Annotated in this window: 53 protein-coding genes, 4 tRNA genes and 2 pseudogenes (2 of these 59 cut by a window edge); 33 read left to right on the top strand and 26 right to left on the bottom strand. The window is 64.7% G+C overall.

The genetic code is table 11. The features are described 5' to 3' along the window. Window positions 1-1,032: the 3' portion of a PE family protein gene (locus ACZY1I_RS07345; protein WP_463753695.1), read on the top strand. 669 nt of this gene lie to the left of the window's left edge; 1,032 of the gene's 1,701 nt are visible here — the last part of the coding sequence; the start codon falls outside the window, past its left edge; its stop codon occupies window positions 1,030-1,032. Window positions 1,033-1,112: 80 nt separating this feature from the next. Next, window positions 1,113-1,916, top strand: coding sequence for an emopamil-binding protein (locus ACZY1I_RS07340; protein ID WP_463753694.1), 804 nt, complete (start codon window positions 1,113-1,115; stop codon window positions 1,914-1,916). 13 nt (window positions 1,917-1,929) lie between these two features. Here the strand turns inward: ACZY1I_RS07340 and ACZY1I_RS07335 are convergent. The 3 genes from ACZY1I_RS07335 to ACZY1I_RS07325 all read right to left on the bottom strand — a co-directional run bounded on the left by ACZY1I_RS07335 (window position 1,930) and on the right by ACZY1I_RS07325 (window position 2,225). After that, a tRNA-Phe gene (locus ACZY1I_RS07335) sits at window positions 1,930-2,003 on the bottom strand. Window positions 2,004-2,035: 32 nt separating this feature from the next. Further along, window positions 2,036-2,112, bottom strand: a tRNA-Asp gene (locus ACZY1I_RS07330). 40 nt (window positions 2,113-2,152) lie between these two features. Beyond that, a tRNA-Glu gene (locus ACZY1I_RS07325) sits at window positions 2,153-2,225 on the bottom strand. Between the two features lie 126 nt (window positions 2,226-2,351). Here ACZY1I_RS07325 and ACZY1I_RS07320 point away from each other — a divergent pair. Both ACZY1I_RS07320 and ACZY1I_RS07315 read left to right on the top strand, forming a co-directional pair. After that, window positions 2,352-2,427, top strand: a tRNA-Lys gene (locus tag ACZY1I_RS07320). 85 nt (window positions 2,428-2,512) lie between these two features. Next, entirely contained in the window at window positions 2,513-3,328 is an 816-nt protein-coding gene (locus tag ACZY1I_RS07315) for a TIGR04255 family protein (protein ID WP_463753693.1), read from the top strand. A gap of 34 nt (window positions 3,329-3,362) precedes the next feature. On the opposite strand, the gene ACZY1I_RS07310 is transcribed toward ACZY1I_RS07315, so the two are convergent. Next, window positions 3,363-4,262 carry a class I SAM-dependent methyltransferase gene (locus tag ACZY1I_RS07310; RefSeq protein WP_463753692.1) on the bottom strand — a complete coding sequence of 300 codons (900 nt, stop codon included), beginning with the start codon at window positions 4,260-4,262 and terminating at the stop codon, window positions 3,363-3,365. An 84-nt stretch (window positions 4,263-4,346) separates the two neighbouring features. Between ACZY1I_RS07310 and ACZY1I_RS07305 the strand changes: the two genes are divergently transcribed. Continuing rightward, a complete protein-coding gene (locus ACZY1I_RS07305) occupies window positions 4,347-4,871 on the top strand; it encodes a nucleoside deaminase (protein ID WP_463753691.1) in 525 nt (174 codons plus the stop codon). A 65-nt stretch (window positions 4,872-4,936) separates the two neighbouring features. Then, window positions 4,937-5,308, top strand: a complete 372-nt coding sequence (locus tag ACZY1I_RS07300; protein WP_463753690.1) for an ArsR/SmtB family transcription factor — start codon at window positions 4,937-4,939, stop codon at window positions 5,306-5,308. A 6-nt stretch (window positions 5,309-5,314) separates the two neighbouring features. On the opposite strand, the gene ACZY1I_RS07295 is transcribed toward ACZY1I_RS07300, so the two are convergent. Continuing rightward, window positions 5,315-6,373 (bottom strand): oxygenase MpaB family protein, encoded by a 1,059-nt coding sequence (locus tag ACZY1I_RS07295; RefSeq protein ID WP_463753689.1) that lies wholly within the window; start codon window positions 6,371-6,373, stop codon window positions 5,315-5,317. A gap of 67 nt (window positions 6,374-6,440) precedes the next feature. Between ACZY1I_RS07295 and ACZY1I_RS07290 the strand changes: the two genes are divergently transcribed. The 5 genes from ACZY1I_RS07290 to phoU all read left to right on the top strand — a co-directional run bounded on the left by ACZY1I_RS07290 (window position 6,441) and on the right by phoU (window position 12,567). After that, window positions 6,441-7,106, top strand: coding sequence for a TetR/AcrR family transcriptional regulator (locus ACZY1I_RS07290; protein WP_463754328.1), 666 nt, complete (start codon window positions 6,441-6,443; stop codon window positions 7,104-7,106). A gap of 158 nt (window positions 7,107-7,264) precedes the next feature. After that, window positions 7,265-8,287: an acyl-ACP desaturase gene (locus ACZY1I_RS07285; protein WP_463753688.1), complete on the top strand. Its 1,023-nt coding sequence runs from the start codon at window positions 7,265-7,267 to the stop codon at window positions 8,285-8,287. A gap of 7 nt (window positions 8,288-8,294) precedes the next feature. Then, window positions 8,295-9,428, top strand: a complete 1,134-nt coding sequence (dusB, locus tag ACZY1I_RS07280) for a tRNA dihydrouridine synthase DusB (RefSeq protein ID WP_463753687.1) — start codon at window positions 8,295-8,297, stop codon at window positions 9,426-9,428. A gap of 195 nt (window positions 9,429-9,623) precedes the next feature. Continuing rightward, window positions 9,624-11,843, top strand: coding sequence for an LCP family protein (locus tag ACZY1I_RS07275; protein WP_463753686.1), 2,220 nt, complete (start codon window positions 9,624-9,626; stop codon window positions 11,841-11,843). A 55-nt stretch (window positions 11,844-11,898) separates the two neighbouring features. Then, window positions 11,899-12,567 (top strand): phosphate signaling complex protein PhoU, encoded by a 669-nt coding sequence (gene phoU / locus ACZY1I_RS07270; RefSeq protein ID WP_463753685.1) that lies wholly within the window; start codon window positions 11,899-11,901, stop codon window positions 12,565-12,567. A 124-nt stretch (window positions 12,568-12,691) separates the two neighbouring features. Here phoU and pstB read toward each other — a convergent pair whose 3' ends face one another. The 5 genes from pstB to ACZY1I_RS07245 all read right to left on the bottom strand — a co-directional run bounded on the left by pstB (window position 12,692) and on the right by ACZY1I_RS07245 (window position 17,274). Next, the gene (gene pstB, locus ACZY1I_RS07265; protein WP_463753684.1) at window positions 12,692-13,468 is read right to left on the bottom strand and encodes a phosphate ABC transporter ATP-binding protein PstB; all 777 of its coding nucleotides are present in this window, start codon (window positions 13,466-13,468) and stop codon (window positions 12,692-12,694) included. 20 nt (window positions 13,469-13,488) lie between these two features. Next, window positions 13,489-14,403 carry a phosphate ABC transporter permease PstA gene (gene pstA / locus ACZY1I_RS07260; RefSeq protein WP_463753683.1) on the bottom strand — a complete coding sequence of 305 codons (915 nt, stop codon included), beginning with the start codon at window positions 14,401-14,403 and terminating at the stop codon, window positions 13,489-13,491. Next, on the bottom strand, window positions 14,400-15,437 hold the full coding sequence (gene pstC, locus ACZY1I_RS07255) for a phosphate ABC transporter permease subunit PstC (RefSeq protein WP_463753682.1): 1,038 nt from the start codon (window positions 15,435-15,437) through the stop codon (window positions 14,400-14,402). The genes pstA and pstC overlap by 4 nt, the downstream gene beginning before the upstream one ends. 113 nt (window positions 15,438-15,550) lie before the next feature. Next, on the bottom strand, window positions 15,551-16,483 hold the full coding sequence (gene mshD / locus ACZY1I_RS07250) for a mycothiol synthase (protein WP_463753681.1): 933 nt from the start codon (window positions 16,481-16,483) through the stop codon (window positions 15,551-15,553). After that, on the bottom strand, window positions 16,480-17,274 hold the full coding sequence (locus ACZY1I_RS07245) for a winged helix-turn-helix transcriptional regulator (protein WP_463753680.1): 795 nt from the start codon (window positions 17,272-17,274) through the stop codon (window positions 16,480-16,482). The genes mshD and ACZY1I_RS07245 overlap by 4 nt, the downstream gene beginning before the upstream one ends. Window positions 17,275-17,753: 479 nt before the next feature. Between ACZY1I_RS07245 and lmeA the strand changes: the two genes are divergently transcribed. From lmeA to ACZY1I_RS07215, 6 genes are all read left to right on the top strand, one after another. Further along, on the top strand, window positions 17,754-18,560 hold the full coding sequence (gene lmeA / locus ACZY1I_RS07240; protein ID WP_463753678.1) for a mannan chain length control protein LmeA: 807 nt from the start codon (window positions 17,754-17,756) through the stop codon (window positions 18,558-18,560). 391 nt (window positions 18,561-18,951) lie between these two features. Then, entirely contained in the window at window positions 18,952-19,785 is an 834-nt protein-coding gene (locus ACZY1I_RS07235) for a sulfurtransferase (RefSeq protein WP_463753677.1), read from the top strand. Window position 19,786: 1 nt separating this feature from the next. Then, a complete protein-coding gene (locus ACZY1I_RS07230; RefSeq protein ID WP_463753676.1) occupies window positions 19,787-20,089 on the top strand; it encodes a DUF1416 domain-containing protein in 303 nt (100 codons plus the stop codon). A gap of 238 nt (window positions 20,090-20,327) precedes the next feature. Further along, complete coding sequence (locus ACZY1I_RS07225) at window positions 20,328-20,936, top strand: heme-binding beta-barrel domain-containing protein (protein ID WP_463754327.1); 609 nt, start codon at window positions 20,328-20,330, stop codon at window positions 20,934-20,936. A 61-nt stretch (window positions 20,937-20,997) separates the two neighbouring features. Beyond that, complete coding sequence (locus ACZY1I_RS07220) at window positions 20,998-23,325, top strand: hypothetical protein (RefSeq protein WP_463753675.1); 2,328 nt, start codon at window positions 20,998-21,000, stop codon at window positions 23,323-23,325. A gap of 101 nt (window positions 23,326-23,426) precedes the next feature. After that, a complete protein-coding gene (locus ACZY1I_RS07215; RefSeq protein ID WP_463753674.1) occupies window positions 23,427-24,947 on the top strand; it encodes a sensor domain-containing protein in 1,521 nt (506 codons plus the stop codon). Between the two features lie 584 nt (window positions 24,948-25,531). On the opposite strand, the pseudogene ACZY1I_RS07210 reads toward ACZY1I_RS07215, so the two are convergent. Both ACZY1I_RS07210 and ACZY1I_RS07205 read right to left on the bottom strand, forming a co-directional pair. Further along, a pseudogene (locus tag ACZY1I_RS07210) lies at window positions 25,532-26,434 on the bottom strand (PE family protein); the annotation flags it as partial. A gap of 582 nt (window positions 26,435-27,016) precedes the next feature. Continuing rightward, window positions 27,017-27,595, bottom strand: a complete 579-nt coding sequence (locus ACZY1I_RS07205) for a PPE family protein, SVP subgroup (protein WP_463753673.1) — start codon at window positions 27,593-27,595, stop codon at window positions 27,017-27,019. Between the two features lie 227 nt (window positions 27,596-27,822). Here ACZY1I_RS07205 and ACZY1I_RS07200 point away from each other — a divergent pair, with 227 nt between their 5' ends. Beyond that, window positions 27,823-29,013, top strand: a complete 1,191-nt coding sequence (locus tag ACZY1I_RS07200; RefSeq protein WP_463753672.1) for a BTAD domain-containing putative transcriptional regulator — start codon at window positions 27,823-27,825, stop codon at window positions 29,011-29,013. A 322-nt stretch (window positions 29,014-29,335) separates the two neighbouring features. Here ACZY1I_RS07200 and ACZY1I_RS07195 read toward each other — a convergent pair whose 3' ends face one another. Further along, window positions 29,336-30,199: an aminodeoxychorismate lyase gene (locus tag ACZY1I_RS07195; protein ID WP_463754326.1), complete on the bottom strand. Its 864-nt coding sequence runs from the start codon at window positions 30,197-30,199 to the stop codon at window positions 29,336-29,338. Window positions 30,200-30,271: 72 nt separating this feature from the next. Here ACZY1I_RS07195 and ygfZ point away from each other — a divergent pair, with 72 nt between their 5' ends. Further along, window positions 30,272-31,378, top strand: a complete 1,107-nt coding sequence (ygfZ, locus tag ACZY1I_RS07190; RefSeq protein ID WP_463753671.1) for a CAF17-like 4Fe-4S cluster assembly/insertion protein YgfZ — start codon at window positions 30,272-30,274, stop codon at window positions 31,376-31,378. Between the two features lie 171 nt (window positions 31,379-31,549). Then, window positions 31,550-31,723 (top strand): DUF3073 domain-containing protein, encoded by a 174-nt coding sequence (locus ACZY1I_RS07185; protein ID WP_463753670.1) that lies wholly within the window; start codon window positions 31,550-31,552, stop codon window positions 31,721-31,723. Between the two features lie 106 nt (window positions 31,724-31,829). Here ACZY1I_RS07185 and ACZY1I_RS07180 read toward each other — a convergent pair whose 3' ends face one another. The 4 genes from ACZY1I_RS07180 to ACZY1I_RS07165 all read right to left on the bottom strand — a co-directional run bounded on the left by ACZY1I_RS07180 (window position 31,830) and on the right by ACZY1I_RS07165 (window position 35,516). Further along, window positions 31,830-32,249: an ester cyclase gene (locus ACZY1I_RS07180; RefSeq protein ID WP_463753669.1), complete on the bottom strand. Its 420-nt coding sequence runs from the start codon at window positions 32,247-32,249 to the stop codon at window positions 31,830-31,832. A gap of 49 nt (window positions 32,250-32,298) precedes the next feature. Beyond that, window positions 32,299-33,393 (bottom strand): phosphoribosylformylglycinamidine cyclo-ligase, encoded by a 1,095-nt coding sequence (gene purM / locus ACZY1I_RS07175; protein ID WP_463753667.1) that lies wholly within the window; start codon window positions 33,391-33,393, stop codon window positions 32,299-32,301. Between the two features lie 63 nt (window positions 33,394-33,456). Further along, window positions 33,457-34,995 carry an amidophosphoribosyltransferase gene (purF, locus tag ACZY1I_RS07170; RefSeq protein ID WP_463753666.1) on the bottom strand — a complete coding sequence of 513 codons (1,539 nt, stop codon included), beginning with the start codon at window positions 34,993-34,995 and terminating at the stop codon, window positions 33,457-33,459. Window positions 34,996-35,123: 128 nt separating this feature from the next. Then, window positions 35,124-35,516, bottom strand: coding sequence for a sterol carrier family protein (locus ACZY1I_RS07165; protein WP_463753665.1), 393 nt, complete (start codon window positions 35,514-35,516; stop codon window positions 35,124-35,126). Window positions 35,517-35,646: 130 nt separating this feature from the next. Here ACZY1I_RS07165 and ACZY1I_RS07160 point away from each other — a divergent pair. Together ACZY1I_RS07160 and ACZY1I_RS07155 are read left to right on the top strand one after the other, a co-directional pair. After that, window positions 35,647-36,051 (top strand): annotated as a pseudogene (locus ACZY1I_RS07160) (MCE family protein); the annotation flags it as partial. A 198-nt stretch (window positions 36,052-36,249) separates the two neighbouring features. Further along, the gene (locus tag ACZY1I_RS07155; RefSeq protein WP_463753664.1) at window positions 36,250-37,848 is read left to right on the top strand and encodes a stealth family protein; all 1,599 of its coding nucleotides are present in this window, start codon (window positions 36,250-36,252) and stop codon (window positions 37,846-37,848) included. On the opposite strand, the gene ACZY1I_RS07150 is transcribed toward ACZY1I_RS07155, so the two are convergent. The 3 genes from ACZY1I_RS07150 to purL form a co-directional block, all read right to left on the bottom strand. Continuing rightward, window positions 37,793-38,749 (bottom strand): phosphodiesterase, encoded by a 957-nt coding sequence (locus tag ACZY1I_RS07150; protein WP_463753662.1) that lies wholly within the window; start codon window positions 38,747-38,749, stop codon window positions 37,793-37,795. The genes ACZY1I_RS07155 and ACZY1I_RS07150 overlap by 56 nt on opposite strands. Window positions 38,750-38,810: 61 nt before the next feature. After that, entirely contained in the window at window positions 38,811-39,461 is a 651-nt protein-coding gene (locus ACZY1I_RS07145) for an Rv0804 family intramembrane glutamic endopeptidase (protein ID WP_463754325.1), read from the bottom strand. After that, a complete protein-coding gene (gene purL / locus ACZY1I_RS07140; protein ID WP_463753661.1) occupies window positions 39,449-41,734 on the bottom strand; it encodes a phosphoribosylformylglycinamidine synthase subunit PurL in 2,286 nt (761 codons plus the stop codon). The genes ACZY1I_RS07145 and purL overlap by 13 nt, the downstream gene beginning before the upstream one ends. A 67-nt stretch (window positions 41,735-41,801) precedes the next feature. On the opposite strand from purL, the gene ACZY1I_RS07135 reads away from it, so the two are divergent. Beyond that, entirely contained in the window at window positions 41,802-42,443 is a 642-nt protein-coding gene (locus tag ACZY1I_RS07135; protein ID WP_463753660.1) for an acetyl-/succinyl-CoA transferase, read from the top strand. On the opposite strand, the gene ACZY1I_RS07130 is transcribed toward ACZY1I_RS07135, so the two are convergent. Continuing rightward, entirely contained in the window at window positions 42,440-42,796 is a 357-nt protein-coding gene (locus ACZY1I_RS07130) for a VOC family protein (RefSeq protein ID WP_463753659.1), read from the bottom strand. The two genes, ACZY1I_RS07135 and ACZY1I_RS07130, sit on opposite strands and share 4 nt — an antisense overlap. A 9-nt stretch (window positions 42,797-42,805) precedes the next feature. Beyond that, complete coding sequence (locus tag ACZY1I_RS07125) at window positions 42,806-44,068, bottom strand: M18 family aminopeptidase (RefSeq protein WP_463753658.1); 1,263 nt, start codon at window positions 44,066-44,068, stop codon at window positions 42,806-42,808. Between the two features lie 44 nt (window positions 44,069-44,112). On the opposite strand from ACZY1I_RS07125, the gene ACZY1I_RS07120 reads away from it, so the two are divergent. From ACZY1I_RS07120 to ACZY1I_RS07110, 3 genes are all read left to right on the top strand, one after another. After that, window positions 44,113-45,138 (top strand): Dyp-type peroxidase, encoded by a 1,026-nt coding sequence (locus tag ACZY1I_RS07120; protein WP_463753657.1) that lies wholly within the window; start codon window positions 44,113-44,115, stop codon window positions 45,136-45,138. After that, a complete protein-coding gene (locus tag ACZY1I_RS07115; protein WP_463753656.1) occupies window positions 45,135-45,941 on the top strand; it encodes a family 1 encapsulin nanocompartment shell protein in 807 nt (268 codons plus the stop codon). The genes ACZY1I_RS07120 and ACZY1I_RS07115 overlap by 4 nt, the downstream gene beginning before the upstream one ends. 77 nt (window positions 45,942-46,018) lie before the next feature. Continuing rightward, the gene (locus tag ACZY1I_RS07110; RefSeq protein WP_463753655.1) at window positions 46,019-46,762 is read left to right on the top strand and encodes an SDR family NAD(P)-dependent oxidoreductase; all 744 of its coding nucleotides are present in this window, start codon (window positions 46,019-46,021) and stop codon (window positions 46,760-46,762) included. A 2-nt stretch (window positions 46,763-46,764) separates the two neighbouring features. Here ACZY1I_RS07110 and ACZY1I_RS07105 read toward each other — a convergent pair whose 3' ends face one another. Further along, window positions 46,765-48,468, bottom strand: coding sequence for an MOSC domain-containing protein (locus ACZY1I_RS07105; protein WP_463753654.1), 1,704 nt, complete (start codon window positions 48,466-48,468; stop codon window positions 46,765-46,767). Window positions 48,469-48,625: 157 nt separating this feature from the next. Here ACZY1I_RS07105 and ACZY1I_RS07100 point away from each other — a divergent pair, with 157 nt between their 5' ends. Then, window positions 48,626-49,498, top strand: coding sequence for an alpha/beta fold hydrolase (locus ACZY1I_RS07100; protein WP_463753653.1), 873 nt, complete (start codon window positions 48,626-48,628; stop codon window positions 49,496-49,498). A 49-nt stretch (window positions 49,499-49,547) separates the two neighbouring features. Beyond that, window positions 49,548-50,873, top strand: a complete 1,326-nt coding sequence (locus ACZY1I_RS07095) for a TetR/AcrR family transcriptional regulator (RefSeq protein WP_463753652.1) — start codon at window positions 49,548-49,550, stop codon at window positions 50,871-50,873. Between the two features lie 4 nt (window positions 50,874-50,877). Here ACZY1I_RS07095 and ACZY1I_RS07090 read toward each other — a convergent pair whose 3' ends face one another. Further along, window positions 50,878-52,221 carry an MFS transporter gene (locus tag ACZY1I_RS07090; protein ID WP_463753651.1) on the bottom strand — a complete coding sequence of 448 codons (1,344 nt, stop codon included), beginning with the start codon at window positions 52,219-52,221 and terminating at the stop codon, window positions 50,878-50,880. 221 nt (window positions 52,222-52,442) lie between these two features. Here ACZY1I_RS07090 and ACZY1I_RS07085 point away from each other — a divergent pair, with 221 nt between their 5' ends. The 4 genes from ACZY1I_RS07085 to ACZY1I_RS07070 all read left to right on the top strand — a co-directional run bounded on the left by ACZY1I_RS07085 (window position 52,443) and on the right by ACZY1I_RS07070 (window position 56,354). Beyond that, complete coding sequence (locus ACZY1I_RS07085) at window positions 52,443-53,501, top strand: zinc-binding dehydrogenase (RefSeq protein WP_463754324.1); 1,059 nt, start codon at window positions 52,443-52,445, stop codon at window positions 53,499-53,501. Between the two features lie 50 nt (window positions 53,502-53,551). Then, on the top strand, window positions 53,552-54,232 hold the full coding sequence (locus ACZY1I_RS07080) for a haloacid dehalogenase type II (protein WP_463753650.1): 681 nt from the start codon (window positions 53,552-53,554) through the stop codon (window positions 54,230-54,232). Between the two features lie 67 nt (window positions 54,233-54,299). Then, complete coding sequence (locus tag ACZY1I_RS07075; RefSeq protein ID WP_463753649.1) at window positions 54,300-55,754, top strand: dihydrolipoyl dehydrogenase family protein; 1,455 nt, start codon at window positions 54,300-54,302, stop codon at window positions 55,752-55,754. Window positions 55,755-55,892: 138 nt separating this feature from the next. Next, complete coding sequence (locus ACZY1I_RS07070; RefSeq protein ID WP_463753648.1) at window positions 55,893-56,354, top strand: cupin domain-containing protein; 462 nt, start codon at window positions 55,893-55,895, stop codon at window positions 56,352-56,354. Between the two features lie 7 nt (window positions 56,355-56,361). Here the strand turns inward: ACZY1I_RS07070 and ACZY1I_RS07065 are convergent, their stop codons facing one another. Further along, a complete protein-coding gene (locus ACZY1I_RS07065) occupies window positions 56,362-56,760 on the bottom strand; it encodes a VOC family protein (protein WP_463753647.1) in 399 nt (132 codons plus the stop codon). A gap of 13 nt (window positions 56,761-56,773) precedes the next feature. After that, a complete protein-coding gene (locus ACZY1I_RS07060; protein WP_463753646.1) occupies window positions 56,774-57,076 on the bottom strand; it encodes a putative quinol monooxygenase in 303 nt (100 codons plus the stop codon). 62 nt (window positions 57,077-57,138) lie between these two features. On the opposite strand from ACZY1I_RS07060, the gene ACZY1I_RS07055 reads away from it, so the two are divergent. Beyond that, a protein-coding gene (locus ACZY1I_RS07055) for an Rv0792c family HTH-type transcriptional regulator (protein ID WP_463753645.1) crosses the window boundary here: on the top strand, window positions 57,139-57,671 show its 5' portion. It continues 292 nt past the right edge of the window; only the first 533 of its 825 coding nucleotides appear in the window; its start codon is at window positions 57,139-57,141; its stop codon lies off the right edge, out of view.

Raw genomic sequence — 57,671 nt, 5'->3', positions numbered from 1 at the left:
AGCAATACACCGAGTTCGCTGCCGATCAACTTCATCCTGCTCGGCAACTCGATGAACCCCAACGGCGGCTGGGACGCCCGCTTCCCGGGTCTGAGTTTCCCGAGCCTGGGCATCACAACACTGGGTGCAGCACCCAGCAATTCGTTCCCGACGCAGAGTTACACCATCGAGTACGACGGCTGGGCCGACTTCCCGCGGTACCCGATCAACATTTTCTCCGATCTGAACGCGCTTGCCGGCATGGTGACGACACACGGCACCTACGACAGTCTCACTGCGGCACAGATAAATTCGGCGATCGTCCTGCCGACGCAGGGACCGACAACGACCACGTACTACATGATTCCGAATCCGAATCTGCCGCTGCTGGATCCGCTGCGGTCCATCCCCGTGATCGGCAACCCGATCGCGGATCTGGTGCAGCCCGTGTTGAAGCCGATTGTCAACTGGGGCTACGGCGATCCCAACTACGGCTACTCGACCGGACCGGCCGACGTGCCTACCCCGTTCGGATTCCTGCCGCCGCCCAGCGCCACAGTCGCGTTGGTGCCCGCCATCCTCAACGGCATCCCGCAGGGAATCACCGCAGCGGCCCATGACCTTGCCACCGCGGGTCCCCTGACACTGCCTTCGCTGTCGGATCTGTCGCAGGCGCTGTCGTCGCCCGGCGGCGTGAATCTGCCGACCGGGCCGCCGTCGGTCACCGACCTCATACAAGGCCTGCGGACGGCGAACACGCAGATCGTCGGCGGCGCGACCACTGACCTGTCGACGGCCTACGCGACCCTGTTGCCGACCACCGACCTCGCGACTGCTGCCCTGGTCTCTTTGCCGTCCTATGACTTCAACCTGTTCCTCGATGGAGTCCAGCAAATGGTCGACGGTCAACCTCTGGACGGACTCATCAACGCGATCGGGCGCCCGATCGCCGCCAATGTTGGATTGCTCACGCTGACGGGCGGTCTGGAGCTCACCGTCCTCGGATTGGCGGGAGACACGATCCTGACCGGGACGCCGTATCCGAGTCCCTGAACCGACGCGCCCGTCGCGTGGGTGGGTGTTGCGCCAGTTATCACAAGTAGTTGATACTGCCTCGTGATGGAGGTTACAGCATGCACAGTGAAGTGACAGAGCCCGACGAGCGCGAACCCGACTTCGCCCAGCCATGGGCACCGCATCGACTGAGGATCTACACCGCCACCGCCCTATTCACCGGCGCCGTCTTCGCGTTGATGACCGTAGGATTCGCCGTCGGAATCCTGCAGCCAACCTTCACGGCCGACGTCATTGTGAACCTGATCTTCGGCATCCCGGTAATGCTGCTGCCCTTCGTCATTTTGTGGAATGCGCCGGGAGAGAAGCGATCTCGGCTCGACAAAGCGGCCGAGCTGACGCTGTTCTACCTGCCGTACACCGCAGGCAGCCAGATCGGTTACGAGTTGGTCTTCCTGATCGGCCACCCATTCGGCCTCTGGGCGCCCACGACGGACCCCGGTTGGAAGTGGCTGTGGTGGCAGTACGGCCTGGCCGACACGCGCTATGTCAGCGGCAATCCGTGGATCTTCGCGCTGGAGGTCGTCGGGGTCTGCACCGGCGTGACGGTGTTCGTCATGTGGACACGCCTGATCCGGTCGAACTTGCCGGCAGAGTCGCGCATCCGTTGCCTGTGGATCGCCTTCGCCGGTTGCACTGTGCTGATGGGCAGTACCGCGATTTACTTCCTGGCCGAAGTGGGCGCGGGTTTCACCCACATCGGGCAGGGCGCGTTCGGACTGTGGTTCAAGTTCATCGGCGAGAACATTCCGTTCATCGTGCTGCCCCCGCTGGTCCTGTACTCGATCCATCTGCAAATCGACTACTTGACCCGCAAGGCGGGCGTTACGACCGCACGCGACGCTCTCAGAGCGCCGGGGTAACGATAAATTCCGGTGGCCAGGGGCGGGATCGAACCGCCGACCTTCCGCTTTTCAGGCGGACGCTCGTACCGACTGAGCTACCTGGCCGAAGCCGGCAGGCAGCGTGTGCCTCGCCGTGCTGGCGACCCTGACGGGACTCGAACCCGCGACCTCCGCCGTGACAGGGCGGCGCGCTAACCAACTGCGCCACAGGGCCTTGCTTTACTTCTTCTTGCTCCACACTAATGCGTCGCAAGTACCCCCTACGGGATTCGAACCCGCGCTACCGCCTTGAAAGGGCGGCGTCCTAGGCCGCTAGACGAAGGGGGCCAGAACCGAATCTCTCCGGGGCACTCACAACGGGTTCACCGTTGGGAGCCAAGCTAGCTTAGGTCACCCCGGGCCGAATCCTCAAACGAGGTGGCTCTGGGGTACACAGTATCCTGAATCACCGCCGCCCCTATAGCTCAGTTGGTAGAGCTACGGACTTTTAATCCGCAGGTCGTAGGTTCGAGTCCTACTGGGGGCACCAACGGGTATCGATTTCGCATCGGACCTCCACCGAAGCGAAATCGGGGATCGGGGGCATAGCGGCCCGCGCATTTGGGCGTCCCGCTATGCTTCCGGACGTGAATCCCGATGGAGTGCAACCCAACGCCCCCGTAGCCCTGGTGACGCTGGAGATCCGTCACCCTGCCACCGACTCACTGACTGAGTCGGCGGCCCGCGAGCTCAAGCAACTGCTGCAAAGTGACCTCCCCATCGAGCGCCAGGCGCAGGACGTCCAGTGGGGCGTTACCGCCCCCGGCGCCGCACCGCAGCCGGTTGCGGACCGCTTCGTCCGTTACTCCAATCGGGAGAACACCACGGCCGCGTCGCTGAAGAACCAGGCGATCGTGGTGGAGACCACCGCCTACTCCAACTTCGACTCGTTCCTGGACATTGCGATGCGGGTGGTTGACGCACGTTCGCAGGTCTCGTCGATCGTGGGCATCGAGCGCATCGGACTGCGCTACGTGCTGGAGATCCGGGTTCCTGCCGGCGTCGACGGCCGCATCGAGTGGACCAACTGGATCGACGAGAGCCTGCTCGGCCCGCAGCGCCTGGCCCCCGGCGGCCTGGCCCTGACCGAATGGCAGGGCGCTGCGGTCTACCGCGAGGCGCAGCCCGGCAAGTCGCTCATCGTGCGTTACGGCCCGGGCGTCGGTCAGGCGCTGGACCCGAATTACCACCTGCGCCGCGTGACGCCGGCCCAGGCCGGCCAGTTCTTCCTGATGGACATCGACAGCTTCTGGACGCCGCCCACCGGCGCGATCCCGGAGTACAACCGCGAAGCCCTCGTGTCGACCTACCGGGACCTCTACGCCCCGGCACAGACGGTATTCCAGGACATGCTCACCGCGCGCCTGAAGGACGAGCTGCTGCGCGGCTGATAGGCCACCCGGCCAGGGCGGTCCTGAACGGCGGCTAAGCCTTCAGGACCGCGCTGGTGTAGGTGTTGTCCGCGAACGCGGCGGCAAGTTCGTCGTCGGGGTACACAAAGCCATTGGCTTCGTGCAGCTCGGCGACGGTGCGCGGCGTGGTCTGCCAGCCATCTCGGGACATGTAGTCCATGAAGTTGCTGCGCTCGGCATCGAAGACGAGCTCCCTGAAGTCGACTTCGAAACCCAGTTCGCGCATCCGGGCGTGATGGGAGCGCCACCGCTCGTCCTGGAAGATCCGAGTGTCGGGCACGAACTCGAACGCCAGCCGGCTGCCGGGGGCGCTCAATGCGGTGATGTTGGTGGACAGCGCATCCTGCGCCTCATCCGGCAAGTAGACGAGCAGACCTTCCGCACTCCAGGCCGCCGGCGCCTCGGCATCGAACCCGGCGGCTTTCAGCGCCGCCGCCCAGTCATCGCGCAGATCGACTGCGACGGTGCGGCGCTCGGCAGTCGGCTCGGCGCCGAGCTCACGCAGCGTCTCGGTCTTGAAGTCGATCACCTCCGGCATGTCGACCTCGTAGACGACGGTGCCGGCGGGCCACGGCAGACGGTAGGCGCGAGCGTCCAGGCCAGAGGCTAAAATCACGGCCTGCCTGATGCCGCCGCCGCTGGCGTCCAGAAAGAACTGGTCGTAGAACCGGGTCCGGCAGGCCATCCCCATAGCCATTCGTTGCGGATCAAAGCCGGACCCTTCCGTCACGGGAATCTGCCCGTTCACCAAGCGGACGTAGACGTCGATACCGACCGCACGCACCAGCGGCGCGGCATACGGGTCATCGATGAACGCGTGGTCGGAGGCAAGCGCTCGCGACGCAGCAACCATGGTTGCCGTCGCACCTACGCTCGTCGCAAGATCCCAGCGATCCCGATCGGTACGCATCATCAACCCCCAGATTCGCAAGAAATATAGATAACCTAGTTACTATCACAGAACCGCCAATGATTCTGGGGAGCTAACCTTCGTCTGGTGACCGACTCTGCGCCCGACTTCGCAAGTAGGACCATCGATCTTGCTCGCCAGAACGTCATCGAAGGCGGCCGCCCCTTCGCGACAGTCATCGTCAAAGACGGCGAAGTCCTGGCCGAGAGCGCCAACAAAGTCGCGCAGACCAACGATCCGACCGCACACGCCGAGATTCTCGCGATCCGCGCCGCCTGCACGAAGTTGGGCACCGAACATCTGGTCGGCACCACGATTTACGTGCTGGCCCACCCCTGCCCAATGTGTCTGGGTTCGCTCTATTACTGCTCGCCCGACAAAGTGGTGTTCCTGACGTCGCGCGACGACTACGAGCAGCACTACGTCGACGATCGCAAGTACTTCGAACTCGCCACGTTCTACGACGAGTTCGCCAAGGACTGGCGGGACCGACGACTACCCATGGATCAGGAACCTCGGCCCGAGATCAGGCGCGCAGCCGTGGACGTGTACCGGTTCTGGCAGGAGCAGAACGGCGGCGAGCGCACGGCAACCGTCGTGCCTTGCCCTTGAAGCCGCCCCCCACCGGGGCTGCGTCACCTTGACACCGACGCGCCAGCCCGATTTATTATTTGCGCATGCATGCAGATAGCAGACCTCTTCGGCTGCCGGATGACCAGGTCGCCCTGGTGGTCGAGATTTTCCGCATGCTCGCTGACGCCACGCGCGTGCAGGTGTTGTGGTCCTTGGCGAATGACGAGATGTCGGTGAACGAGCTCGCCGAGCACGTCGGCAAGCCCGGACCTTCGGTCTCCCAGCACCTTGCGAAGCTGCGCATGGCCCGGCTGGTGCGCACCCGCCGAGAAGGCACGACGATCTTCTACAGCCTCGAGAACGACCACGTGCGCCAACTGGTCATCGACGCCGTCCACAACGCTGAACATGCCGGGCCGGGGGTTCCCCGTCATCACCGGGACGGTGGTGCACTGCAGGCGGTCACCGAAGCCTGAATGGGGTCAGACGTCGGGGCAGTAGTGCTTGGGGTTGCCCCGCGCCTCCAGCGGCGGAAGATTGCGTGCCGCCGTCTGCGGCAGCGGCGCATCGGCCGGGATGCGCCCGCAGGCCCGGTCGAGACCGGCCCGGGCCCGAGGGTGCTTCCGGTATCTCGGTGGCACGAACGCGAAGATCACCCGCACCAGGTTGCCGAAGCGCCGGTGCAGCCACTCATCGCGCCGGGTCCAAGCGAATCCGAGTCGTTCGCGAATGGCCGGGTGATACAGCCCGACCGTCAGCCAGACAAAGAGCGGTCGGGTCAACTTGGTCAGGCCGCCCCACAGCCAGTCCGGCAGCCACGGAGCGATCGGCAGCTTGTTGTACAGCGTCAGGTCGAGTACCGCGCGCGTCGCGTAATTGTCCTCTAAAACGTTGCGGCACATGTGGTCCCAGTAGTCCTGAAATGCCTCCCAGGACTCCGGCACCGGCCGCATGCTCATCCCGTACATGCGATACCACTCGATGTGCTCGTCGAAGAGTTGGCGCTTGTCGGCTTCGGTCAGACCGCCGCCGAACCTTTCCGCCACCATGATGGTGCCCATGAAGAACGTCGAGTGGGCCCAGTAGAAAACGTCGGGATTCAGCGCGTGGTAGCGACGCCCCTGGCTGTCGACGCCCTTGATGTCGGTGTGGTAATCACGCACCTCGGCACCGGTCTGCGGGGCGCGGTCACCATCGAAGACGACCCCGCCGATCGGGTACAGCGACCGCATCACCCGGGGCAACGGCTCCACGAAGAACGACGAGTGGTCCTCGACCGCGGCCCCCAACTGCGGGTGCATGTTCTGCAACGATCCCGCATAAGGCCCCTGCAGGATGCCCCGCCAGTCGCCGAAGTACTTCCACGTCAGTGAGTCCGGACCAAGAGGGGACGGCGGCGACTCGTAGCCGAACGGCGACACCGGACACCCGCCGGCCACCGCGTCGGACGCAGCGGTGGTTGTGTTCTCGGCAGCGGGAACGGCAGAGGTCGGATCTTCACCGCTGGTCAGCGGACAGCCAGCCGACGTATCTTGAGTCACTGGTAATTATCCTCGGTTATCGGTAATTCTGACTACGTACGTTGTCAGAATGGAGTTTAGGAGTGAAGTGCAGGCGGGTCAACGACGGGGCCGCTGGTCGGGCGTCCCCCTGGAAGACCGGCACGCCGTACGACGCGAAAATCTCGTCGCCGCCGGTGTTCAATTACTCGGTAGCGAGGGTGGCCCTGCCCTGACGGTTCGCGCAGCTTGTCGCCACGCGGGTCTGACAGAGCGCTATTTCTACGAAAGCTTCACCGACCGCGAGCACTTCGTTCGCGCGGTTTACGACGACGTGTGCACCCGGGCGATGTCAGCCCTCACATCCGCGAAAACACCCCGGGACGCCGTCGAGCAGTTCGTAGCGCTGATGGTCGACGACCCAGTGCGCGGGCGGGTACTGCTGCTGGCGCCGGCGGTCGAGCCGGTGCTGACCCGCTCCGGCGCGGAGTGGATGCCGAACTTCATCGAACTGCTGCAGCACAAGCTCTCCCGGATCGTTGACCCGGTGCTGCAGAAACTGGTCGCCACCAGCTTGATCGGCGCCCTGACCGGGCTTTTCACCGCTTATCTCAACGGACAACTAGGAGCCACCCGCAAGCAGTTCATCGACTACTGCGTCGACATGTTGCTCAGCACGGCCGCTAGCTACGTACCGGTTCATGCCGCCGGCTTGGCGGAATTTCACGTCGAAAACCAGGACGACATCCCGGTCGCGGCAGCACCGCTCGACTAATCACGATTGGCGGCCCTTTTACCGGGCAATCCAGCAGGACATCCAGTGGTCAAAAGCGTAACCGCAGCGTGATCTGGCACACCGTCGAGAAACTTGATGCTACTGGTAGACACAGATATATTGAGTGCAACCCATAGACACAGATACTTGGAGGGGCCATGTCGGCCGAGATGTCTAACCTGCAGCTCCTGCACGAGCTGGAACCGGTAGTCGAGAAGTGCGTGAACCGACACGAGAGCATGCACAAGAACTGGAACCCGCACGACTACATTCCGTGGTCGGACGGCAAGAACTTCTACGCGCTCGGCGGGCAGGATTGGGAGCCCGGACAGTCCCAGTTGACCGACGTCGCCCAGGTGGCCATGGTGCAGAACCTGATGACCGAGGACAACCTGCCGTCCTATCACCGCGAGATCGCGATGAACTTCGGCTTGGACGGGCCCTGGGGCTACTGGGTCAACCGGTGGACCGCCGAGGAGAACCGGCACGGAATCGCGCTGCGCGACTACCTGGTGGTCACCCGCGCCGTCGACCCGTACGAGCTGGAGAAGCTGCGCATCGAGGTGGTGAACCGGGGCTTCAGCCCGGGCCAGAACCAGCAGATCAAGGCAGATTTGTTCGCTGAGAGCCTGTTCGACTCCGTCATCTACGTGACATTCCAGGAGCTGGCGACACGGATTTCACACCGCAATACCGGCAAGGCCTGCAACGAGCCGATCGCCGACCAGTTGCTGGCCAAGATCTCGGCCGACGAGAACCTGCACATGATCTTCTACCGCGACGTCAGCGCGGCCGGGTTCGACGCTTCGCCTAATCAGGCGATGCGGTCGCTGCACAAGGTGCTGCGCCACTTCCAGATGCCCGGCTACCAGGTGCCCGAATTCCGGCGCAAGGCCGTGATGATCGCCGTCGGCGGGGTGTACGACCCGCGCATTCACCTCGAAGACGTCGTCATGCCGGTGCTGAGGAAGTGGCGCATCTTCGAGCGTGAAGACTTCACCGGTGACGCCGCCGCACTGCGTGACGACCTAGGCGTTCTGGTCGAAGAGCTCGAAGAGTCCTGCGTGAAGTTCGAGATCTCCAAGCAGCGTCAACTCGACCGGGAAGCCCGGACCGGCAAGAAGGTCTCGGCAGCCGAGCTGCACAAGACGGCCGGCAAGCTGGTCATGAGCGGGCGGTAACCGCCCGGTGCACATCGGACCCATCGCGCTGGCCAGCCCGGTGGTACTGGCACCGATGGCAGGCGTCACGAACGTCGCTTTCCGAACGCTGTGTCGTGAACTCGAGCTGTCGAAGGTCGGCACTGTCAGCGGTTTGTACGTCTGCGAGATGGTGACCGCCCGGGCGCTCGTCGAGCGCCATCCGGTCACCATGCACATGACCTCGTTCGCGCCGGACGAGTCGCCGCGCTCGTTGCAGCTCTACACCGTCGACCCCGACACCACGTATGCCGCAGCCAAGATGATCGCGGACGAGGGGTTGGCCGATCACATCGACATGAACTTCGGCTGCCCCGTGCCCAAAGTGACCAGGCGCGGTGGCGGGGCGGCGCTGCCGTACAAACGGAAGCTGTTCGGCCAGATCGTGGCCGCTGCCGTGCGCGCCACTGCCGGCACGGACATACCGGTGACCGTCAAGTTCCGCATCGGGATCGACGACGAGCACCACACTCACCTCGATGCCGGCCGGATCGCCGAAGCAGAGGGTGCAGCGGCGGTCGCACTACACGCCCGGACCGCCGCGCAGCGTTATTCCGGCACCGCCGACTGGGATCAGATCGCCCTGCTCAAGCAGCAGGTACGCACCATCCCGGTGCTCGGCAACGGCGACATCTACGACGCCAGCGACGCACTGACCATGATGGCCACCACCGGCTGCGACGGCGTGGTCATCGGCCGTGGCTGCCTGGGCCGGCCGTGGCTCTTCGCCGAACTGTCGGCGGCATTCACCGGCAACCCAGCTCCCACTCCCCCGACGCTCGGTGAAGTCACCGACATCGTCCGTCGGCACGGCGCGCTGCTGGCCGAGCATTTCGGCGAAGACAAAGGCATGCGCGATATCCGCAAGCATGTCGCCTGGTATCTGCACGGCTTCCCAGCCGGATCCGACGTACGGCGGGCGTTGGCGCTGGTCAAGACGCTCGACGAGCTCGACGATCTACTCGCACGACTGGATGGCAGTGTTCCGTTTCCGGAGGCCGGGAACGGCCCGCGTGGCCGCCAAGGCTCGCCCGCCCGGGTGGCCCTCCCCGAGGGTTGGCTCAGCGATCCCGACGACTGCCGGGTGCCCGACGGAGCCGATGTCATGCACTCGGGTGGCTGATCCGCAAGCACGGTAGCCCAACCGAGACCCTGATGAAATCGCGTCTCAGCCGATAAATCAGTACGCTATGAGCCTTGACGCATTTTTGTGGCGCCGGTGGGACGGTGCTGCACTGATGTCCGCGCAGACATGCACCGAACACACAACCCGACCAGGGACGTGTGCGCATCGCGACATTCGGAGGCCGATAGCGACATGAGTGACGGCGAGCACGACGCCACTCCTGACCGTCGGCGCGCGTCCAGCCCCGGCGGTGACAGTAATTTCATTACTCCGAATCCACCGCCATTGCGAGGCGCCGCGCCGTGGGAGCGGTTCTCAGGACCGCCAGCCGATGAGGATCAGGCCCCGCGCGCGTCCCAGGACACCGTCGGCAACGACGAGTCGGCCGCACCGACCGGAAGCCACATCGGCGGTGTCCTGAGCGTCGCCGATCTGATCGCCAAACTCGGCGCCACCGTCCCTGCCCAGCCGACCCACCACCGCGTCGCACGCCACGCCGACGAAGCCGACGAAGCCGACGTGGTCGCGGATGCTGACCGCACCGTCGTGCCGGAGCCGCGGCCGGAGCCGGAGCCCGGCGATATCGCCCCGGACAGTTCCGAAGCTGCCGATGAACAGTTGGACACCCAGGTCATCCCCACTCCGGCTTACTCCCTGCAGCTTCTCTCGGAGCTGCCCGACCTCAGTGCGGCCAACTATCCCTCCGACGACGACGAGCACGGCCAGCAACCGAACGCGCCGAAGGGACGGCTGAAGCGTTCCCGCAAAGCCGCGAAGGCAACGACTCGCAAGGCTCCCGATAACCGCGAGCCCAAGAACAAACCGCGCCGGCGCCCGCTGCTGATTGCCGGGCGCTCGTTGGTCGCACTGATAGCGCTGCTGTCGCTGGTGATGACGGGCGGCGCATGGCGGTGGAGTGCTTCGAAGAACGACCAGCTGAATACCGTGAGCGCGCTGGACCCGGGTTCGGCCGACATCGTCGACCCCAACGCCCAGTACGGCGATGAGAACTTCCTGATCGTCGGAATGGACTCGCGGTTGGGGGCGAACGCCAACGTGGGCGCCGGTGACACTGAGGACGCCGGCGGCGCCAGGTCGGACACCGTGATGCTGGTCAACATTCCGGCCAACCGCAAACGGGTGGTCGCGGTGTCATTCCCGCGCGACCTGGCGATCAACCCGATCCAATGCGAGGCCTGGAACCCCGAGACCGGCAAGTACGGCCCCATCTACGACCCCAAGACCAAGACCACAGGCCCGAAAATGGTCTACACCGAGACCAAGCTGAACTCTGCGTTCTCCTTCGGCGGCCCCAAGTGTCTGGTGAAGGTGATCCAGAAGCTCTCGGGCTTGAGCATCAACCGGTTCATCGCCATCGACTTCGTCGGATTCGGTCGGATGGTCGAGGCTCTCGGCGGCGTCGAGGTGTGCAGCACCACGGCGCTCAAGGACTACGAACTGGGCACCGTGCTCGAGCACGCCGGGCGCCAGGTCATCGACGGGCCCACCGCGCTGAACTATGTGCGGGCCCGTCAGGTCACCACCGAGGTCAACGGCGACTACGGCCGCATCAAGCGCCAGCAGTTGTTCGTGTCCTCACTACTGCGCACGATGATCTCCGAAGACACGTTGATGAACCTCAACAAGCTCAACAACGTCGTCAACATGTTCATCGGCAACAGCTACGTCGACAACGTCAAGACCAAAGATCTGGTTGAGCTCGGGCGATCCCTGCAGCACATGGCGGCTGGGCACGTCACGTTCGTTACCGTGCCCACCGGCGTAACGGATCAGGACGGCAACGAACCGCCACGTACCGCCGACATGAAGGCGCTGTTCACCGCCATCATTAACGACGACCCGCTGCCAATGGAGAACGACCACAACGCGCAAAGCTTGGGCACATCCCCGACTTCGGGCAACACGTCGTCCACCACCGCCAAGAAACCACCGGCGCCTCCGCCGGCGGCCGCGAGTCCACCCGGCGAGGTTCGCCGCGAACAGGTCACGACGACCTCTCCGCAGGAAGTCACCGTGCAGGTCTCCAACGGAACCCCCACCGAAGGCCTGGCAGCCACCGCCGCCGGCCAACTCAAGCGCAACGGCTTCAACGTGATGACCCCCGACGACTACCCGAGTTCGCTGAAGACGACCACGGTGTTCTTCTCGCCGGGCAACGAGCAGGCCGCCGCGACGGTCGCCGCGGCGTTCGGCAATTCCAAGGTCGAGCGCGTTACCGGTATCGGCTCGGTGGTGCAGGTGGTCCTGGGCCCGGACTTCAGTTCGGTGACCACTCCCCCGCCCAGCGGTTCCTCAGTGAGCATGCAAATCAGCCGCAACACCAGCAGCCCGCCGACGCGGTTGCCCGAGGATCTGACTATCACCAATGCCGCCGACACCACCTGCGAGTAGCACTGTGCCGCCCTGCTTCTCGGTATTCGCCACGCGCAGAACGTAGGCTCTACGCATGAGGACCGCCTATCAGGAGCAGCTCGCGGATTTGTCCGGGCGGCTGGGCGAGATGTGCGGGTTGGCCGGCTTGGCAATGGAACGAGCCACCCAAGCACTTTTGCAGGCCGATCTGGTGCTCGCCGAGCAGGTAATCACCGATCACGAACGGATCTCGGCGCTCAGCGTCCAAGCCGAGGAAAGCGCCTTCGTCCTATTGGCATTACAGGCACCTGTCGCCGGCGACCTGAGGTCGATCGTGAGCGCGATTCAGATCGTCGCGGACATCGACCGGATGGGGGCACTGGCGCTACACGTCGCCAAGATCGCCCGCCGCCGCCATCCCCTGCATGCGCTGCCCGAAGAGGTCAACGGCTACTTCTCCGAAATGGGCAGGGTCGCAGTCGAATTGGGTAACAGTGCGCAGGAAGTGTTGATATCCCGCGATCCGGAGAAAGCTGCTCGGATCCGCGAGGAAGACGACGCGATGGACGACTTGCATCGCCACCTGTTCAGCGTGCTGATGGACCGGGAATGGCGTCACGGCGTGGCCGCCGCCGTCGACGTGACTTTGTTGGGCCGCTTCTACGAGCGCTTCGCCGACCACGCGGTAGAGGTGGCGCGCCGGGTGATCTTCCAGGCCACCGGGAAGTTCGCCGAGAACGAGACGACACCCACCACGCACTAGTTACTAGTGGTCGCGACTACCCAATAGTCGCGACCCGCGGCGCCCGGCCACGCCGCGCTTGCGATCGCTCCTACCCAATGGTCGCGACCCGCGGCGCCCGGCTACGCCGCGCTTGCGATCGCTCCTACCCAAACCGGCCGGAGATGTAGTCCTCGGTGGCTTTCTGGGTCGGGTTGGAAAAGATCTTTTCCGTGTCGTCGATCTCGATGAGACGTCCCGGCTTGCCGACCGCCTCCAGGTTGAAGAAGGCCGTCTGATCGCTCACCCGGGCGGCCTGCTGCATGTTGTGGGTGACGATGACGATGGTGTACTCCTGCTTGAGCTCACTGATCAGTTCTTCGATCGCCATGGTCGAGATGGGGTCGAGCGCCGAACACGGCTCGTCCATCAGCAGCACGTCGGGTTGGACCGCGATGGCCCGAGCGATACACAAGCGTTGCTGCTGCCCACCGGACAATCCACCGCCCGGCTTGTCCAGTCGGTTCTTCACCTCATCCCACAGGTTGGCGCCGCGCAGCGAGTGCTCCGCGGTCTCGTCGAGCACCTTGCGATTACGAACGCCCTGCAGCTTGAGGCCGGCCACCACGTTGTCGCGGATTGACATGGCCGGGAACGGGTTGGGCCGCTGGAAAACCATCCCGATCGCCCTGCGCACTCCGACCGGATCGATGCGGGCGCCATAGATGTTCTCGTCGTCAAGCAGGACACTGCCCTGCACGCGCGCGCCGGGGATCACCTCGTGCAGGCGATTCAGCGTGCGCAGCACGGTCGTCTTGCCGCAGCCCGACGGACCGATGAACGCGGTCACGCTGCGGGGCAACACCGACAGCGAAACGTCAGCGACCGCATGGAACGGCCCGTAGTAGATGTTGACCTCTTTGAGGTCCAACCGTTTAGCCACGTAGTGCTCCTGCCTCGGTCCTACGACTTCTTAGGGGCAAAGATTTTCGCGACCACCCTCGCCCCCACGTTGATCATTGCAATCAGCAGAATCAGCGTCAGTGCGGTGCCCCACAGCCGATCAGTGGGAATCTGGCGGGCGCCGGCGCCGACAGCAGTCTGGTCATACATCATGCCGGGCAGCGACCCGATGAACCCGCTGAACATGTCGAAGCTAACGAAGTGCGAATAATTCACCAGGACGAGCAGCGGCGCCGTCTCGCCCAGCACTCGTGCCAACGCCAGCATTATTCCCGTCAGAATGCCGGACATGCCGGTGGGTAGCACCACCCTGGCGATGGTCTTCCACTTCGGAATCCCGAGCGCGTAGCTGGCCTCGCGAAGATCGACCGGAACCAGCCGCAGCATCTCTTCGGTTGCCCGTGCGATCACCGGCAGCATCGACAACACCAGCGCCAAAGAAACCGCGAACTCGGAACGAGGCAAACCCAGCGCCCCCACCCACACTGCATAGATGAATAGCGCCGCGACGATCGAGGGAACGCCGGCGAGGATATCCACCGTGAAAGTTACCAGCCGCGCCAGCGGGCTACGACCGCCGTATTCCACCTGGTAGATCGCGACCAGCACACCGAGCGGAATCGATATCGCAGCGCAAGTCAATCCAAGCAACAGGGTGCCGACGATCGCGTGGACGGCGCCACCGCCGGCGACCAGCTCGGTATTACCCGCCTGGGAATGCGTCCACCAGTCACTCGAGATGAGCACGTGCGCACCTTTGACGACTGTCGTACCCAAAACCCAGCCCAACGGCAGCAAGGCAACCACCATCGACGCCGTCACCAGGACGGTAGCGACTCGGTCGGCGAGTCGTCGTCGGCGACCCATCGCCGAGATAGTCCGCCACTTCAGTGGGCGCTCCAGCATCGAGGTCACGTCCGGGTTCTCCCCGCTCGCGTACCGGCTACCGCAGCACGCGCCAGAAAATTCACCACGAACGTCAGCAAGAAAAGCACCAGGCCCGCGGCAATATAGGCGCCCGCGTCGTATTGGTTGTCGAATCCGGGCGCGGCGGCGGCGATCTGGCTGGCCAAGGTGGGGTTGCCGTCGAACAGCGACCAACCGAACGCCCGCTCGGTGCCACGCAGGATAATCAGCAAGGCCACTGTCTCACCCAGAGCCCGGCCCAAACCCAACATGGCACCGCTGATGAATCCGGATCGCCCGAACGGCAGCACCGTCATTTTGACGACCTCCCAACGGCTAGCGCCCAGCGCCAGCGCGGCCTCGATCTGCCCTTGGGGAGCCTGAACGAACACCTCGCGGGTGACAGCGGTGATAATCGGCAGGATCATGATCGCCAGGACGATCCCGGCGGTGAAGATGGTGCCGCGGGTGGCGGACGGCGTGTTCCCGGCGTCGAAAATGATCCAGCCACTGAGGTGGACGTTCAGCCACGTGGCTAGCGGCCGTAGCTGCGGAGCCAGTACGTGCAGACCCCAGACGCCGTAGATGATCGAGGGCACCGCGGCCAGCAGGTCGACCATGTATGACAGTGGCGCGCTGACCTTCGGCGGGGCGTAATGGGTGAGGTAAAGGGCGACCCCGAGTGCCACCGGCATCGCCAGAGCCAGAGCGAATATCGAGGCAAAGACCGTGACCTGCAGCAACTCGAGGATTCCGAACCGCAACGCCGACGCATCGGCTGTGGCCCATTTGCCGCCGTAAGTGAAAAAGTTCTCGCGGTTGGCTTCCAGGGCCGGCCATGCGTGCCACAGCAAGAACCCACCGATAGCGGCGACCAGGACAACGATCAGGGCGCCGGAACCCTCCGCCAGCCGCCGGAAGATACGGTCACCCAACTGCGGCTTGGCGGCACCCCATGGGCTGATCGGTACGACGGGTGGTTCAGGGAAGGGTACGGCGACGACGCCACCCGAACCTGCATCGGTTGGGTTTGGCTTCGTCACATTGCTCTCCGTCGGCTCTCCGTCGCTTCTGCATCGATGATCCCGACGATGGTTCCGTCGATCCAGTACTTATCGCTGGCTACTGCCGGACAGTTCGCTGCTAGAGGGCCGAGCTAAGACACGGCGTATGCGGTGTCGACGCTGTAGACGGCAAAGCCCGTCTTCTCATAAGTCCGCACCGCGGCCGAATTATCGGACTCCACGTACAGCATGGCCGTGGGATTCGGCGCGACGGCCAGTCGTTGCGCCAGCGACTCAAGACCGATCGACGTCAACATCTGTCCAAGACCGGTGCCTTGCGCCGCAGGGTCGACGCCCAGCACATACACCTCACCGAGGCCTTGGGGGTCGGGATGCACCTTGGTCCAGTGGAAGCCCAGCAGCTTGTCGGCATCGTCGGCCGTGGGATCCGGGAAGGCCAGGAAGAGTCCGGTCGGATCGAACCATGACTCGCCACGACGCTCGTCCAACTCGCGTTCGGTCCAGCCGCCCTGTTCGGGGTGATACGAGAACGCCGCGTTGTTGACTCGCAGCAATTCGGCATCATCGGACGGACCCGCGTAGGTGCGGATCCGCACGCCGCGCAAACGATCGGGGACCCCGGGTGCAGGCACGTCCTGAAGCGGGCGTCGCATCTGCACCAATTCCCGGACGGTGACCAAGCCCAGCGCCGAGGCCGTTGCCCGGGCCGATTCGAGCGTGCCGTGCGCCCAGAACTGATTGAGCCCGCCGGTCCGAGCCAGCGCCGCGCGCGCGAGGGCGGTGCCAATGCCGCGACGGCGGGCCTCCGGATGCACCACCAACTCCGCCATCGCGCCGGTCCCGTCCCGCGCCGGGGTGAGATTGAGGTATCCGGTGATCCCGGCACCGGTGCCGTCCGCAGGTTCGGTGGCCAGCAGATGTTCGGTGCGGTCCTGCGGCAATTCCCGCAGCACCTGCTCCCCGACCGGGGCTACTCCATCGAATTCTGTTGCCGCCGTGATGATTTGGCGAATTGCCTGCTGTTCATCAGCGGTCAGCGCCGAACGCCAGTCAGTCGACGTCACTGACTGCGCATCGGGTCGGCCAGCGGGTCCTGGAGCGAACCCGAGCGGCCTTCGTGACCGCCGCCGTGGCCGTCGGCCTCGACATCGTCGTCGTCGGGTTCCGCGACGGGCGAGCGCCCTCGCGCGGGCCGAACCGCCTTGTAGCCGACGTTGCGCACGGTGCCAATCAGGGCTTCGTGCTCGGGGCCGAGCTTTGCCCGGAGACGGCGCACATGCACGTCAACGGTGCGGGTGCCGCCGAAGAAGTCGTAACCCCAAACCTCATGCAGCAGCTGCGCGCGGGTGAAGACCCGGCCGGCGTGCTGCGCGAGATACTTCAGCAGCTCGAATTCCTTGTAGGTGAGGTCGAGCGGGCGGCCACGCAGTCGTGCCGTGTACGTGCCCTCATCGATCACCAACTCACCCAGGCTCACCTTGCCGACGCTTTCCTGATCGGCCAAGCTGCCCCGGCGGCCAACCACGAGCCGCAAGCGGGCCTCGATCTCCGCGGGCCCGGTAGTAGGCAACAGGATCTCGTCGAGGCCCCAATCGGCGCTGACGGCAACCAACCCGCCTTCGCTCACCACAGCCAGCACGGGAACCGAGCGGCCCGCCGTACTGAGTAGGCGGCACAGACCGCGCGCCGCAGAGAGATCGTTGCGGGCGTCAACGAGCACGGCATCCGCGTTACCGGCTTCCAGTAATGAGGAAGCCTCCGCCGGTGCAGTCCGCACGGCATGGGGAAGCAATGACAGGGAAGGCAGGACCGGATCGGGGTATAGCTCCGAGGTCAGCAGTAAAAGCTCCAACAAGCCCCTCCTGCGGTACGGGGAAGGCGTCTCCCAACCAATCGCGAAATATGACGTTACGGCCAGCTCACCTAACGATAACTTGCGACCTGGTCTTTGGCCGTATGGACGAGCCGTCTGCCAGACGGTGCGCTTTGGAAACGGGCCGTTGAATTGAACTGAATTCAACCCGAAGCCGGCACTCGAGGACCAAAAGAGCCGATCAGCCGCAGCGCCTGAGGCCACGGCACCGGACACCTGGTCGTCGGATTCCCGAATTCACGCGTCACGCCGGCCGCAGCAGCCCCCACCGGCGGGAATGCCCGATCCGCGCGACTGCGGATGATCGACGACCACGCCGTTCAGGCCCGGCGACAATCATCAAACCCTCGGCGATTTTCGTCGGGGGCAGACCGGTGTCGCGGCATCATCGCAGCCCGCCGGGGTCGAGCGATGATTGTGACCAATACAACAGGGGCAGCACGCGGTGTCACAATGTCCGGATGCGCAAGGGCCTGGTCGGTGTCACAGCCACGGCGATCACCGTCGGCGTCCTCGGGCTTACCGCCATCGGCGTCGACTACGGCACCAGCATCTATGCCGAATACCGGCTCTCGGCCACCGTGCGTAAAGCGGCGAACCTGGGTTCAGACCCGTTCGTGGCGATCCTGGCGTTCCCGTTCATCCCGCAGGCGATGCGGGATCACTACAACGAGCTGGAAATCAAAGCCAACGCCGTCGACCAACCGGAGATCGGCAGGGCGACACTCGAGGCCACCATGCACTCGATCGACCTTGCCGACGCATCGTGGCTGATCAGGCCGGCAGCGAAACTACCGGTGGGCGAGCTGGAGAGTCGCATCATCATCGACTCCGTCCATTTGGGCCGCTACCTGGGCATCACCGACCTGATGGTCGAGACACCACCGCAGGAATCCAACGACGCCACCGGCGGCACCACCGAATCCGGGATCTCGGGTAACCACGGACTGGTGTTCAGCGGCACCCCGAAATCAGCGAAATTCGATCACCGGGTAAGCGTGTCGGTGGACCTGTCCATCGCCCCTGAGGATTCTGCGACCTTGGTGATCACCCCCACTGGCGTGCTGACCGGCCCCGACACCGCCGATCAGGCAGTTCCCGACGACAAGCGTGCTGCGGTACTGCAGGCATTCACTAAAAGAGTGCCCAGCCAGAAGCTTCCGTTCGGGGTGGCACCGAACACGGTCGGAGCGCGTGGATCGGACGTCATCATCGAGGGCATCACTCATGGGGTAACCGTCACGCTCGAGGGCTTCAAACAGTCGTGAAGACCGCAGTTCGCGGGCCCGGGTGGCTTGCGAACCGGCCGTTCGCCCGCTGTTGGCTTGATCACTGTTTCATTGGGTAAGATGACCGACGTGTCAGCCCGCATCGAGCTTCTGCTCACCAAGTGCCGCACAGTTGTTCTGTGCCGCTGCGCGGGTTGTTGCTGTCGCTGTAGCTGCTGAGTAGCCGCGCCGATCTGCGCAGCACTCGGAGCTAGCCCCCGGAGTTCTCGGAGTGGCATGTCTCCACGCGCACCAGGCGTACCTAGGAGTAATTCCGTGTCGAATACGAACACGACCCGCGTGCGCGGACGTCCGCGGACCGCGGTGCCGCCCGACTCCACCCTGACTGACCACCGTCTGCATCAGAAAGAAATCGAAAGGATCCCCAACCATGGCACGCTCTGACGTCCTGGTCTCCGCCGAGTGGGCTGAGAGCAATCTGGATGCCCCAGACGTCGTCTTCGTCGAGGTAGACGAGGACACCAGCGCTTACGACGGCGGCCACATCGCCGGCGCGATCAAGCTGGATTGGCGCGACGACCTGCAGGACGCGGTCAAGCGCGACTTCGTCGACACCGAACAGTTCTCCAAGCTGCTCTCCGATCGCGGCATCTCCAACGACGACACCGTGATCCTCTACGGGGGTAACAACAACTGGTTCGCGGCCTACGCGTACTGGTACTTCAAGGTGTACGGCCACAACCAGGTCAAGCTGCTCGACGGCGGCCGCAAGAAGTGGGAACTGGACGGACGCCCGCTGTCCAGCGACAAGGTGAGCCGCCCGGCCACCTCCTACACCGCGTCAGCACCGGACAACACCATTCGCGCGTTCCGTGACGAGGTGATCGCGGCCATCGGCGTGAAGAACCTGGTTGACGTGCGCTCCCCCGACGAGTTCTCCGGCAAGATCCTCGCGCCGGCCCACCTGCCGCAGGAGCAGAGCCAGCGACCCGGGCACATCACCGGCGCGATCAACGTGCCATGGAGCAAGGCCGCAAACGACGACGGCACCTTCAAGTCCGACGAGGAGTTGACCAAGCTGTACGCCGACGCCGGCTTGGACGGCACCAAGGAAACGATTGCCTACTGTCGAATCGGGGAGCGTTCGTCGCACACCTGGTTTGTTCTGCAGGAATTGCTCGGACACCAGAACGTCAAGAACTACGACGGTAGTTGGACCGAATACGGCTCCCTGGTGGGCGCCCCGATCGAGTTGGGAAGCTGACATGTGCTCTGCACCAAAGCAAGGACTGACGTTGCCGGCCAGCGTCGATCTTGAAAAGGAAACGGTGATCACCGGTCGCGTCGTCGACCGGGACGGCCAGTCGGTGGGTGGCGCGTTCGTCCGCCTGCTCGACTCCTCCGATGAGTTCACCGCGGAGGTCGTCGCATCGGCCACCGGCGACTTCCGGTTCTTCGCCGCGCCGGGATCGTGGACCCTGCGCGCCTTGTCGAAGCTGGGCAACGGTGACGCCGTGGTGGCGCCGTCGGGCGCTGGCGTCCACGAGGTCGACATCAAGATCGCCTGACCGGGAAGCCACACCGAACCGCATGTTCTCATCGGACGCCATCGCCGAATAGACTCATCGACGTGGTGCTGTTCTTTGAGATCATGCTGGTCCTGGCGACTGTGGTCATCTCCTGGTTTGGGCTGTACTCGCTGTATCGGCTCATTACCGACGAGTCGTGACCTCCGCTGAGGACCCCGACGCTTATCAGGACGAAGCTGTCGACCCTGGACGCTCTGGCGACCATGCCGGTAACGGGCTGTCGCAGGCTGCGGAACGCTCGAAGCTGACCGCTTCCCGCAACATCCCGGCCTACGACGACTTGCCCGTCGCGGCCGACACGGCGAACCTTCGCGAAGGTGCCAACCTGAGCGATGCGCTACTCGCATTGCTTCCGCTGGTCGGCGTCTGGCGCGGCGAAGGCGAGGGTCGTGACCCCGAGGGCGACTACCGGTTCGGTCAGCAGATCGTCGTCTCGCACAACGGCGGGGACTACCTGAACTGGGAGGCCCGGTCGTGGCGGCTCGACGAGGCGGGCGAGTACCAGCAGCCGGGCCTGCGTGAAACGGGTTTCTGGCGGTTTGTCAGCGATCCTGACGACCCAAGCGAGTCTCAGGCCATCGAGTTGCTTCTGGCCCATTCGGCCGGATACGTCGAGCTGTTCTACGGACGGCCGCGCAACCAGTCGTCGTGGGAGCTGGTGACCGATGCGCTTGCCCGCAGCCGGTCCGGAGTGCTGGTCGGCGGCGCCAAGCGGCTGTACGGCATTGTCGAGGGCGGCGACCTCGCCTATGTCGAAGAGCGAGTGGACGCCGACGGCGGGCTGGTGCCGCACCTGTCGGCGCGACTGACCCGATACGTCGGCTGACCCGCCGCTGGCTGTACGGATGCATCGCAGGAGAACGGCCCTACCCCAGTTGCGGTGGGCCATGTCCACTCTCGCGGTGCTGCTGATCGGCTACCTGGCCGCAGTGGCGTTCCAGCCCGCCATCCTCGATGAACTGCCGGCGGGCCTGTCGTGGTTCGGCCGACCAGGTTCGATGACGACGACCACAATCGTCGTCGCCGTGCTGGCCACCGTGTGTGTGATGACCTTCCGGTCGAACAGCAACCACCACCTGGTTGGCGTTTCGTTCACCGTGATTGCAGTGCTTATCACCATGAGCGCGATCCTCGGCCTCAGCTCATATTGGAACTGCCACGACGAAAACCATCCGGCTGTATTTACGCCCCTGATGCTGACGGCTCAGTTGATCAAGGGCAGCAGTGGCGACTATTCGCTGGGTGGCCGAGTCTGTCCGAGCCCGACACCCGTCGGCCTCGAACTGGCTCGAATGGCAGCGGTATCGGCCATCTTCACCGGCCTGGGCGGGGTGGTGGTCGGCGTATTCCGGTCCCAGGTCGATCGGCTGAGGGCCAATTTCGCCGATTCCGTCACCGCCATCGTGGGGATCGACAACGACACCGAGTCGATTGTCAGCGGCGTCGCGCGGACCTTGGACCGGCGCAGCACGTTGGTCGTCATCACCGGCGCGGCAGACGATCGGGTGGCGCGAGTCCGCAGGCTGGGCGCCCGAGTGGTGTTGGCCGACTTCAATGAACCATCCACGATGGTGTCGTTGCGGCTGTGGCGCCGACTCGGACGGCTCTACCTGATGGCACCCGATCCGGCCGTCAACCTGTTGTGGCTGGACCTGATCAGCCGTCGACTGGCCGAGGTCGCCAACAAGCGGCGGTTACCCCTGATCGTGCGCATCGACGATCCGTGGCTGGCCGAGGCCTGGCGCGCCCAGCAGTTCGGCGGATCCGACACCCGTTGGGCGGCCGACGTGGTCGGCAAGTACGAGGTGACGGCCAACCGGCTACTGGACGGAATCATTGCCACCGGCCGAACCAAGCGGGTATTCGTCTGCGGCACTTCACAATTGACCTTGGCGCTGTGCGCGGACCTGACTCGCCGCGCGCTGGAGCGCGAGTTCTACACTCCACCCGGTGCGTTGCCGTTGCCGGCACTGACGTTGGTGGAGCGAGACGCCGATGAATACCTCAAGGATCACGAGTTCTACCGCCGGCAAGCAGGATTCGCATCCGACGGCCCGATGATCGACGGGGTGTCGGAGGCACCGACGATACCCACCATGTTGCGTCTGATCGGTGACACCGAGCCCACCACCAGCGCGGTGATCCTGGTGGACACCCACACCTCGACCACCGGCACCCGGCTGGCTGCTCGCTTCCCCGACATGCCGGTGTTCACCTCGGACAACAACACCAGCCTCGACGACGACGCGATACAGGTCGTCGGGCTGCTGCAGTCCTACTCCCTGGTCCTCGACACCCGCGAAGGCCAGGTCCAGGATGCCTGGGAACGGGCGGCGCGCCTGATACACGAGCGGTATGTCGCGACCATCGATCCCAGCTGGACGCGTGGGCCCGCCGCGGTGCCGTGGATCGAACTGGACGAGTTCTACCGCGGCTCAAACCGGCGGCAGGTGCGCAACGCATTGTGGATGGTCGAACAGCTCGCCGGGCACACCTGGAACACCTGGGGAAGCCCCCCGTCGCAACTTTCCGGTCAGGACATGGCCGACGCACCGGCACTCGAGCAGCTTGCGCTGCTGGGTTTCGACAACTATTCGGCGTTCGCGATGGCGCGGGCGGAGCACGAGGACTGGTGCCGTTACTACCGTCGCAACGGCTGGAAGTACGGCACCCCACGGGATGACGCGCGCAAGATCCACGACAAGCTCGTCGATTGGCCCACCGTCGAGAGCAATCCGGCTCTCCTGAACGCTGCGGTGCGCAGTTTGGCGGCCACCCTGTGGAGCCTGCGCCAACTGGGCTATCGGTCCAGACCGCTGTGGCGGACTTTTTCCCGAGTCGGCACGATCGCCGCGACGCAACGCGATGAACCGTGGACGTGGACGTCGGACTCCGGACACACCATGCACGCCAACGCCGGCGACTGGGAGGTGCAGTCGGACGGCAAGACCTGGTCGGTGCGCGACGACATCTTCGGTGCCACTTATGAACCGGCTTCTGACGGGCTGTGGCAGCGAAAGGGTCATGTGCAGGCCCGGCCGGCTCAACCGGGTGAAACGGTCAGCACTCTGGAGGGGCCCACCACAGCCGCCGACGGTGACTGGATCGTGCGGGGCGCCGAAGGCGAGCAGTGGCCGGTCCCGGCGCATGAGTTTGCTCAGCGTTACGCCGAATTCCATCCACCGGCGGAGGTACCCGCTCACGACGGGAAATAGGTGCCGATTGTGACGATTGCTGCCTTAACTTCCGTACGCTAGCGTCGCATGACGGTGTCGGCGCCGTCTTGAATCCCTTTGCCCTCTAATGAGGAGACTCTGTGGCCATATTCATCAGTTACTCGAGCTCGGACAGAACGTCGCTCGAAGCACTGACCACCGCGCTCAAGCGTGCACAACAAAAGGTCTGGTTCGACCAGGAACTCGGCGGCGGTGACGCGTGGTGGAACGCCATTCTGGAGCAGATCCGCTCGAGCGACGTATTCATCGTCGCGCTTTCGAACAACTGGCTGCAGTCCAAGCCCAGCCAGGCCGAATTGCGCTACGCACAAGCGCTGAATCGCCCGATTCTGCCGGTCCAGGTGGGTCCGGTGGACAGTGTTCGGGTCAACCCCGTCTCCGCGCTGCAGATCATCGATTACCAGAATCCGACCGTCGATGCCGGCATTCAACTGGTCACCGCGATACACGCGCTGAGCGGCAAAGCTGAGCCACTGCCGTCACCGTTGCCCGAAGAGCCGCCGTTGCCGTTCGGCTACATCATGCGGTTGGGCAACACCCTGTCGGAAAAGGAGCTCACTCCCCAGCAGCAGATCCAATTGCTGGTCGAATTGCGCTCGGGTTTCGACGAAGACGGCTCGGATCCCAGCGCGCGCAGCGATATTGCACAACTGCTGCGAATGCTGCGCATGCGCCACGACGTCACTTACCGCACACGCACCGAAATCGACAATGTGCTGGCAGAGATCGAAGCCAAAGACGGTGCACCGGCCAAGAAAGCGGTCGAGGCCAAGGCTGCGCCCGTCGCCGCGGCACCCGCCGCGCCACCGCCACCCAGCGCCGCCGCTCCCGCACGCCCGGCAGCGGGGCATGCCGCGCCGGCACCTGGCGCTGGCGGCGGGTCGAACAAAAAACTCCTAGTCATCGGTGGCGCCGCTCTGGCGGCCGTGGTGGCGATCGTGTTGATCGTCGTCTTTGCTACCGGGGGCGGCGGGGGCGGCCGCAAGCCTGCCGCGAAATCGAACGCCACCGAGCCGACTGCGGCCGCGCCGTCCGGGACAGCCGGCAGCAAAACTGACGCTATCCTCCTCGGCGCCGCCGACATCGGAAACGTTGTGGGAGATCCCGCCATGGAGGCGGGTACGCGCGGCGAATTCCGTGCCCCGCAGGGCGAAATCTCTGATCAAGCGTGCCTCTCGGCTTTCGAGCCGTTCCAGGAATCGGTGTATCGACCCCACGAGCCCACCGCGCCGCACAGTCAGGTGGTCCACTCGGCCGGCGATGCGCACCGGGTGGTCGAGGCCGTCGCGAAGTTCCCCACCGCGGAGAAAGCGCGCGCATTCGTGGAGGAGTCGGCAGGAAAGTGGGGAGCCTGCGCCAACAAGACCGTGAAATTCACTGGGACTAACGGCAAGTCCGCTGAGTGGACGTTCGCGGATGTCGGCGGGGTCGCGCCGAAGATCACCCAGGTACGCGCCGAGGTCGGCGTCGAGAATCGGACCTGCCAGCACGCGCTCAGCGCGGCGGGCGATTTGGTGATCGAGGTCCAGGCGTGCGGAAATGACATCACCGATGCCGGTGGGCGGTTGGCCGAGCAGATTGCCGCTAAAGCACCGAAATAAACAGACGCCGCGCGAACTAGACCGGTTCAGCCGGGCGGGTGATCCGGTCAAAGAGAGGATGCGGGTGGTTTCCCAAAATGTCCTTCACGCTCGACATTCCGAGCTGGCGGGATAACCCAGATCGCGGCATTTCCGGGTCGGAAAACTCGAACGATTGCCTAAGTGAGGTAAGCAGCCAGCGAGAGCAGCCAGGGCTTCGCCCAGTTCAGGTCGCCAAATATCCCGCTGTAGATCGGATAGCCCAGGTCTCTACCGCCGGTTCCGGCGTGTCCTCCGGCGCCCAAGAAGAAGCCACCGTCACCGCCGAGGCCGCCCGCAGCGGGCAAGTAGACATCGCCGCGTGGTACGTCGGTGGCGAGGTACCCGCCGACGCCGGCGGCCCCTCCGTCTCCACCGAAGCCAACCGGGTAGAGAAAGGGATCGCCGTTGATAAGCCGACTGAAGAAACCGAAGTCATAGTGGCCACCACCGCCGCCGTCGCCGCCGTAGTGGATGCCGTCACCGCCAGCGCCGCCGTCGGCGCCCGTGCCGATGAAGCCGAGAATATGGCCGGTGCCGCCGTCTCCGCCGCGGCCGCCATCAAAGCCGGTGCCTCCGGTGCCGCCGACGCCGCCGCTGCCGAGAATCCAGCCGCCATCCCCGCCGGCACCGGCGTAACCCCCTACGCCGCCGGCCACGCCCGGTCCGCCTGCGCCACCAACGCCGCCGTTGCCGAAAAGCAGGCTGCCATAACCGCCAAAACCGCCACCGCCGCCCGAGACGCGGTCGCCCACGCCCGTCCCGCCGACGCCACCGGCGCCGCCGTGGCCGAAAATCCAGCCGCCGTTACCGCCGTGACCTCCCCACCCCGCACCTTCCCAGAGCGCACCATTTTCCCGAGGGAACGGGTAGTAGCTCGCCGTGTAGTCCCCGCCGGCGCCGCCAGCCCCACCATGACCGAAGAGCAAGCCGCCGTTGCCGCCGTCGCCACCGTGTTCGCCGGGCGCGCCGGATCCTCCGTCGCCGCCATTGCCGAACAGTATCCCGCCGTCGCCTCCGCGTTGTCCGGTGCCCGCGGCGCCGTCGACGCCATCACCTATCAGCGGGCGACCCAACAACGACGAGATGGAGGGGATCAGCGGGCGACCCAACCACCACCCGGCGGACGCGTTGATCTTCGCGACATAGGGGTCTGTGATCTCTTGCAGCCAACCCAGTGCTGATGAATTCGTCGCTTCGGCGCTGGCATAACCATTTGTGGACGCGGTCAGTGTCTGCACGAATTGGTTCTGGAACGCCGCGGCTTGCTCGGCCAACGCGAAATAGTCCTGGCCATACTGCGAGAACAGGCGCGCAATGCCGGCTGACACTTCGTCGGCGGCGGCAGGCAATATCGCTTGAGCCGAGCTTGCGACGGCTTGGTGCGCCTCATCGAGCGCCGCGCCAATTGTCGCCAAATCGGTTCCTGCCGCCGACAACAGCTCCGGTACCGCAATAACTGCTGACATTGCTCTCTCCCCCATGTTTTTCACTGATAGCGCCGGCTGTGCTGGGCAGGTGATCCGCTTGAGGAGAGGATGTGTGATGTTTCCTAAAGCTTTCTTAACGCCAGGGTTCGGGGCCGACGGTATGTCCGCGGGCGTACACCATGTCTATGCGATCGACAGAGACATTTGGGCGCGTCGACGCCGAAAACCTTTTGCGCTCTGGGGATCCCGACCCGGCAGCACTGTGCGCTCAGATCGAGACGGTGACGCAGTACACCGACTTCTGGCGCCCTGTTGGGCTTTACGCCTATCAGACGCACTATGACTGCATCATTGGGCAAATTCTGACCGCTGCCGGTCGTCGCGACGAAGCGCGAGCACGAATCGACGCCGCGCTGGAACTGGCTGAGCAAACTGGGATGCACTTTTTCGACGCCGAATTGCTCCGCGCCCGGGCTCATACCGACTCCGACCCCGACACGGAGGCTGCGCGGGCGGGTCGTCCTCGCCTGAGATTCTCCCTGCCGACGCCAGGACCTCGGCGCTGCAGGACCGCACGGCACCAGTTGATGACGGTTGCGCCAGCGAGGTGCGGACTGAATTTCAACTCAGTTGGCAGGCGGCAAAGTAAGCCAAGGCTCGTTTTAACGAAGTGATGTCTTTGTCCTGCTCGGCAACCAATTTGCGCAGCCGCGCCAACTCGATGCGTTCCGCCGAGGACAGCGGCCCCTCGCTACGCGCCGCTGCCGTCGTGACATGGCGGCGCTCGTCGGCGACGATACGCCCGGAATCGATCAGGCGATTCGTCCCGCCGGCTCGATGCCCACCTGCCAGAGGGAACCCCATGGCTATGAAGCCCGGCGGCAGGTTTGCCAAGCCGTTGGCGGTTGCGCCCGCGACAGCCGAGCAGACACCGGTGGGCTGCGCGGTGCGGATCGCGCTCGTCCAGGCCGGCGGTACCGACAGCGAACCTAGACTGACTGCCTGGCCGATAATGCCAACAATGCCTTCGCCAACGACACCTGCCGTCATTGTGCTGGCGCCTGCGGCACCCGTCGCCGTCTCCGTCGTGAGAGCGCGTGCGCTGGTGCAGGCCGTTGATGAAGTGATTTCTGATGTTCGGGGGCCGAAATCCATTGCTTGATCGCCTTCTGCCCGGAGGGTTTGCGTTGGTGTGTTCACAGTCGCCCGGCGTCCTTAACGGTTTCCTAAAGCGATCCGGAATCGTCAACGTTTCGGAGCTCATCCGAAGGCACAGCAACAGGTTGGTCGCGCCCAAGTGCTCGGTCGCCGGACGGTGCGCCGTAGCGTTAGCATGCGATGCTGCGCATCGGTGCGCGTTGCCGACGGGGTGATCGCTACTGGACAAGCGGACCGAGTGTGGGCAGCCAGAATGGACAGACACGGCAGTGGGGGGTTCGCCGGCGACGGGAGATAAGACTCCGCTCTTCGGCCTGCTGGGAACACTGACGATGTCAGTCGACGGTAGGAACGTACCGGCCGGTACCCCTAAACAGCGCGTCGTGCTGGCGCTGCTCTTGCTGAACCGCAATCGGGCGGTGCCCGTGGATTCGGTGATCAACGCGGCCTGGGGAGAAGATGCCCCAGCCGAAGCCCGTGCGAGTGTCCATGTGTACGTCTCGAATCTGCGCCGACTGCTTGGAACCGGAGGTGTCGCCGACCCCCGCGCTGTGCTGCAGAAGGCGCCGCCCGGGTACCGCATGAATGTCGGCGACACAGACGTGGATCTGCAGCGGTTCATAGTCGAGAAGGCGGCCGGACTGCAGGCCGCGTCACAGGGACAATTCGAAGATGCGACCAGCCATTTCACGGCCGCGTTGGCCGAATGGCGAGGAGCATTTCTAGAAGACCTGCGTGATTTCGAGTTTGTCGAGACCTTCGCCGTCGCGCTGATGGAGGACAAAATCGCCGTTCACCTGTCGCGGGCACAGGCCGAAATTGCGTGCGGGCGCGCCACATCGGTGGTCGGTGAACTGGAAGCGTTGGTGACCGAACACCCCTACCGGGAGCCGATCTGGGCCGAGTTGATCACCGCCTACTACCTGTCGAATCGTCAATCCGACGCCCTGGATACCTTTAAAAGGTTGAAGGCCACTCTGGCCGACGAGCTTGGCATCGACCCCAACCCCATGCTGGTCACTCTCCACGAACGGGTTCTGCGCCAAGAGAAATTCGATGTGAAGCAGTCAGCCAGAAACACCGCAGCGCACACCATCCTCAGCACCCGAAGCAGCACCTTCGGGGGTAGGTCGGGTGCCGCGCGACTACGCGGGCTCTCCGGGCGGACTTACCCGTTGGATACTGCTGCCATGCGGATCGGCCGCCTTCCCGACAACGACATCGTCCTGCCCGACGCGACGGTCAGCCGCTACCACGCCGTCATCATCGACACGGGGACCAGCTTCGTGATCAACGACGCTGGTTCAGCCAACGGTGTCAGGCTGGGACGCACGCGCATTCGCGGCAGCTCTCCACTTACGGACGGCGACCGCATCGTGATCGGCGACAACGAGTTCGTCTTCGAACTGCATGAATCCGAGGACGGCCAACCCGCCGGCCCTGATCACGTCGGGCACTAGCCGACTACGGAGCCCCGGTCCTCGTCCAGCGGAAACCCGACGACAGACGATGCCCACCTAATCTGTCCCCCCGGTAGGTCCCCGGACCGGGCCGAGAAATGGAGCGGCCCCCGAGCCGCTTTCTGGTTGGACTGACCAGAAGCTCGGGGGCCGGGTGACTGCGGGAAATTTGCCAGCGCGCACGCTGACTCTTCCGAGCCACTGCTGCTAGCGCGCAGCCACCTCACATGTCCATGAAGCTATCAATTTCGCGGACCACCTCCTCTCTTGTGTAAAACCGACGCTACCGCGACTCCGGCCCGCTCACAACACAATTAAGCGCTCAGCGATCAGCGGCTATCGCAGCGTCGACGAGTTCCGCGAATTTGTTCGCGAACGCCGGCCGCAGCAGCCGACGGCCGTCCAGCGTGTGCACGCGGGCCGCCAACGTCATGCTTGAAACCAACCAAATACCCTGAGCTGCAACGAGATCGGCGAACCGCAAGGCCCGGTAGTCGCAGTCGTAGCCTCTGCCGCGGGCTGTTTCGAACAGTGCCTGCTGGGTCGTTCCCCGCAGGATCGGGTACCACGGCGGCGGCGTCAGCAGACACGGGTCGGGGCCGTCACCTTCCACAGCGATCACCACCGTCGAACGCGGACCTTCCAGGATGAAGCCGTCCGAGCTGACGAAGATGACGTCGCCGGCGTCCTGGCGCGCAGCGTGGCGCAGCGAGGCCATGTTGACCGCGTACGACAGCGTCTTGGCGCCGGCCAGCAGCCAGGGCATGGCGTCTGCCCCTTTGGCCGGCAACCCCCGGTCCAGCGTGATCGCCGAAATGCCGTCGCGGCGAACCGCGGTGACGCGGTCGGGGACTGGGGTGACCATCACGTAGGCCGTCGGGGACGAGCCGCCTTCCCGGCCGCGGCTGTAGATCAGCCGCATGGCTGCTTCGTCGCCGGTGCCACCCAACCACTGCCGCGTTGCCACGTCGATCGCCCGACGCCAGCCGGGGAGGTCAGGCGCCGGCAGATCCATCAGCTTGGCGGACTGCGTCAGCCGCTGCAGATGCGACTCGATCAGGCATGCCCTGCCGTCGCGGACCAGCAGCGTCTCAAAAACTCCGTCGCCGCGGACAGCCGCCAGGTCATCGGCGGACAACAGCGGTGTCCCCGGCTCGGCGATCACACCGTCGAGCGTGACCACCACACTCGTCTGCTCAGTCACGCCTCCGAAGCCTAGTGGCAGGGCGCCCAGTGAACGCCGCCGTAAGGTTGATGTGTGTCAGCACCAGTCCCCGCACCAGATCCCGGACCCGACGCGGGAGCGATTTGGCACTACGGCGATCCGCTCGGCGAGCAGCGGGCCGGCGAAACCGACGCCATTCTCATCGACCGCTCGCACCGCGCCGTCCTCACGCTCACCGGTGGCGATCGCCAGACCTGGCTGCACAGCATCTCCACCCAACACGTGAGCCAACTGCCCGATGGCGCCAGCACGCAGAACCTCAGCCTCGACGGCCAGGGCCGGGTGGAAGACCACTGGTTGCAGACCGAACTGGGCGGGACAACCTATCTCGACACCGAGCCGTGGCGCGGCGAACCGCTGCTGACCTATCTGCGCAAGATGGTCTTCTGGTCCGATGTCGCTCCGGGTTCCGCGGACCTGGCGGTGTTGTCGCTGCTCGGGCCACAGCTGGCCGACCGGGCGATCCTTGACGCGTTGGGCTTGGATGCCTTGCCGCCCGAGTGGTCGGCGGTCCCCCTGAGCGGTCCCGGATTTGCGCGTCGGATGCCCAGCACACAAGGCGGCCCTGTCGAACTTGATCTGCTGGTACCGCGAGGTGAGTCGGCCGAGTGGCAACGCCGTCTGACCCAGGCGGGTGTGCGCCCGGCCGGCGTCTGGGCCTACGAAGCGCACCGGGTGACGCACGGGGTGGCCGCCCGGCGCGCGCGCCTCGGCATCGACACCGACGAGCGCACCATCCCCCATGAAGTGCGCTGGATCGGTGGCCCCAGCGAGGGTGCCGTGCACTTGGACAAAGGCTGCTATCGAGGCCAGGAGACCGTCGCGCGGGTGCACAACCTGGGTAAGCCGCCCCGGATGCTGGCGTTGCTGCACCTCGATGGCTCAGCGGACCGGCCGTCGACCGGCGACGCGGTACTCGCCGGTGGTCGCGCCGTCGGGCGCGTCGGGACGGTGGTCGACCACGTAGACCTGGGGCCGGTGGCGCTGGCACTGCTCAAACGCGGCATACCTGTCGACACCGATCTGGCGACTGGCGCCGACGGCGACGTTGCCGCAGCGATCGACGCCGAATCGCTACCGCCCGCCGATCAGGTGGGCGCCGGTCGGTTGGCCGTTGAGCGCCTCCGAGGCCCGCGGTAGACGATTAGTTGTGACGTCCGCAACATCGCGGTGCGCTGGCGGGCTCCGCTGGCAGGGCGCGCCCACGTTCAGCCGTGCGGCACGGTAAGCTGTCGTCAGGACAATAAGACACAAGAGATCGGAGCCGCCTACGTGTTAGGCCGCTCCGTTATTTCGCGAGGGGGTTCCCCCATGGGCCGCGGCCGGGCTAAGGCAAAGCAGACCAAGGTTGCTCGAGAACTGAAATACAGCTCCCCCCAGACCGACTTCACGCGCCTTCAGCGCGAACTGTCCGGGACGAGCACCGATGAATCGGACCATGGGGATGGCGATTCGTGGGACAGCGACGACGACTGGCGTCGCTAGAACTGACAGCCCAAAAGTGCCGGTGCCTTGCGCACCGGCACTGAAGCTGTTCAGGGCTTGCAGACCCGCATCTCCGCACCCCCGCGGCGCGGGCGTCGCACTGAACTCAGTCGGCAGGAGCGTCGCCGACCGGCGACGTAAGCTGCCTCACCAGCTCCCCCATGTCGGCGAGGTCCCAGACATCAGCGAACCTGCCGTCTTCCACGCGGTAGATGGTGAACTCCGAAATCGCCACCCGGCGGTTCGTTGCCGCAATGCCCTGGAACGTGGCGCGGTGTGTCCCAGTCACCGAAAAGTGCAGGGAAATAAGGTCGTTGTCGATTGCCAGATTTTTCACTTCCCAGTGCCAATCGGGAAAGGCTGAGAAGATCGGCGCGAACTGAACCGCGACGTCGGCCGTATACATCGGGGCGTCATTCACCCTGATTGCCGGGCTATAGAACGTCGACATTCGATCGACGTCGTGCGCATTGCATGCCTCGAGGTAGGACCAGTAGAGGTCTTTGAGCTCGTCGCGCGAAGTCACCGGCAGCGCACTCCTATTCCATCGACTCGCATTTCAGTGAGCCGGAGTTTTAGAACCTTGGATGTTGCCCGACGAGCTTCGCCCGTGGACCTTCCTTCCCACCCTTTCCGACGGTGCCCAGGACCCAGCAGTCCAGGTGCCGCGCGGTCAGGATGGCCAAGGCACGATCGTTGTCCTCGGGAGCCACGATGGCGATCATGCCGACGCCCATGTTGAACGTCTTCTCCATCTCGGCCCGAGAGACACGGCCGCGCTGGGCGATCATGGCGAACACCGGGGCGGGCGTCCATGTGCCACGGTCTACCTCGGCGACCAGGCCCTGCGGGATGACGCGTGCCAGATTGCCGGCCAGACCTCCGCCGGTGACGTGGCAGAACGTGCGCACATGGGTCTCGGCGGCGAGCGCCAGGCAGTCCTTGGCGTAGATCCGGGTCGGCTCCAACAGTTCTTCGCCCAGCGTGCGACCAAACTCCTCGATATGGCCGGCCAGGTTCATCCGGTCGATCTCGAGTAGCACGGAGCGGGCCAGCGAATACCCGTTGGAATGCAGACCCGAGGATCCCATCCCGATGATGACGTCGCCGGGCTTCACCCGGTCGGGCCCCAGCACATCGTCTGCCTCGACGACGCCGATTCCGGTGGCCGAGATGTCGTAGTGGTCGGGCTCCATCAGGCCGGGGTGTTCCGCGGTCTCGCCGCCCAACAACGCACATCCGGCGATCACACAACCATCGGCAATACCGCCGACGATGGCCGCGACCCGTTCCGGGACGGTTCGTCCAACCGCGATGTAGTCCTGCAGAAACAACGGTTCGGCGCCGCACACCACGAGGTCGTCGACCACCATCGCGACCAGGTCGAGGCCGACGGTGTCGTGCTTGTCCATCGCTTGGGCAACCGCCAGCTTGGTACCGACACCGTCGGTCGAGGCCGCGAGCACGGGTTCGCGGTAGTCGCCGCGTATCGCGAACAGGCCCGCGAATCCGCCGAGTCCACCACGCACTTCTGGTCTGGTGGCTTTTGTCGCCAGCGGCTTGAACAAGTCGACCGCTCGGTCACCGGCTTCAATGTCCACCCCGGCTGAGGCATAGGTGACACCCTGGTTGGCCGCGCCTCGTCTGGATTTTTCTTCGGGATCGGTCATCGCGATAAAGGCTACCGTTCGGCACGCACCGCCGGTAACGGTTACCTCTCGGAAGGCTTTACGTCAGTGCGAGACGGGGACGTCGCCGGGGACTTCTTCGCCGGAGAGATTGCCCAGTACGGCCCCGCGCGCGGCATTGGCGAGCATGTGGTCGATGACGTTCTTGCCCAACGCGCTCTCACTGGGCAGCTCAATCGGATACGTGCCGTTGAAGCACGCGGTGCACAGCCGCGACGTCGGTTGTTCGGTGGCGGCGATCAGACCGCGCAGCGAGATGTATCCGAGCGTGTCGGCGTTGATGGCATGCCGAACCGCATCGAGCATCTCGTCCTCGGCTTCGACGGCATTGGCGATCAACTCCGCCGGTGACGGGAAGTCGATGCCATAGAAGCACGGCCATTTCACCGGCGGCGACGCGATTCGCACATGTACTTCCACCGCGCCGGCTTCACGCAGCATCCGCACCAACGCACGCTGGGTGTTACCCCGCACGATCGAGTCGTCGACGACGATGAGCCGCTTGCCGCGGATGACCTCTTTGAGTGGGTTCAGCTTCAGCCGGATGCCCAGCTGGCGAATGGTCTGCGACGGCTGGATGAAGGTGCGGCCGACGTAGGCGTTCTTCATCAGGCCTTGGCCATAGGGGATGCCGGACTCCTGGGCGTAACCCACTGCGGCCGGGGTACCGGATTCCGGCACACCGATCACCAGGTCGGCGTCGACCGCACACTCCCGGGCGAGCTGGCGACCGATGTCCAACCGCGCGCCGTGTATCGACCGGCCGCCGATGGTGCTATCGGGCCGCGCCAAGTAGACGTACTCGAAGATGCAGCCCTTCGGCGTGGGGTTGGCAAAGCGGGTGGACCGGACTCCGTCAGCGTCGATCGCCAATAGCTCGCCCGGCTCGATGTCGCGGACGAACGAGGCGCCGACGATGTCGAGCGCAGCCGTTTCGGACGCAACCACCCAGCCACGATCCAGCCGTCCGAGCGAAAGGGGCCGCACGCCGTGCGGGTCGCGGCACGCATAAAGGGTGTTCTCGTCCATGAAGGTCAGGCAGAAGGCACCACGCACGGTCGGGAGCAGCTCCAGCGCCGCCTGTTCCAGGCTGGAATCGGCCGAACCATGGGCCAACAGCGCGCCTAGGATGTCCGAGTCCGTCGTCGCCGGGGCCGGGTAGCGCTTAGCCATCAGCCCGGCATCCCGGGCGCGTGCGGCAAGCTCAGCGGTGTTGACCAGATTCCCGTTGTGGCCCAAGGCGACCCCGGTGCCGGCAGCGGTGTTTCGGAACACCGGCTGAGCGTTTTCCCATGTGGTGTCGCCGGTGGTGGAGTAACGGCAGTGCCCGATAGCGACGTGGCCTTCCATAGCCGCCAACGTCTGTTCGTCGAACACCTGACTGACCAGACCAAGGTCTTTGAAGACCAGGACCTGAGATCCATCGGCTACAGCGATGCCCGCGGCTTCTTGGCCGCGATGCTGCAACGCGTACAAACCGTAATAAGTGAGCTTGGCGACGTCTTCGCCCGGGGCCCAGACCCCGAACACACCACACTCTTCACGAGGCGAACTGAAATCTTCTGCGGGCTGCTCTACGGTCACGGTTTGACGGCTCCCTAAGGCGCGGTTAGTGACGTCTACGGAGTCTACGGCCCGCATGGACCGGCCGCGCAATCACTTCTGGCGTGTTGCCGTTTTCCGCGAGTGTCGTGTCGACACAAAACCACAGGTCAACGGCCTAAATCGAGCAGCGGCAGCCAGTGACAAATTTCACTTGCCCGCGCGCCGGAAAGGGTCAATCTGCCACCTTCTACCGCTTCATTCAGCCCCATCAGTCCCGTTGCCACCAATAGCCACGTGCGTGCATCGGACTCGACCACATTGGGCGGCGTACCACGGGTGTGCCGGGGTCCGGATATGCACTGCACAGCCACAAACGGCGGGATGCGGACCTCGACGCTGGCGCCGGGCGCCAGGCCGGCCAGCGTGCGCGCCGTGAGCCGGACCGCTTCCGCCAATACGCCGCGTTCCGGCGGTGCAGAACCTTCGTCGCGCAACCAATCAGCGATGGACACCACGGCTTGCCGAGTCTTTGCTGGATCGGCTTTATCGCGAGCTGCCATACCTTAGGGTCCCAGAATTGCGGAGCCGAGATCACGCGCGACGGGTGTTCCGGCGGCCCAGTGTGTGGACATCTATCCGAAGACATCCCGCAGATTCCGGCGAATGTGGCCGCCGAAATCAAAGCGACCACGGGCGGGGCCGTATCTGACACGGGGAGCCATCGATCTGACTCCCACCGCGCAACTGCTCGACGAATACAGCCCTGAGATCTTCTGCACCCTGCGCAACTACGAACAGGTTGCGCCACGGATACGTAACGCGCTGGGCTCCAATGGTTATGCGCTCGGAGCGAACTCCGCGGGCGGCATCACGGGGCCACCGACCTACATATACCCGGAGAATCGGCCTCGGACCAATGCCCACGGCCGACCCGGCGCAATGCCCGGCTGCCGGCAAACAATCGCCGGGAACCTTTGGTCCGCAACACTTTTGGTGATGGATTAGGCGCCATACAACCACTTCGAGCCGGAGTCACCGTTGATAGTGGACTACGGGTGGGGCCGTCAAATCGGCGACTGCACCATCAATCCGTGAGCGCACGGCGCTGCGGGAAGCGGCAGCGCTCGATATGACGTCGAGGTAAACCAGAAGTTAACGGCAGGTGTCCGTTTCGGACTGAATCGACTGTCCTGCAACAGTTATCGCAACACATCCGTTCCACCGCGCGCCACCGCAGCAACTGTGAGAGTCTCGCGGTGCCGGTGGTCACTTCTAACTGAGGCGGTGTTGGAGATGTCCAAGATCTTTGCGCGCGACGGCGGTCGATTCGCCCAACGCTCGCCCAAGCCGATCATCGTCACCCGCCGAGGCAAAGTCGCCCGCTTAGAGGCCAGCCTGACTCCGCATGAGGCACAGATCGAGGATTTGGTCTTTGTGCGAAAAGTGCTGAATCGCGCCGACATTCCCTTTCTGCTGGTTCGCGATCACAAGAACCGTCCTGTTCTTGCCGTCGACGTACAACTGCGCCCGGCGGTGGAGCGCGCCCTTACCGCGGCATGCGCTACCGAGACCATGTACGCCAAAACTCTTGACGAGAAGGGTCTTTCGTCAGTCCTGCTGGCGGACGGCCGGCTATCTATGTTGCCGGAGCCGCGTATCCTGCGGCTGTACCGGCGCCGGATCGCCCCGGGCGGATTCCGCTTCGGACCAGCTTTCGGAGTCGATCTGCAGTTCTGGTCCTACGAGGAGACCGCGATCGGCTGCCCGGTGGAGAACTCGCTCACTCGCACAGTGCTGCCACGGGCCGAAGTCACCCCGGCCACCGTCAAGCTCTACGGCTACAAATGGCCGACGCTGGAGGGCATGTTCACCCCGCATGCCAGCGACGTGACGTTCGACGTCGACCTGGTGTTCTCGTGGGTCGACGGCAGCGATCCGGAATTCCGCGCCCGGCGCGCGGCGCAGATGTCGGGGCAGGTGGTGGGTGAAGGGGACGACGCAGAGGCCCGGATCCGGCAGATCGACGAACTGAAATACGCTCTGCGATCGGTGAATATGTTCGCGCCGTGGATCCGTCGTATCTTCATCGCGACGGACTCGACCCCGCCGCCGTGGCTGGCCGAACACCCCATGATCACCGTGGTGCCCGCCGTGGAGCATTTCTCGAATCCGTCCACGCTACCCACCTACAACTCCCACGCGGTGGAGAGCCAGCTGCAACACATCCCAGACCTGAGCGAACATTTCTTGTATTCCAACGACGACATGTTCTTCGGCCGACCGCTCAAGCCCAGCATGTTCTTCTCATCGGGCGGGGTGAGCAGATTCATCGAGGCGAGAACTCGAATCGGACTCGGCACAAACGATCCCAGCCGCAGCGGCTTCGAGAATGCGGCTCGGGTCAACCGGCAATTGCTGTTCGAGAGGTTCGGGCAGATGATCACCCGCCATCTCGAGCACACCGCGGTCCCGTTGCGCAAGAGCGTGCTACACCAGATGGAACGGGAATTTCCCGATGATTTCGCGCGAACCCAGGCGAGCACGTTCCGCTCCTGCACCGATATTTCGGTGACCAACTCGTTCTATCACTACTACGCGTTGATGACCGGGCGGGCGGTGCCGCAGGAGAAGGCCAAAGTCCTGTACGTGAACACAACCCGACACGCCGGGCTGAACCTACTGCCCGAGTTGCACAAGAATCGCAATCACGACTTCTTCTGCCTGAACGACTGCAGCTTTCCCGAGGTCTCCGCAGCAGAGCGAGCCGAGCGCGTAATAGCCTTCCTGGAAAGGTATTTCCCGATCCCGGCCCCGTGGGAGAAGGTTCCGGCTGACGTCAATCAGCAGGATTTTGCGGTGCCGTCGACGTCAGCGCCATCTGAGGGTGCCTGAAGAGCGAGTCGCGGCTGGACGGCTCGATGAAGATGCCGGCCTTGGCGAGGTTGCGTTGCGCTTGGCCGGGAGAAACAAAGGTGCCCACGGTATTTCCGCCGCCCAGTGGAACAACCGAGTGCACGACGGTTTCGGGGTAGACGTGCACCAGGTTGCACGCCTGGGCACCGTCCCTGCCGCGTGTTCCGCCGACGGCGACAGTGAGGTCTTGGGTGTAACAGGTCGCAGAGGCGACCGATACCGGGATTCCGACGAAGGTGGCGTTCGTCGAATAGTGCAGGTGCCCAGCCAGGATGGCGCGCACGTCGCTGCCCTTGAGCACTCGTCCCAGCGGGGCCTGATCACGCAGTTCCACGGTGACGGCCATGTCGAGCACACTCGGAATGGGCGGATGATGCAAAGCCAGGATGGTGCCGTCCGGCGCCGGAGTGGCCAATTCGGCTGCTAACCAGTCCAATTGAGCGGCACGGATTTCGCCGTGGTGATGCCCGGGCACCGACGTGTCCAACGTGATGATGCGCAGTCCGTCGATCATGCGAACGTGGTCGAGCGGCGCCATCGACGGCAGCTCGTCCAGCAGCAGCTTGCGCAACTCAGCGCGATCGTCGTGATTGCCCATCACCCAGACGAGTTCGGCCCCCAGCTCGGCCGCGAACGGCTCGACCAGGTCGCGAAGTTTGCGGTAGGCCGCCGGCTCACCCTTGTCGGCCAGATCGCCGGTGAAGACGATGGCGTCCGGACGCGCTCCGGACCGCTTCAGTTGTCCGAGAAGCTCACTCAGCACGCCGTCGGCGTCTACGTCGCCATAGAGCGGCCCATCGCCTCCGATGAGGTGGGTGTCGCTGATGTGCAAGAGAACATAGTCCGGCCGGGGGTGCTCTGCGGCCCTCAATCTGTGCACCGGAGGTGCCAACCTCTCCGTCTGTTATGGGAATTAACACGCAGTTAACAAGTGTAGGTTCTCACGCCCGCGATCGCAGAAGTTGTGATCCGTTCCACGCGCGGCCCTGTAACAGCACTGCTGCCAGCGCCCCCGATTCGTTGATGGCCAGATGCACTAGGAATGGCGCCACCACACTGCCGGAGCGGTAGGCGAGCGCGGCGAACAACCAACCGGCCAGACCGGTCACCAGCACGATGGGCACCGCCGGTTCTCCCGCCGCGCGCGCATCCGCGAGGTGGGACAAGCCGAACGCGCCTGACTGCACGAGTCGTCCCCCAACGGGGCCGAATGCGTCGGCGGCCACCTGTCTCAACGCCGCGCGATACGCGGCCTCTTCAGCCAACACGGTGCCGATCGGTATCTGCAGCCCAAGCCAACTCGGCACGGACACCGGCAAGGCCCGCGCCGCCATCGACCGACGCGCGACCGGAACCGAGGCCGACGCCGCGATGAAGGACGCCGCCAACGCCGCAACCGCAGACCCCAACCGCAGTCCCGCCCACACCTGCGGCGGGCGCAGACCAAGCGGGGCACGGCTGATCAGCACCAACACGCCACCGACGCCGGCCTGCGCCGGCGCCCGGTACGCGGTCGGCAGCCGAGGACTGACAAAGCTCCAGCCGACCAGGCCGGCGGTCAGAGCGAACGCCCGAAACCTCAGCCGAAGTATCGCGGCAGCACCGCCTCGGAAGTCTCGCGCAGTTCGGCCAGCGTCACCGAGAACTGACCCTGAACGTCGATCGCGTCCGAGCCCTGATCGACGACACCGATGCGGATGGCAGGCAGTCCACGCGCCTCACACATGGACCGAAAGCGGCTCTCCTCGGTGCGCGGCACCGCGACCAGCACCCGGCCCGCCGACTCGGAGAAGAGCAGCACGAAGGGATCGGCGCCCTCGGGAAGCACCAAGCGACAACCGGTTTCACCCGCCAACGCCGCCTCGACGACGGCCTGCGCCAGCCCACCTTCGGACAGGTCGTGCGCTGCGGTGATCAGGCCGTCGCGCGAGCCCGCGGCCAGTACCTCGGCGAGCAACTTCTCCCGTTGCAGATCGACCGCGGGCGGTACACCGCCGAGATGGTCGGCGGTCACCTGCGCCCAGATCGAACCGTCGAACTCATCGCGGGTGTCACCGAGCAACAGCAGGCTTTCCCCGGGTTCGGTGCCCAGCCCAGTGGGAACGCGTCGGCTCACGTCATCGATGACGCCGAGCACCCCGACCACCGGCGTCGGCAAAATGGCCGACGACCCGGTCTGGTTGTAGAAGCTGACGTTCCCGCCGGTGACCGGAATACCAAGGGCCGCACAGCCATCAGCAAGACCGCGCACCGCCTGAGAGAACTGCCACATAACTCCCGGGTCCTCGGGCGAGCCGAAGTTGAGGCAGTTGGTCACTGCCACCGGGATGGCACCTGTGACGGCCACATTCCGGTACGCCTCGGCGAGCGCAAGCTGGGCGCCGGCGTAGGGGTCGAGTTGGGTGTAGCGGCCCGACGCGTCGGTGGACAGCGCGATACCGCGACCGGTCGCCTCGTCGATGCGCAGTACGCCACCATCGGCGTGCTCGGCCAGAACCGTGTTGCCGCGCACGTAGCGGTCGTACTGCTCGGTGATCAACGCGCGGCTACACAGGTGCGGACTGTCAAGCAGCGCAAGCAAAGTCGCGCGCAGTTCGTCGCCGGTGACCGGGCGCGGCAGCTTGGCGGAGGTGTCGGAGTTCAACGCGTCCTGCGTTTCGGGACGGGCTACCGGACGCTGGTACACGGGGCCCTCGTGGGCCACCGTGCGCGGCGGCACGTCGACCACGGTCTCGCCGTGCCAGGTGATGCACAACCGGTCGCCATCGGTGACCTCGCCGATCACGGTCGCCAGTACTTCCCATTTGCGGCACACCGCCATGAACGCCTCGACGTTCTCCGGCGCGACCACCGCGCACATCCGTTCCTGCGACTCGCTGCACAAGATCTCCGCCGGCGTCATCCCTTTGGCGCGCAGTGGGACGGTCTCCAACTGGACGGCCATCCCGCCGTCTCCCGCGGAGGCCAATTCGGATGTGGCACAGGATAATCCAGCGCCACCCAAATCTTGGATGCCGATCACCAAGCCGCCTGAATAGAGCTCGAGACAGCACTCGATGAGCACCTTCTCCATGAAGGGGTCACCGACCTGCACCGACGGCAGCTTCTTGCGGGAGTTTTCGGCGTCGAACGTGTCCGAGGCCAGCACCGACACCCCACCGATGCCGTCCAGTCCGGTGCGTGCGCCGAACAGGATGATCTTGTTCCCGGTGCCGGACGCGAAGGCCAGATGCAGGTCCTCCTGGCGCAATACCCCGACGCACAACGCATTCACCAATGGGTTGCCCGCGTACGACGCGTCGAAGATGGTTTCGCCACCGATATTGGGCAATCCCAGCGAATTGCCGTAGCCGCTGATGCCGCGGACCACGCCGTCCAGCACCCGGCGGGTGTCGGGAGCATCGGCCGCACCGAACCGCAGTTGGTCCATCACAGCCACCGGTCGCGCCCCCATGGCCATGATGTCGCGAACGATCCCGCCGACGCCGGTGGCCGCGCCCTGGTACGGCTCGACGTAGGACGGGTGGTTGTGCGACTCCACCTTGAAGGTGACGGCCCACCCGTCGCCGATGTCGACGACTCCCGCGTTCTCCCCGATGCCGGCCAGCATGCCCGTCCGCATCTCGTCGCTGGTGGTCTCACCGAAATAGCGCAGGTGGACCTTGGAAGACTTGTAGGAGCAGTGCTCGCTCCACATCACCGAATACATGGCCAGTTCGGTGTCGGTGGGCCGACGGCCGAGGATCTCACGGATCCGCTGGTACTCGTCGTCTTTGAGGCCCAGCTCGTGAAACGGCTGCGGCTGGTCGGGACTGGTTGCGGCGTGCTCGACGGTGTCAGTCGCTTGGGTCTGCGGGCTCGTCACGCAGCCAGTCTAGGTGGCCAGTGAAAATCAGCTGAAATCGTGGGAGACCGTCCCGATAATGATTCGAATGTCTCGCCACTGGCCCCTGTTCGACCTGCGCATCACCACCAAGCGTCTGCAGCTACGGCTGCCCGACGAAGCCCTGATCGACCAACTCATCGACACCATCCTCGAGGGAATCCATGCCCCCGAGCAGATGCCGTTCTCGGTGCCCTGGACACGCGCGCCGCGGGCCGACCTCCCGTTCAACACGCTGTCGCACCTGTGGCGGACATTGGCCGGGTTCAAACCGGACGACTGGGCGCTGCCGTTCGCCGTCATCATCGACGGAAGAGCAGTCGGCGTTCAGGAGATCACGGCGAAAGACTTCCCGATCACCCGCCAGGTCGACTCCGGCTCCTGGCTGGGAGGCAGCTTCCAGGGCCGCGGATACGGTACCGAAATGCGCTCGGCAGCAATATATTTCGCTTTCACGAAACTAGACGCGCAGGTCGCCGTCTCGGCGGCGTTCGTGGACAATCCGGCTTCGATTGCGGTGTCGGAGCGCATCGGCTACCAAGATGACGGCGCCACCCGGTTCGCGCGCGAGGGGGTCTCGGTCGAGCAGCGGAGATTCCGACTGACACGCGAGGATTGGCAGCGGCATCGCGCTATCGACGTGCAGGTCGAGGGATTCGAACAGTGCCGCCGATTATTCGGGCTGGACTAAGCGCTGTCCGTGCCCGCGACGCAGAACTGGTTGCCTTCGGGGTCTGCCAGCACCACCCAGTGGAAGTTGTCACCGAAGCTGTGGCGTTCAAGCTCGCTGGCGCCGGCGGCAGTCAGCCGCACCACTTCGGCTTCCATATCCTCGGCACCGAAATCGAGGTGCACGCGGTTCTTCCCAGGGGTGGGGTCGGGCACCTTCTGGAAGGCCAGCCGAGGTCCTTCGGGCCTTTGCACGGCGATGAATTCGCCGGGCATCAGTTCGTGCGTCTCGCCGCCGAACTGCTCGGCCCACCAAGCGGCCAGTGTCACCGGGTCAGTGCAGTCGAAGGTCACCATCTCCACTTTGAGTCCCATATTTCAACCCTATTCGTGGGGCGAGAGGAACGCACCGAGCGCGGCGGCATAGGCAGCCACATCGCGCGCACCCATCAGTTCCCGCGCGGAGTGCATGGCCAACTGCGCGGCACCGACATCGACGGTCGGGATACCGGTTCGCGCCGACGCCATCGGACCGATCGTCGACCCGCACGGCAGGTCGGCGCGGTGCTCGTACCGTTGCAACGGTACACCGGCCTGCCGGCAGGCCAGCGCGAACGCAGCGGCGGTGCGACTGTCGGTGGCATAGCGGAGATTCGGGTGCACCTTGAGCACCGGCCCACCGTTGACCGCGATCAGATGCCCCGGCTCGTGGCGCTCCGGGTAGTTGGGATGCGTCGCATGTGCCATGTCGGCCGAGGCCAGCAGCGAGGACGGCAGCAATCGCAAGAAATCTTCCCGGCTGCCGCCCGCGGCCAGCACGATCCGTTCCAGGACGGTACCCAGCAAATTCGATTGGGCGCCGTGGTCCGAGGTCGAACCGACCTCCTCGTGGTCGAAGAGGGCCAGCACCGGTAACGAGTCGGTCGAGGCTGGATCCGCGTCCAGCAACGCTTCGAGTCCCGCGTAGCAGCTGGCCTGGTTGTCCAGCCGCGGCGCGCTCAGCAGGCTCGAGTCCGCGCCGATCACCGCCGACGGGGTCAGGTCGTGCGTCATCAGGTCGGCGGACAGCACGTCGGCCTCCGCGACACCGGCGTGCTTGGCGACATAGTCCACGAATGACCCCGGCTGGCCGACACCCCAGACCCCGTTGACGTGCCGTTGTGGATCCAGCGTCAGCGACTTGCGATCGTCGGCCAAGTGAATGGCCAGCTGCGGGACCCGCAGAATCGGTTCGTCGATCCGGACAAGCCGGTGACTGACCCCAGTGCCGTCGCGCACCGACAGCCGCCCACTGATGCCCAGATCACGATCCAGCCAGGAGTTCAGCCACGCACCGCCGTAGGGCTCGAGCGCCACGACCTTCCACCCGGCCACCAGCCGGTCAGGGTGCTGCTTGACCCGCAGGTTCGGGCTGTCGGTGTGCGCCCCGACGATCCGGAAAGGGGTCAGGCGATCGCGCCCATTCCAGGCGAGCAAGGACCCCGCGCGAACGGTGAAGTAGCGACCGGATGCCGCGGGCCAGCGATCACCCTCGTCGAGTTCGGTGTATCCCGCGTCAATCAACCGGGCAGCCACCGTCTCGCAAACATGAAACGGCGAGGGGGACGCGTCGATAAATTCGCCCAGGCCTACGGCGGATGCCACCATAGAGCCAGGTTAAGCATCACCACATTCGCCGGGACGTTAGGGTCATGCCTGTGCCTGCTGTTCAGCCACAGCCCATTTTGGCGCCTTTGACGCCTGCCGCGATCTTCTTGGTGGCCACCATCAACGCCGGTGGTGAAGCGACGGTCCACGACGGACTGGCCGACATCTCCGGTCTGGTCCGAGCGATCGGCTTTCGCGACCCGACCAAACGCTTGTCGGCGATCGCATCCATCGGCTACGACGCGTGGGGTCGGTTGTTCTCCGGCCCGCGGCCCGCTGAGCTTCATCCCTTCGTCGAGTTGAAGGGTCCGCGCCACGCGGCGCCGGCCACGCCCGGCGACCTGCTGTTTCACCTTCGGGCCGAAACCATGGACGTCTGCTTCGAACTCGCCGGCCGCATCCTCAAAGCGATGGCGGGGGCGGTCACGGTGGTCGACGAGGTACACGGCTTCCGCTTCTTCGACAACCGCGATCTGCTGGGTTTCGTTGACGGTACCGAAAACCCCGACGGCCCAATCGCAGTCAGCGCCACCACGGTCGGCGACGAGGATCCCGACTTCACCGGCTCGTGCTACGTGCACGTGCAGAAGTACGTCCACGACATGACCTCGTGGGATTCGCTGTCCGTCACCGAGCAGGAGCGGGTGATCGGGCGAACCAAACTGGAAGACATCGAACTCGACGACGACGTCAAGCCGTCCAACTCACACATCGCACTCAACGTGATCACCGACGAGAGCGGAACCGAGCTGAAAATCGTGCGGCACAACATGCCGTTCGGCGAAGTCGGCAAGGGTGAATACGGCACCTACTTCATCGGCTACTCGCGCAGCCCGGCGGTCACAGAACGGTTGTTGCGCAACATGTTTCTCGGCGATCCACCCGGCAACACCGACCGGGTACTGGACTTCTCCACCGCGACCACCGGTGGATTGTTCTTCTCCCCCACCGTCGACTTTCTCAACGACCCGCCGCCGCTGCCCCAAGCACCGGTACCGGCTCCGAATCCAGCTCCGTCCGCAAACGATGGCTCACTCTCGATCGGCAGCCTGAAAGGAATTGCACAATGAACAATCTGTACCGCGAGTTGGCGCCGATCACCGAACCCGCCTGGGCGGAAATCGAACTGGAGGCGGCACGGACCTTCAAGCGGCACATCGCCGGCCGCCGGGTGGTCGACGTGAGCAAGCCGGGCGGCCCGATCACCGCAGCCGTCAGCACCGGTCGGCTGATCGACCTCGACTCACCGACCGAGGGAGTGATCGCCCATCTGCGCGACAGCAGACCGCTGGTCCGGCTGCGTGTGCCATTCACTTTGTCCCGCAACGAGATCGACGATGTCGAACGCGGCTCCAACGACTCGGACTGGGAGCCGGTCAAGGTCGCCGCCAAGAAGCTCGCGTTCGCCGAGGACCGCGGCATCTTCGAGGGCTATGCCCCGGCATCGATCGAAGGCATCCGAAGCGCCAGCTCGAACAAGCCGCTGGCCCTACCGGAAGATCCCCGCCGCATTCCCGACGTGATCACCCAGGCGCTGACCGAACTGCGACTGGCCGGCGTCGACGGTCCCTACGCGGTGCTGCTCTCCGCCGACGCCTACACCAAGGTCAGTGAGTCCACCGAGCACGGCTATCCAATCCTCGAGCACCTGAACCGAGTGGTGGAAGGCGACATCATCTGGGCCCCGGCTATCGACGGAGCTTTCGTGGTGACGACCCGCGGTGGCGACTTCGATCTGCAGCTGGGTACCGACGTCTCGATCGGTTACCTCAGCCATGACGCCGAGACCGTGCAGCTGTATCTGCAGGAGACACTGACGTTCCTGTGCTACACCGCCGAGGCGTCCGTCGCGCTCAGCGGCCCGAAAGCCTAGTTTGGTGTCGCCGGAATAAAAGCCGGCCGTCCCGTGCTCCTGCGGAGGACCATCAATTCTCCGGGAGGAAGAGATTCATGGCAGCATCACTTATCGGTTCAACCGCTTTGGTAACCGGCGCCACGTCCGGGATCGGGCGCGAAATCGCACTCGAATTAGCGGGCTTGGGCGCCGAGGTCGTCGTCCACGGACGTAGCGCCGAGCGCGGCGCGAAGACTGTCAGCGAGATCGAAAACGCTGGCGGCAAAGCACGTTTCGTCGCCGCCGACCTCAACGACGCCGACGACGTGCGCCGGCTCGCCACCGAAGCGGGCGAGGTCGACATCCTGATCAACAACGCCGGAATCTACGAATTCGGCGGAACAGCAGAATCCGATGACGCGACTTTCGACAGGCACGTGAACGTCAACCTGCGCGCGCCGTACATCCTGGTCCAGCAACTGGTACCGGCGATGGCCGCACGTGGCGCCGGCGCGGTGGTCAACGTGAGCACGCTGGCCGCTTCGGTGGCCGCGCGCGGGACGGGAATCTACGGAGCCACCAAGGCTGGACTGGAACAGCTAACCCGGGTCTGGGCGGACGAGTTCGGCGGAGCCGGCGTGCGGGTCAATGCACTGGCCCCCGGACCGACGACTACCCCCGGCGCCACCGAACTCGGCGGAGGCATCGTCGAAGGACTCGGCGCGACCACCGCACTCGGCCGAACGGCGGAAGCCAGCGAAATCGCCAGCGCCGTAGTATTTTTGGCATCGCCGGCAGCCAGCTATGTCAACGGCACGGTGCTGCATGCCACCGGCGGACAGCGAGCCATTGCGCCATAGCGCTATAGGTCCAGCACCAGGTCACTTTCCGGTGCCGCCGAGCAGATGAGCAGCTCATCAGGTCGGGGCAACTCCAGTGGCTGCTGGACATAGGTGGCGGTCCCGGCGACAACCCCGGTGACGCAGATGTGACAGACGCCGCTACGGCACGAGAAACGGGTTGGTACGTCGCAGGATTCGGCAAACTCGAGAATGCTGCCGTACTGCGGCGACCAGTTGGCGGTCAGTCCGCTGCGCGCGAAGGTGATCGCCGGTCCGGCACCCGGCGTTCCTGGCGGTTGATGCGGCGGACGGGCGCGTTGACCGACCACTCCTGGATTGATCGGTGGCAGCGCACCGAACAGTTCGCTGTGGATGCGGGCGGGGTCGAACCCGAACGCAACCAACGCATCGCGCATGCTGGTCATGAATTGCGTTGGCCCACAGAGATAGGCGGTGCCGCCGACGGGCAGGCCCAGCGAAGCGATCACCTGCCGGTCCAGCCGTCCTTGAGTTTCGGTGTAGAACACCCGCTGGGTCGCTTGCGGCAATCCCTCGATCAGTCCCGTGACCTCGGCCGCGAATGCCTGAGTTTCAGGATTCCGGGTGGTGTGCAGCCACCAGATGTCGCCGCCGCTGCGCTCGGCTGACAGCGCGTGCAACATGGCCAGGACCGGCGTCACTCCAATCCCGGCGGATAACAAGATGATTGGGTTGCCGTCCTCGGTGAGATAGAAGTCGCCCCGCGGAGCGGCGGCTTCGACGACCGATCCGGGCTCGACGTGGCTGTGCAGCCACCTGCTCACCAGTCCGCGATCATCCCGTTTCACGCTGATGCGGTATTCCCCGGACCGCGTGTCACCGGACAGGGAGTAGCTGCGCAACGGCGCCGGGTCCGCAACACCCGGGACTCGGACGGTCAGGAACTGGCCAGGGCGCGCGGGCGGCAACGCGGTTCGGTCATCGGCGACCAAGTGGATCGACAGGACGGACGGGGCTTCGCGCCGGGTCGCACTGACCCGCAGCCGACGAAAGCCCTTCCAGCCCGGCTCGATTCCGGTAGATGGCGCCGAACCCGGGTCCGGTGGCGCGGCCAGCATCTCGGTGAAGGACTGCTGCCAGCCAGGACTCAGCGCCGGAACATCCACGATCTGCCGGAGTTGCTCGATGCTGCGGCCCGGCAGATACAGCAGTGCGTCGACATCAGCGACACTGAGTTCGTGCCGGCCCCGGCGGGTCAGCACTATGTCGTCGCCGGCGCGCACGGTCCCCTCGGTGATCACCCGCAGATAGAAGCCCGGACGGTGCTGGGAAACAAGGAGATTCGGCATCGCCGGTTCACCCAGTCGCATGCCGACCCGAAAGCAGGTGACCCGCGGTTGGGTGACCTCGAATTCCGCCTCGCCGATCCGATAGCGATCGCCGATACAGACGTCGACATCGGCGAGACCGGTGACGGTGAAGTTCTCGCCGAAGTGGCCGGGTACCAGGTCGTCCCGATTCAGGTACTTCGCCCAGAATTCGTAGGACTCGGTCTGATACACCATGACCGCGCGCTGCTCGCCACCGTGACCACCCAGATCCCCCTGGCCGTCTCCATCGATGTTGAGGCGGCGCACCATGACCGGCCCGTCGACCGGTGCTTTCCAGATTCCGGTGCGCACAGTCTTGTCATGCCATTGCACGTCTTTCGGCATGCCCACATTGACCGAAACAAGCGTGCCCACCTGGGTCTCCTCGTGGAGCGAGCATCCGCGCTCGACGCAACGGGATGATCGACGCAGAATATTGGGCGATCGCCATCGGCGTCAATGCGGAGTGCCCGCGGTCGTCAGATCCGTGCATAATGGGTCGTATAACCCATTATCGGCGAGGAGGCACGCCGTGCCGAACGTTCACCACCGCTACTCAACCGTCGACGGTCATCAGCTCTTCTATCGAGAGGCGGGTGCTGCCGCTGCACCGACAATCGTTCTGCTGCATGGCTTTCCGACCAGCTCGTTCATGTTTCGCAACCTCATTCCGGCGCTCGCCGACCGATACCATGTCATCGCCCCAGACCACCTGGGCTTCGGGCTGTCCGACGCCCCGACCGTCGAGGACTTCGACTACACCTTCGATGCCCTGACCGACCTGACGGCCGGATTGCTGCGTTCACTCGGGGTCGACCGGTATGCCATGTATGTGCAGGACTACGGCGCCCCGATCGGATGGCGATTGGCGCTGCGCGACCCGGCCGCCGTCACCGCGATCGTCACCCAGAATGGCAATGGTTACGACGCTGGTTTCGTGCCGAGCTTCTGGAAAGTGGTGTGGGCCTACCAAAGCGAGCCGGCGGATCCGGACAACCTCGCCGCGGTTCGGCAATTTCTCACCCTCGACGCCACCCGGTGGCAATACCTCACGGGAGTGGCCGATGAGACGCTGGTGGACCCCGAGTGTTGGCACCATGACTTCGCCTTGCTCTCCCGACCAGGCAACGACCTGGTGCAGTTGCAACTGTTCCGCGACTACGCGACCAACGCGCCCTTGTATCCACGCCTGCACGAGTACTTCCGGGCCAGTGGCGTTCCGCTTCTCGCGATTTGGGGCAGCGGCGACGAGATATTCGGCCCGGCCGGCGCCGAGGCGTTCGCCGCCGACCTTCCCGACGCGGAGATACATCTCCTCGACGGCGGACATTTTCTGCTGGAATCAGCGCTCGACGAAGCGGCCGAGTTGGTCCGCAACTTCCTGGAAAGATACGTCCCTAACTAGTGGGCTGGATATCCCATAATGGCCGGGGTCGTCGCGTTAGCCTGACGCGATGGATCCGGACGCTGATGGCGAACCACGTCTGACCGCAAAGGGGCGTGCCACCCGGGACCGGATCGTGCTGGCCACCGCCGAGTTAATCGTCGCGGACGGACTCGCGGCGTTCAACATGGACAACGTGCGTCGGGCCGCGTCGGTGAGCGGTTCCCAGTTGGCGCATTACTTCACCGACAAACGCGCGCTCATCCACGCGGTGATAAACCGCCAGATTGGTGTGGTGCTCGATTTCCACCGCCAGCCCAAGCTCGGGCAACTGGATACCTTCGCCGATTTCGAGCGGTGGATCGATCTCAACCTGCGCTATCTCAGACGCATCGACTACGCCGGCACACCCACTTACCATGCCTTGGCTGCCCAATTAGCCAAGTCCGACAACGCTACTCGCGAAATCCTGGCCGCCGGCTATTGGCAATGGATCAGGCTGCTCGAGCAGGCGATCCAGCGAATGAAGGACAACGATGTCCTCGTCACCGGAGCCGACCCACGGGCGCTGGCCCTGACCATCGTCTGCGCCCATCAGGGTGGTGCCACGTTGGCTTTCACCTACCGCGCCGAGTGGCCGCACGCCGACGCGATCCGCTTCGCGATCAACTACCTGCGCACCTTCGCCACAGACTCGGCAGAACGGGTGGCGCGCCCGCCCCGGCGCCCGCGTGGACACGAGGCCACTCAGTTCGGTGACCGGGGCACCCACCCGCGATTGACGCCCAAGGGGCTGGCTACCCGGGCCCGCATCGTCGATGCCGCCGCCCGCCTGATGTTCGAACGCGGCGTGGCCGACACCAGTATTGACGACGTTCGGACCAGCGCCGAGGTGAGTGGATCGCAGATCGCCCACTACTTCCGCGACAAACGTGAACTGACCCGGCAGGTCATCGCCGCACGCCACCGGGACGTTCAGGCGTTTCACGTCCGGCCGCCGCTCGGCGGTCTCGACAGCCTCGAGGCGCTGCAAGCCTGGGCCGCTGCGTGTCTGGCCGACGTGGACACCGTTTACCGGCTCGGCGGATGCGTCTACGGTTCGCTGGCCGGCGAACTCATCGACGCCGACGACGACGTCCGGGCCGACCTGTCCGCCGGATACGACGAGTGGATCGAGTTGTTTCGCAAGGGCCTGACCGAACTGCGACACCGCGGGGACCTGCGGCCGGAGGCAGACCCGCGGCACCTCGCGGTATCGCTGGTATGCGCGCACCAAGGTGGCGCGATGCTCACGTATGCGACTGGTGATCCGGCCCCGATGACCGCGGCACTCGACGCCGTCGTCGACTATGTGCGCTCATTTTCGCCTGCCGCGGAGGCGCCGAGGTACCTGTAGTCGTCTATTTGGCGGGCAGCGGCCAGCGGACGTGGTCCTGGTCGATGATGAAGGTGTGGGTGTGCTGCATGCGGCCGCCCTCAATGGCAAGGGCGTCGTCGAGGTGCTGGTGGGTGGTGCCGGCCAGGTCGTGGATGTGAGTCAGTTCCGCAGGATCGTGTCGAGGCCAGATCACCAGCGCGGCCACCGCGCCCGCGGCGGCGATCGCCCCCAGAGTGGTCCAGGCGGTGGTAAAGCCGGCCAACGTAGCGCCCCAGCCTGCGATCGGGTAGGTCACTAGCCAGCACAAGTGCGACAGCGAGAATTGCGCGGCGAACACCGCGGGCCGATCCCCCGCAGTCGACGAGCGGCGCAACACTCGGCCCACCGGGGTCAACGCCAGACTCATACCGGCCCCGATCAACGACCAGATCAGCAAGGCCACATACCAACGCCGCGGGCCGTCGGTCATTGACATGCCGATTGCGCTTGCAGCACCGCAGACGAGCAGCGCCGCCCCGGCCATCATGACGGCGCGCTCGGGCCACAGCCGCAGCACCGGTGGCAGGAGTAACGCGATGATCATCGTGCCGGTCCCGGAGGCCGCTAACAGCCAAGCGACATCAGCTTGGTTGCGGCCCAGTGCATCACGGACATAGTTGACAGTGTTGACCATGACGATCGACCCGGCGCCGGCCACGACCAGATCCAAGGCGAGCACACCCCGCAACCGTGGGGTCGCCACAACAATCCGGATCCCGGCAGCGGTCTTTTCCCAGGCGCTACCACGTGGATTCGGAGTTGCGTCCGGGATGCGGGTGCTGACAACCAACGCGGCGGAGAGCAGGAATCCGATGACCGTCCCGACGAACAGCCAGTGGAAACTCATCATCGTCAACAGCAGCGCCGCCACTACCGGACTGAGCAAGCTCTCCATGGTATTAGCAAGCTGGGACGCCGAAAGCGCTGCGGTGTAATCGGATTCACCAGTGACCACGTCGGGTATCACCGCTTGGAAAGTCGGCGTAAACGCCGCCGACGCTGACTGCAACACCGCAATGAGCACGTATATCTGCCACACCTGATCGATGAACGGCAACGCCACCACGACTGTTGCCCGGGTCAAATCCAAACTCACCAACATCAGTCGCCGTGGAAACCGGTCGGCGTGCGCCGCCGCAATCGGGGCCACCACCACATAGGCGATCATCTTGATCGCCAATGCCGTTCCCAACACAGCGGCCGCATCAGCACCCGCCAACTGATACGCCAACAACCCCAACGCCACCGTGGTCAGCCCGGTCCCAGCCAACGCGATGACTTGGGCAGCGAACAGGTGCCGGTAGTCGCGGTAGCTGAATAACGACATGCCCAGTCCTTTCGTGATTGATCAGGCCACGACGTCACTATTATCTGCATTAATACGCAGATAATAGTGCACCCCAGTCCGCGTCGGTACCCAACCAGCCGGAAATGGCTGCCCACGCCGCGAAGCCGGACGGCCCCATGCCCCACACTGGACTTTTCTGGGTTGGGTAGCCCACAATAATGGGATGTACAGCCCATTATTGACATTGGCCGGTGAGCATCATGGATGTGATTGAGAAGAATGTGACCGCGCTACCAGCAGCACCTGCGGTGGTACGTGATCAGCACGACGGCGAGACCATGCGCGCGATCATCCTGACCGGCTTCGGCGGACTCGAGAAATTGGTCTATGCCGACATCCCCAAACCACTGCCCAAGCACGGCGAGGTGGTGATTCAGATAAAGGCTTTCGGTATCAACCACGCCGAGATACACATGCGCCGCGGCGAGTGGGCTGAAGCTGCTGAAGTCAGCGGCATCGAGTGCGTGGGGATCGTCGAATCCTGCCCCGGCCAGGAGTTTGCGGTGGGCGCCAAGGTGGCAGCGCTGATGGGCGGCCTCGGGCGAACCATCAACGGCAGCTACGCCGAATACACCCGTGTGCGCGCGGCCAATGTCGCCCTGATCGACGTGGACCTACCTTGGTCGCAGCTGGCTGCACTCCCGGAAACCTACGCGTCGGCATGGACATGCCTGTTCCGCAATCTGAATCTGGCGTCGGGACAGACACTGGTGATCCGCGGCGCGACATCGTCGTTCGGTCAGGCCGCACTCAAGATGGCAGTCGCCACCGGCGCGAAAGTCATTGCCACCGCCCGTAACAGCGAACGCTTTGCCATGCTGCAGAAGTTGGGCGCTGCTCGTGTCGAACTGGAGCGGCCAGACCTGGCCGCTCACCTTCCCGAAGCCAAGCAGATCGACGCCGTCCTCGACCTCATCGGCAATAGCGCCGTCCTCGACTCGCTTGAGGTGGCGCGCCGCGGCGGCACCGTCTGCATCGCGGGATGGCTGGGCGGGCTCGCACCCATCGCCAGCTTCAACCCATTGACGCAGATGGCCAGCGGAGTGAATCTCAATCTGTTTGCCAGTCCGGTGTTCGGCAACCCCGGCTACCCCGTGTCGGACGTGCCACTGGCTGACATCGCGCGGCAGGTTGCGGAAGGCAAGCTCGATGCGAAACCATCTCGTGTTTTTTCCTTCGATCAGATCCGTGCAGCGCACCAGGTCGCCGAGGCCGGCCAGGCGGGCGGAAAGGTGGTCGTGGTCGTGGACCCGGAGTGACACCGGGACTGTCTCGCAGCCGATTCGCCACCTATGCGCAGAATGTTGTGATGCCACACGCGGTTCTGGTGTTCGACGTCAACGAAACACTGATCGACATCGAGTCCATAGCACCGCTTTTCGTCGAGCTGTTCGGCGATCGGCGTGTGCTGCACGAGTGGTTCAACCAGCTCGTCATGTATTCGATGACAGTCACGCTGACCGACAACTACGTGGATTTCTTCACGCTGGGCCAGGGCGTTTTGCGCATGCTGGCCGAGAGCCACAGGGTGGATATCGCCGACGGCGACCTCACCCGGATCAACGCTGCGATGCACGCCATGCCCGCACACCCCGATGCCGTCGCTGCGCTGACACAGCTGCATGACAGCGGCTTGCGACTGGTTGCACTGACCAACTCCCCGCATCTTCCCGGCGCACCGACGCCGCTCGAGAACGCCGGACTTGCCGCCTTGTTCGAGCGCCAGTTCACCGTCGATTCCTGTCGCGCCTTCAAGCCGGCGCCCGCTGCCTACCGGTACGTCTGTGAGGAACTCGGCGTCGTGCCTGCCGACTGCATGATGGTGGCAGCGCACGTGTGGGATCTTCTCGGTGCGCACAACGTGGGATTCGGCTCGGCGCTGATCGCTCGACCAGGCAATCCACCGCTGCCGGTGGCGGGCTTACCGCAGCCCGACCACGTAGTCAGCGATCTGCACGAGCTTGCCCAACGCCTCACTGCCACGCGGTAGTGACAGGTCGACCCGAGGCACACGAGTAACTTCACTTACAGAACCGAGCCGAGAGGACCGTTGAACGATGCCGGAGGAGCAGGAATATGACGTCGTGGTGCTCGGCGCCGGCCCGGTCGGGCAGAACGTCGCAGACCGAGCGCGGGCCGCGAGTCTGAGCGTCGCCGTCATCGAGCGCGAACTCGTCGGCGGCGAGTGCTCGTACTGGGCCTGCGTACCCAGCAAAGCGCTGCTACGTCCGGTCATCGCAGTCTCCGACGCTCGCCGGGTCGATGGCGCGCGCGAGGCGATCATCGGTCCCATCTACCCGGGCGGTGTCTTCAGCCGTCGGGACCGCTACGTCACCGACTGGGACGACACCGGCCAGACCGAATGGGTCGAAGGCATCGGCGCGACCCTGATTCGCGGGCACGGGCGGTTGGACGGTCCGCGACGAGTCGTCGTCACCACGCCCGGCGGTAAGGAGCGGGCGCTGACCGTCCGGCATGCCGTTGTCGTCTGCACCGGGAGCCGGCCCGCGCTGCCCGACTTGCCCGGTACCTACGAAGCCCGACCGTGGACCAACCGCGAAGCCACCGACAGCAGCGAGGTTCCGGACCGGCTCGCTATCGTCGGGGCCGGAGGCGTGGGCGTCGAAATGGCCGCAGCCTGGCAAGGTTTGGGCTCAAAGGTGACCTTGCTGGCCAGAGGGTCTCAGCTGCTGCCACGCATGGAGCCGTTTGTGGGCGAACTGGTGGGCAGAGGACTCGTCGAAGCGGGCGTCGACGTGCGCATGGGCGTGTCAGTCAGCGAACTCCGCCGGGCTTATCCCTACTGCCCTGTGTCCATCGCACTGAGCGACGGCACCGATCTCGAGGTCGACGAAATACTCTTCGCCACCGGCCGCAAGCCCCTCACCGACCACATCGGTCTGGAAACCGTGGGACTGAAGCCGGGAAGCTGGCTCGAGGTCGACGACACCTGCCGCGTCAAGGCAGTCGAGGACGGCTGGCTGTATGCGGCCGGCGATGTCAATCACCGTGCGCTGCTGACCCATCAGGGCAAGTACCAGGCCCGGATCGCCGGCGCCGCCATCGGTGCGCGAGCCGCGGAAAGACCACTGGACACCGCACCGTGGGGCGCGCACTCGACCACCGCAGACCATCACGCCGTACCGCAGGCATTCTTCACCGACCCCGAGGCGGCCGCGGTGGGACTGACCGCCGAGCAGGCCACCGAAGCCGGCCACCGCACGAAAGTCATCGATGTCGAGATCGGCGAGGTCGTCACGGGCGCCAAGCTGTACGCCGACGGGTACACCGGGCGGGCTCGCATGGTGGTCGACGTCGATAGCCGTCATGTGCTCGGTGTGACGATGGTCGGGCCGGGCGTCACCGAGTTACTGCACGCGGCCACCATCGCCGTCGCCGGTGAGGTATCCATCGACCGGTTGTGGCACGCGGTCCCCTGTTTTCCGACCATCAGCGAGCTGTGGTTGAGACTTCTTGAGGCGTACCGGGATTCGTTCTTCGTCGTCGTCTAGTCGTGATCGCAAGCGCGGCGAAGCCGGGCGCAGCGGGTCACGACCATCGGACAGTCGTGATCGCAAGCGCGGCGAAGCCGGGCGCAGCGGGTCACGACCATCGGACAGTCGCGATCGGATTGAGCGAAAGGGACGAGCATGGCAACTTCGGACGGGTTCCATCCCGATTTCGAAGACGTCGCCGACGGCGGCGACCCGCGCAGCAAGCGGGTACATCACATCAAGGCGTCCGAACTCGACTCCGGCACCGCACAAACGGACGGGTTAAAGCGCTTCGCCGCCATCAGCGGAAAGTCGGTCGGTGCCGAACAACTGTGGATGGGCGAGACATACATCGAGCCCGATACGGCATCGGGCAATCACCACCACGGCGATTCAGAAACCGCGATCTACGTGCGAAGCGGCAACCCGGAGTTCGTATTTCACGATGGCGTCCAAGAGGTGCGAATCAAGACGCAACCCGGTGATTACATCTTCGTGCCGCCTTTTGTGCCCCATCGCGAGGAGAACCCCGACCCGAGCGCACCCGCCGAGGTGGTCATCGCCCGCAACAGCCAGGAGGCTATCGTAGTGAACCTGCCGGAGCTCTACCCCCTGTGAAAAGCGTTCAGTAGACGGCGATCTCGATCAGATTCCCGTCGACGTCGCGACAGTAGTGCGAGGTCATCGGCCCCAAGGCGCCGGTCCTGCGCACCGGTCCCGCGACGATCTGCACCCCGCATTCGGCCAGGTGAGCGGCGACCTCGTCAGGTGTCGCGCGGGTGATCAAGCACAGGTCTTCCGAACCCGCGGCTTCGACCGCCCCGGTGACCCAGTCCGGATCGTCGACCTGAGCTCCGATGGGACGCAGGTTGATCTTCTGGCTTCCGAACCGAAGTGCTGTTCTGTTGGTCGGCCCGAACGTCTCTCGCGTCATGCCGAGGACACGTTCGTACCAGACTGCGGTGGCCTCGACATCGCGGCAGTTCAGCACAATATGGTCGAAGCGCTCAACGACTAATCCCACTTACGACCTCCCTTCAGGGCGCCTCATCCACCACATCGAGCACCGTCACCTCGATCGGCTTGGTCAACAGTCCGCTGATGTTCGCCCGGTACTCAACGTAATGTGCCGAGTCTCGGTGCGCGTCGAGTGCGTCGCGGTTGCGGTACCGCTCGAACAGCACGAAGCCAGCCCTGTCGGGGCACTCGTACACGTCGTAAGTGCGGCACCCGGCCTCGGCGCGAGTAGGTGTGGTCATGCCTTTCAGCAGCGAGCGCACTGCTTCCCGGGACTCGGGGCAGGGCGTGAACTGGGCGATAACCGCGATTGAGGGAGACATTCTGATCGGCCTTTCCGAGCAAACGCTTGACGAGCAATGCATAAGACGTTTTAATACGTCTTATGCCTCCTGTCAATTCCGATCCCGCCGCTCAGCAGTTGGATCTCGACACGGCCGACCTGCAGATATCGCGCGGAAGCGTGCCGGCCAGCACCCAACTTGCCGAAGCACTCAAAGGGCAGATCATCCAGCAGCGACTATCGCGTGGGGGGCGACTGCCCAGCGAACGGGAGCTGATTGAGCGGTCCGGCCTGAGCCGGGTGACGGTCCGTGCTGCGGTGGGCCAACTGGAGCGGCAGGGGTGGCTGGTTCGCCGGCAGGGCCTGGGCACCTTCGTCGCCGATCCGGTGAAACAAGAACTTGCGTCGGGCGTTCGCACCATCACCGAGGTGCTGCTGGACTCAGGAGTCGCACCGCAGGTGGATGTGCTCTCGCATAGCACCGGCCCCGCACCCCAGCGCATCTCCGACATCCTGGGTGTGCCGGAGGTCCTCTGCATCCATCGCCTCTTCCGTGACGGCAACCAACCGCTGGCCCTGGTCACCGCATATCTGCCCACCGGACTGGGCGAGGCCGTAGCACCGCTGTTGGCGGG

The organism is Mycobacterium sp. IDUB_37 (genome assembly GCF_055419245.1).
The sequence above is the reverse complement of the archived record's forward strand: the minus strand, read 5'-3'. Positions and strand labels throughout refer to the sequence as shown.

Coding starts and splice junctions, on each gene's coding strand:
- ACZY1I_RS07070 (WP_463753648.1), top strand. CDS start 55,893: ATGGCAACTTCGGACGGGTTCCATCCCGATTTCGAAGACGTCGCCGAC.
- ACZY1I_RS07075 (WP_463753649.1), top strand. CDS start 54,300: ATGCCGGAGGAGCAGGAATATGACGTCGTGGTGCTCGGCGCCGGCCCG.
- ACZY1I_RS07120 (WP_463753657.1), top strand. CDS start 44,113: ATGCCTGTGCCTGCTGTTCAGCCACAGCCCATTTTGGCGCCTTTGACG.
- ACZY1I_RS07300 (WP_463753690.1), top strand. CDS start 4,937: ATGCATGCAGATAGCAGACCTCTTCGGCTGCCGGATGACCAGGTCGCC.
- ACZY1I_RS07110 (WP_463753655.1), top strand. CDS start 46,019: ATGGCAGCATCACTTATCGGTTCAACCGCTTTGGTAACCGGCGCCACG.
- ACZY1I_RS07285 (WP_463753688.1), top strand. CDS start 7,265: ATGTCGGCCGAGATGTCTAACCTGCAGCTCCTGCACGAGCTGGAACCG.
- ACZY1I_RS07310 (WP_463753692.1), bottom strand. CDS start 4,262: ATGATGCGTACCGATCGGGATCGCTGGGATCTTGCGACGAGCGTAGGT.
- purM (WP_463753667.1), bottom strand. CDS start 33,393: ATGACCGATCCCGAAGAAAAATCCAGACGAGGCGCGGCCAACCAGGGT.
- ACZY1I_RS07130 (WP_463753659.1), bottom strand. CDS start 42,796: ATGGGACTCAAAGTGGAGATGGTGACCTTCGACTGCACTGACCCGGTG.
- ACZY1I_RS07135 (WP_463753660.1), top strand. CDS start 41,802: ATGTCTCGCCACTGGCCCCTGTTCGACCTGCGCATCACCACCAAGCGT.
- ACZY1I_RS07235 (WP_463753677.1), top strand. CDS start 18,952: ATGGCACGCTCTGACGTCCTGGTCTCCGCCGAGTGGGCTGAGAGCAAT.
- lmeA (WP_463753678.1), top strand. CDS start 17,754: ATGCGCAAGGGCCTGGTCGGTGTCACAGCCACGGCGATCACCGTCGGC.
- ACZY1I_RS07115 (WP_463753656.1), top strand. CDS start 45,135: ATGAACAATCTGTACCGCGAGTTGGCGCCGATCACCGAACCCGCCTGG.
- ACZY1I_RS07060 (WP_463753646.1), bottom strand. CDS start 57,076: ATGTCTCCCTCAATCGCGGTTATCGCCCAGTTCACGCCCTGCCCCGAG.
- ACZY1I_RS07340 (WP_463753694.1), top strand. CDS start 1,113: ATGCACAGTGAAGTGACAGAGCCCGACGAGCGCGAACCCGACTTCGCC.
- ACZY1I_RS07165 (WP_463753665.1), bottom strand. CDS start 35,516: ATGGCAGCTCGCGATAAAGCCGATCCAGCAAAGACTCGGCAAGCCGTG.
- phoU (WP_463753685.1), top strand. CDS start 11,899: ATGAGGACCGCCTATCAGGAGCAGCTCGCGGATTTGTCCGGGCGGCTG.
- ACZY1I_RS07085 (WP_463754324.1), top strand. CDS start 52,443: ATGGATGTGATTGAGAAGAATGTGACCGCGCTACCAGCAGCACCTGCG.
- ACZY1I_RS07090 (WP_463753651.1), bottom strand. CDS start 52,221: ATGTCGTTATTCAGCTACCGCGACTACCGGCACCTGTTCGCTGCCCAA.
- ACZY1I_RS07185 (WP_463753670.1), top strand. CDS start 31,550: ATGGGCCGCGGCCGGGCTAAGGCAAAGCAGACCAAGGTTGCTCGAGAA.
- ACZY1I_RS07155 (WP_463753664.1), top strand. CDS start 36,250: ATGTCCAAGATCTTTGCGCGCGACGGCGGTCGATTCGCCCAACGCTCG.
- ACZY1I_RS07275 (WP_463753686.1), top strand. CDS start 9,624: ATGAGTGACGGCGAGCACGACGCCACTCCTGACCGTCGGCGCGCGTCC.
- ACZY1I_RS07095 (WP_463753652.1), top strand. CDS start 49,548: ATGGATCCGGACGCTGATGGCGAACCACGTCTGACCGCAAAGGGGCGT.
- ACZY1I_RS07125 (WP_463753658.1), bottom strand. CDS start 44,068: ATGGTGGCATCCGCCGTAGGCCTGGGCGAATTTATCGACGCGTCCCCC.
- ACZY1I_RS07315 (WP_463753693.1), top strand. CDS start 2,513: ATGCTTCCGGACGTGAATCCCGATGGAGTGCAACCCAACGCCCCCGTA.
- ACZY1I_RS07220 (WP_463753675.1), top strand. CDS start 20,998: ATGTCCACTCTCGCGGTGCTGCTGATCGGCTACCTGGCCGCAGTGGCG.
- ACZY1I_RS07080 (WP_463753650.1), top strand. CDS start 53,552: ATGCCACACGCGGTTCTGGTGTTCGACGTCAACGAAACACTGATCGAC.
- ACZY1I_RS07230 (WP_463753676.1), top strand. CDS start 19,787: ATGTGCTCTGCACCAAAGCAAGGACTGACGTTGCCGGCCAGCGTCGAT.